At 42.2% G+C, this 57,671-nt stretch carries 54 protein-coding genes and 2 pseudogenes (2 of these 56 only partly in view); 14 read left to right on the plus strand and 42 right to left on the minus strand.

What is annotated here, in order from left to right; translation table 11 throughout:
* Positions 1-1,051, minus strand: the 5' portion of a protein-coding gene (ftsH, locus tag CXF80_RS08835; RefSeq protein WP_101032522.1) for an ATP-dependent zinc metalloprotease FtsH. The gene continues 920 nt to the left of window position 1, outside the view; the window shows 1,051 of its 1,971 coding nt (coding positions 1-1,051); it begins with the start codon at positions 1,049-1,051; its stop codon lies off the left edge, out of view.
* Positions 1,052-1,096: 45 nt separating this feature from the next.
* Positions 1,097-1,726 carry a 23S rRNA (uridine(2552)-2'-O)-methyltransferase RlmE gene (gene rlmE / locus CXF80_RS08840; RefSeq protein ID WP_101032523.1) on the minus strand — a complete coding sequence of 210 codons (630 nt, stop codon included), beginning with the start codon at positions 1,724-1,726 and terminating at the stop codon, positions 1,097-1,099.
* A 90-nt stretch (positions 1,727-1,816) separates the two neighbouring features.
* Here rlmE and yhbY point away from each other — a divergent pair, with 90 nt between their 5' ends.
* Entirely contained in the window at positions 1,817-2,116 is a 300-nt protein-coding gene (gene yhbY, locus CXF80_RS08845) for a ribosome assembly RNA-binding protein YhbY (RefSeq protein WP_101032524.1), read from the plus strand.
* 276 nt (positions 2,117-2,392) lie between these two features.
* On the opposite strand, the pseudogene CXF80_RS20755 reads toward yhbY, so the two are convergent.
* From CXF80_RS20755 to CXF80_RS08915, 16 genes and pseudogenes are all read right to left on the minus strand, one after another.
* Positions 2,393-2,673, minus strand: a pseudogene (locus CXF80_RS20755) (hypothetical protein).
* A gap of 259 nt (positions 2,674-2,932) precedes the next feature.
* Positions 2,933-3,034: pseudogene (locus CXF80_RS20670) on the minus strand (hypothetical protein); the annotation flags it as partial.
* Positions 3,035-3,571: 537 nt separating this feature from the next.
* The gene (locus CXF80_RS20095) at positions 3,572-3,838 is read right to left on the minus strand and encodes a hypothetical protein (RefSeq protein ID WP_157822202.1); all 267 of its coding nucleotides are present in this window, start codon (positions 3,836-3,838) and stop codon (positions 3,572-3,574) included.
* A 435-nt stretch (positions 3,839-4,273) separates the two neighbouring features.
* Positions 4,274-4,750, minus strand: coding sequence for a transcription elongation factor GreA (gene greA, locus CXF80_RS08855; RefSeq protein ID WP_101032525.1), 477 nt, complete (start codon positions 4,748-4,750; stop codon positions 4,274-4,276).
* A 228-nt stretch (positions 4,751-4,978) separates the two neighbouring features.
* Positions 4,979-8,200: a carbamoyl-phosphate synthase large subunit gene (gene carB / locus CXF80_RS08860; protein ID WP_101032526.1), complete on the minus strand. Its 3,222-nt coding sequence runs from the start codon at positions 8,198-8,200 to the stop codon at positions 4,979-4,981.
* Between the two features lie 23 nt (positions 8,201-8,223).
* Complete coding sequence (gene carA / locus CXF80_RS08865) at positions 8,224-9,381, minus strand: glutamine-hydrolyzing carbamoyl-phosphate synthase small subunit (protein ID WP_101032527.1); 1,158 nt, start codon at positions 9,379-9,381, stop codon at positions 8,224-8,226.
* A gap of 189 nt (positions 9,382-9,570) precedes the next feature.
* The gene (dapB, locus tag CXF80_RS08870) at positions 9,571-10,383 is read right to left on the minus strand and encodes a 4-hydroxy-tetrahydrodipicolinate reductase (RefSeq protein ID WP_101032528.1); all 813 of its coding nucleotides are present in this window, start codon (positions 10,381-10,383) and stop codon (positions 9,571-9,573) included.
* Between the two features lie 83 nt (positions 10,384-10,466).
* A complete protein-coding gene (locus tag CXF80_RS08875) occupies positions 10,467-11,084 on the minus strand; it encodes an FKBP-type peptidyl-prolyl cis-trans isomerase (protein WP_101032529.1) in 618 nt (205 codons plus the stop codon).
* A 78-nt stretch (positions 11,085-11,162) separates the two neighbouring features.
* Positions 11,163-11,969, minus strand: coding sequence for a M48 family metallopeptidase (locus CXF80_RS08880; protein WP_101032530.1), 807 nt, complete (start codon positions 11,967-11,969; stop codon positions 11,163-11,165).
* 169 nt (positions 11,970-12,138) lie between these two features.
* Complete coding sequence (locus tag CXF80_RS08885; RefSeq protein WP_101032531.1) at positions 12,139-13,377, minus strand: DEAD/DEAH box helicase; 1,239 nt, start codon at positions 13,375-13,377, stop codon at positions 12,139-12,141.
* 136 nt (positions 13,378-13,513) lie between these two features.
* Positions 13,514-14,641, minus strand: coding sequence for a molecular chaperone DnaJ (dnaJ, locus tag CXF80_RS08890; protein WP_101032532.1), 1,128 nt, complete (start codon positions 14,639-14,641; stop codon positions 13,514-13,516).
* Between the two features lie 111 nt (positions 14,642-14,752).
* Complete coding sequence (gene dnaK / locus CXF80_RS08895; protein WP_101032533.1) at positions 14,753-16,669, minus strand: molecular chaperone DnaK; 1,917 nt, start codon at positions 16,667-16,669, stop codon at positions 14,753-14,755.
* A gap of 747 nt (positions 16,670-17,416) precedes the next feature.
* On the minus strand, positions 17,417-18,691 hold the full coding sequence (locus CXF80_RS08900) for a glutamate-5-semialdehyde dehydrogenase (RefSeq protein ID WP_101032534.1): 1,275 nt from the start codon (positions 18,689-18,691) through the stop codon (positions 17,417-17,419).
* 10 nt (positions 18,692-18,701) lie between these two features.
* Positions 18,702-19,811: a glutamate 5-kinase gene (gene proB / locus CXF80_RS08905; protein WP_101032535.1), complete on the minus strand. Its 1,110-nt coding sequence runs from the start codon at positions 19,809-19,811 to the stop codon at positions 18,702-18,704.
* Between the two features lie 293 nt (positions 19,812-20,104).
* Complete coding sequence (locus CXF80_RS08910; RefSeq protein ID WP_101032536.1) at positions 20,105-21,394, minus strand: NCS2 family permease; 1,290 nt, start codon at positions 21,392-21,394, stop codon at positions 20,105-20,107.
* A 950-nt stretch (positions 21,395-22,344) separates the two neighbouring features.
* On the minus strand, positions 22,345-23,886 hold the full coding sequence (locus CXF80_RS08915; protein ID WP_101032537.1) for a M17 family metallopeptidase: 1,542 nt from the start codon (positions 23,884-23,886) through the stop codon (positions 22,345-22,347).
* A 182-nt stretch (positions 23,887-24,068) separates the two neighbouring features.
* Here CXF80_RS08915 and CXF80_RS08920 point away from each other — a divergent pair, with 182 nt between their 5' ends.
* On the plus strand, positions 24,069-25,532 hold the full coding sequence (locus CXF80_RS08920) for an aminoacyl-histidine dipeptidase (RefSeq protein ID WP_101032538.1): 1,464 nt from the start codon (positions 24,069-24,071) through the stop codon (positions 25,530-25,532).
* Positions 25,533-25,619: 87 nt separating this feature from the next.
* Here CXF80_RS08920 and dinB read toward each other — a convergent pair whose 3' ends face one another.
* The 19 genes from dinB to CXF80_RS09015 form a co-directional block, all read right to left on the minus strand.
* Positions 25,620-26,699 (minus strand): DNA polymerase IV, encoded by a 1,080-nt coding sequence (dinB, locus tag CXF80_RS08925; protein ID WP_101032539.1) that lies wholly within the window; start codon positions 26,697-26,699, stop codon positions 25,620-25,622.
* A 137-nt stretch (positions 26,700-26,836) separates the two neighbouring features.
* Positions 26,837-27,304, minus strand: coding sequence for a bacterioferritin (gene bfr, locus CXF80_RS08930; RefSeq protein WP_101032540.1), 468 nt, complete (start codon positions 27,302-27,304; stop codon positions 26,837-26,839).
* 12 nt (positions 27,305-27,316) lie between these two features.
* Positions 27,317-27,787 carry a bacterioferritin gene (bfr, locus tag CXF80_RS08935; RefSeq protein ID WP_101032541.1) on the minus strand — a complete coding sequence of 157 codons (471 nt, stop codon included), beginning with the start codon at positions 27,785-27,787 and terminating at the stop codon, positions 27,317-27,319.
* Between the two features lie 232 nt (positions 27,788-28,019).
* Positions 28,020-28,244: a (Na+)-NQR maturation NqrM gene (gene nqrM / locus CXF80_RS08940; RefSeq protein ID WP_101032542.1), complete on the minus strand. Its 225-nt coding sequence runs from the start codon at positions 28,242-28,244 to the stop codon at positions 28,020-28,022.
* An 86-nt stretch (positions 28,245-28,330) separates the two neighbouring features.
* Positions 28,331-29,353, minus strand: coding sequence for an FAD:protein FMN transferase (locus CXF80_RS08945; RefSeq protein ID WP_101032543.1), 1,023 nt, complete (start codon positions 29,351-29,353; stop codon positions 28,331-28,333).
* Positions 29,354-29,476: 123 nt separating this feature from the next.
* Positions 29,477-30,724, minus strand: coding sequence for an NADH:ubiquinone reductase (Na(+)-transporting) subunit F (nqrF, locus tag CXF80_RS08950; protein ID WP_101032544.1), 1,248 nt, complete (start codon positions 30,722-30,724; stop codon positions 29,477-29,479).
* Positions 30,725-30,770: 46 nt separating this feature from the next.
* On the minus strand, positions 30,771-31,379 hold the full coding sequence (nqrE, locus tag CXF80_RS08955) for an NADH:ubiquinone reductase (Na(+)-transporting) subunit E (protein ID WP_101032545.1): 609 nt from the start codon (positions 31,377-31,379) through the stop codon (positions 30,771-30,773).
* 5 nt (positions 31,380-31,384) lie between these two features.
* Complete coding sequence (locus CXF80_RS08960) at positions 31,385-32,017, minus strand: NADH:ubiquinone reductase (Na(+)-transporting) subunit D (protein ID WP_101032546.1); 633 nt, start codon at positions 32,015-32,017, stop codon at positions 31,385-31,387.
* Positions 32,017-32,802, minus strand: coding sequence for a Na(+)-translocating NADH-quinone reductase subunit C (locus CXF80_RS08965; protein ID WP_101032547.1), 786 nt, complete (start codon positions 32,800-32,802; stop codon positions 32,017-32,019). The genes CXF80_RS08960 and CXF80_RS08965 overlap by 1 nt, the downstream gene beginning before the upstream one ends.
* A complete protein-coding gene (locus tag CXF80_RS08970; RefSeq protein WP_101032548.1) occupies positions 32,795-33,994 on the minus strand; it encodes an NADH:ubiquinone reductase (Na(+)-transporting) subunit B in 1,200 nt (399 codons plus the stop codon). Before CXF80_RS08970 ends, CXF80_RS08965 begins: the two co-directional genes overlap by 8 nt.
* Positions 33,994-35,328, minus strand: coding sequence for a Na(+)-translocating NADH-quinone reductase subunit A (locus tag CXF80_RS08975; protein ID WP_101032549.1), 1,335 nt, complete (start codon positions 35,326-35,328; stop codon positions 33,994-33,996). Before CXF80_RS08975 ends, CXF80_RS08970 begins: the two co-directional genes overlap by 1 nt.
* A gap of 456 nt (positions 35,329-35,784) precedes the next feature.
* Positions 35,785-37,860: a TonB-dependent receptor domain-containing protein gene (locus tag CXF80_RS08980; RefSeq protein ID WP_101032550.1), complete on the minus strand. Its 2,076-nt coding sequence runs from the start codon at positions 37,858-37,860 to the stop codon at positions 35,785-35,787.
* Positions 37,861-38,061: 201 nt separating this feature from the next.
* Positions 38,062-38,571, minus strand: a complete 510-nt coding sequence (gene luxS / locus CXF80_RS08985) for an S-ribosylhomocysteine lyase (RefSeq protein ID WP_101032551.1) — start codon at positions 38,569-38,571, stop codon at positions 38,062-38,064.
* 90 nt (positions 38,572-38,661) lie between these two features.
* On the minus strand, positions 38,662-39,786 hold the full coding sequence (locus CXF80_RS08990) for a TRAP transporter substrate-binding protein (RefSeq protein WP_101032552.1): 1,125 nt from the start codon (positions 39,784-39,786) through the stop codon (positions 38,662-38,664).
* A 149-nt stretch (positions 39,787-39,935) separates the two neighbouring features.
* The gene (locus tag CXF80_RS08995) at positions 39,936-40,235 is read right to left on the minus strand and encodes a BolA family protein (protein WP_101032553.1); all 300 of its coding nucleotides are present in this window, start codon (positions 40,233-40,235) and stop codon (positions 39,936-39,938) included.
* A 142-nt stretch (positions 40,236-40,377) separates the two neighbouring features.
* On the minus strand, positions 40,378-41,799 hold the full coding sequence (locus CXF80_RS09000; RefSeq protein ID WP_101032554.1) for a DASH family cryptochrome: 1,422 nt from the start codon (positions 41,797-41,799) through the stop codon (positions 40,378-40,380).
* Between the two features lie 282 nt (positions 41,800-42,081).
* A complete protein-coding gene (locus tag CXF80_RS09005) occupies positions 42,082-42,741 on the minus strand; it encodes an alpha-ketoglutarate-dependent dioxygenase AlkB family protein (protein ID WP_101032555.1) in 660 nt (219 codons plus the stop codon).
* Between the two features lie 31 nt (positions 42,742-42,772).
* Positions 42,773-43,741, minus strand: a complete 969-nt coding sequence (locus CXF80_RS09010) for a magnesium transporter CorA family protein (RefSeq protein ID WP_101032556.1) — start codon at positions 43,739-43,741, stop codon at positions 42,773-42,775.
* A gap of 41 nt (positions 43,742-43,782) precedes the next feature.
* Positions 43,783-44,109: a winged helix-turn-helix domain-containing protein gene (locus tag CXF80_RS09015; RefSeq protein ID WP_101032557.1), complete on the minus strand. Its 327-nt coding sequence runs from the start codon at positions 44,107-44,109 to the stop codon at positions 43,783-43,785.
* Positions 44,110-44,337: 228 nt separating this feature from the next.
* Here CXF80_RS09015 and CXF80_RS09020 point away from each other — a divergent pair, with 228 nt between their 5' ends.
* The 3 genes from CXF80_RS09020 to CXF80_RS09030 are packed head-to-tail and all read left to right on the plus strand — an operon-like array spanning position 44,338 to position 47,237.
* Positions 44,338-45,063: a PH domain-containing protein gene (locus tag CXF80_RS09020; protein WP_232772072.1), complete on the plus strand. Its 726-nt coding sequence runs from the start codon at positions 44,338-44,340 to the stop codon at positions 45,061-45,063.
* A complete protein-coding gene (locus CXF80_RS09025; protein WP_198554747.1) occupies positions 45,056-46,672 on the plus strand; it encodes a PH domain-containing protein in 1,617 nt (538 codons plus the stop codon). Before CXF80_RS09020 ends, CXF80_RS09025 begins: the two co-directional genes overlap by 8 nt.
* A gap of 4 nt (positions 46,673-46,676) precedes the next feature.
* A complete protein-coding gene (locus tag CXF80_RS09030) occupies positions 46,677-47,237 on the plus strand; it encodes a DUF924 family protein (protein ID WP_101032559.1) in 561 nt (186 codons plus the stop codon).
* Positions 47,238-47,274: 37 nt separating this feature from the next.
* On the opposite strand, the gene CXF80_RS09035 is transcribed toward CXF80_RS09030, so the two are convergent.
* Positions 47,275-47,706: a universal stress protein gene (locus CXF80_RS09035; protein ID WP_101032560.1), complete on the minus strand. Its 432-nt coding sequence runs from the start codon at positions 47,704-47,706 to the stop codon at positions 47,275-47,277.
* Between the two features lie 328 nt (positions 47,707-48,034).
* Between CXF80_RS09035 and CXF80_RS09040 the strand changes: the two genes are divergently transcribed.
* Positions 48,035-49,456, plus strand: coding sequence for a coniferyl aldehyde dehydrogenase (locus CXF80_RS09040; RefSeq protein ID WP_101032561.1), 1,422 nt, complete (start codon positions 48,035-48,037; stop codon positions 49,454-49,456).
* Positions 49,457-49,601: 145 nt separating this feature from the next.
* Complete coding sequence (locus CXF80_RS09045) at positions 49,602-50,204, plus strand: TetR/AcrR family transcriptional regulator (RefSeq protein ID WP_101032562.1); 603 nt, start codon at positions 49,602-49,604, stop codon at positions 50,202-50,204.
* Positions 50,205-50,513: 309 nt separating this feature from the next.
* Here the strand turns inward: CXF80_RS09045 and CXF80_RS09050 are convergent, their stop codons facing one another.
* Positions 50,514-50,831: a DUF1289 domain-containing protein gene (locus tag CXF80_RS09050; protein ID WP_101034727.1), complete on the minus strand. Its 318-nt coding sequence runs from the start codon at positions 50,829-50,831 to the stop codon at positions 50,514-50,516.
* Positions 50,832-51,065: 234 nt separating this feature from the next.
* Here CXF80_RS09050 and CXF80_RS09055 point away from each other — a divergent pair, with 234 nt between their 5' ends.
* The 3 genes from CXF80_RS09055 to CXF80_RS09065 all read left to right on the plus strand — a co-directional run bounded on the left by CXF80_RS09055 (position 51,066) and on the right by CXF80_RS09065 (position 53,200).
* Positions 51,066-51,602: a DUF4136 domain-containing protein gene (locus tag CXF80_RS09055; protein WP_101032563.1), complete on the plus strand. Its 537-nt coding sequence runs from the start codon at positions 51,066-51,068 to the stop codon at positions 51,600-51,602.
* Positions 51,603-51,759: 157 nt separating this feature from the next.
* On the plus strand, positions 51,760-52,404 hold the full coding sequence (locus CXF80_RS09060) for a DUF2913 family protein (RefSeq protein ID WP_101032564.1): 645 nt from the start codon (positions 51,760-51,762) through the stop codon (positions 52,402-52,404).
* A gap of 52 nt (positions 52,405-52,456) precedes the next feature.
* Positions 52,457-53,200 carry a substrate-binding periplasmic protein gene (locus CXF80_RS09065; protein WP_101032565.1) on the plus strand — a complete coding sequence of 248 codons (744 nt, stop codon included), beginning with the start codon at positions 52,457-52,459 and terminating at the stop codon, positions 53,198-53,200.
* Between the two features lie 7 nt (positions 53,201-53,207).
* On the opposite strand, the gene CXF80_RS09070 is transcribed toward CXF80_RS09065, so the two are convergent.
* On the minus strand, positions 53,208-53,780 hold the full coding sequence (locus CXF80_RS09070) for a DsrE family protein (RefSeq protein ID WP_101032566.1): 573 nt from the start codon (positions 53,778-53,780) through the stop codon (positions 53,208-53,210).
* Between the two features lie 230 nt (positions 53,781-54,010).
* On the opposite strand from CXF80_RS09070, the gene CXF80_RS09075 reads away from it, so the two are divergent.
* From CXF80_RS09075 to CXF80_RS09085, 4 genes are all read left to right on the plus strand, one after another.
* Positions 54,011-54,505: a GNAT family N-acetyltransferase gene (locus tag CXF80_RS09075; RefSeq protein WP_157822204.1), complete on the plus strand. Its 495-nt coding sequence runs from the start codon at positions 54,011-54,013 to the stop codon at positions 54,503-54,505.
* Between the two features lie 114 nt (positions 54,506-54,619).
* On the plus strand, positions 54,620-54,715 hold the full coding sequence (locus CXF80_RS20760) for a hypothetical protein (RefSeq protein WP_351077032.1): 96 nt from the start codon (positions 54,620-54,622) through the stop codon (positions 54,713-54,715).
* 163 nt (positions 54,716-54,878) lie between these two features.
* Positions 54,879-55,133, plus strand: coding sequence for a DUF2960 domain-containing protein (locus tag CXF80_RS09080; RefSeq protein WP_101032568.1), 255 nt, complete (start codon positions 54,879-54,881; stop codon positions 55,131-55,133).
* Between the two features lie 27 nt (positions 55,134-55,160).
* Positions 55,161-55,670, plus strand: a complete 510-nt coding sequence (locus CXF80_RS09085) for an RDD family protein (protein ID WP_101032569.1) — start codon at positions 55,161-55,163, stop codon at positions 55,668-55,670.
* An 84-nt stretch (positions 55,671-55,754) separates the two neighbouring features.
* On the opposite strand, the gene lptG is transcribed toward CXF80_RS09085, so the two are convergent.
* A complete protein-coding gene (gene lptG, locus CXF80_RS09090; protein WP_101032570.1) occupies positions 55,755-56,813 on the minus strand; it encodes an LPS export ABC transporter permease LptG in 1,059 nt (352 codons plus the stop codon).
* A protein-coding gene (gene lptF, locus CXF80_RS09095; protein ID WP_101032571.1) for an LPS export ABC transporter permease LptF crosses the window boundary here: on the minus strand, positions 56,810-57,671 show its 3' portion. Its footprint extends 251 nt past the window's final position; only the last 862 of its 1,113 coding nucleotides appear in the window; its start codon lies beyond the right edge, outside the window; the stop codon is at positions 56,810-56,812. Before lptF ends, lptG begins: the two co-directional genes overlap by 4 nt.

Raw genomic sequence — 57,671 nt, forward strand, 5'->3', positions numbered from 1 at the left:
CTTTAACATCGTCTGACAAAGGCACTTTACGCATATGCACTTTAAGGATTTGTTCACGACCACGCACATCAGGCAAGCCGACAACCACTTGACGGTCAAATCGACCTGGGCGAAGCAATGCAGCATCAAGAACATCAGGGCGGTTTGTTGCCGCGATAACGATAACACCTTCATTACCTTCGAAACCATCCATCTCAACCAGCAGTTGGTTTAACGTCTGCTCACGCTCATCGTGACCACCACCAACACCAGCACCACGTTGGCGACCTACAGCATCGATTTCATCGATAAAAATGATACAAGGTGAAGATTTTTTAGCTTGTTCGAACATGTCACGCACACGGGATGCGCCGACACCAACAAACATTTCCACAAAATCAGAACCTGATATGGTAAAGAATGGCACCTTAGATTCACCGGCAATCGCCTTAGCTAGCAAGGTTTTACCCGTACCTGGTTGCCCTACCATCAACACGCCAGTAGGAATACGACCGCCTAGCTTTTGGAACTTGGTTGGGTCACGTAAATAATCAACCAGTTCTTTCACTTCTTCTTTTGCTTCATCACAGCCAGCAACATCAGCAAAGGTGGTTTTAATTTGGTCTTCGCTCATCAGTTTGGCTTTACTTTTGCCAAACGACATTGCGCCTTTTCCACCACCGCCTTGCATTTGACGCATGAAGAATATCCACACCCCAATCAACAGTAACATCGGGAACCATGAAATAAAGATTTGGGTTAAAAAACCTGACTCTTCAGCCTCTTGGCCTTTCATGGTGATACCTTTGCGATCAAGATCATTAATTAAATCTTGGTCAACAATAGGCATAATAGTGGTGAACTTTTCGCCGGTACGTTTAGTCCCTTCAATTGTTCGTTGGTCGCTTTTTATTTCGACCGTGTTAATTTGACCATTTCGAACATTGTCCAAAAAGGCGGAATAATCCATCTTCTGCGTATTCGAAGAAGAGGGGGAATAACCCTGAAACACTGACATCAGTACAACAGCGATGACAACCCAGAGAATTAAATTTTTTGCCATGTCACTCAATTTACTAGACCTCTTAACAGTCCTGCGATTATTAACGTTAGACTACTACAACTTGTAACCAGTCGCCACTAAGTAGACTTCTCGAGAGCGTGCTCTAGAGGAGTCTGGTTTACGGGTTTTTACTACTTTGAATGCCTGTTTAACTGTTTTTATGTAGTCGTCAAAGCCCTCCCCCTGAAAGACTTTAACAGCAAAACAGCCGTTGGGCGTCAACACTTGATGACACATATCTAACGCTAATTCAACTAAATACATACCTTTAGGTTGATCAACAGCATCCGAACCACTCATGTTCGGGGCCATATCTGATAGTACCACATCCACTTTATCTTGACCTACACGCTCAAGCAATGCTTCTAGTACTTTGTTTTCTCTAAAATCACCTTGAAGGAAATCAACACCAACAATCGGATCCATTGGTAAAATATCACAAGCAATGACTTTACCTTTGTCACCAGCAAGTTTAACGGCCACTTGCGACCAGCCACCCGGTGCTGCACCTAAATCAACAACTGTCATCCCCTGTTTTATCAAGTGATCTTTTTGTTGGATCTCTTCTAACTTAAATGCTGCTCGTGAACGTAAACCGCGTTTCTGGGCTAATTTCACATAGTGATCATCAAAGTGTTCTTGCATCCAGCGACTTGAGCTCGCCGTACGTTTTTTTGTTGTCATTAAAATTCCGCAACGATTCAGAGTTACATAAGGTGTATATAAGGGTAGAATACCCGTTTTTCAACAGTAACTCAGCAAAAGTTGGTACAAATGAATTTAACAACCAAACAAAAACAGCATTTAAAAGGTCTGGCGCACAGTTTAAAACCAGTGGTGCTGCTTGGTGGCAATGGACTAACTGAAGGTGTTCTGGCTGAAATTGATAGCGCGCTTACACATCATGAATTGATTAAAGTAAAAGTAGCCTCTGCCGACAGAGAGCTCAAAAATGCCATCGTTGACGCCATTGTACGTGAAACCCAGTCTGCGAAAGTGCAACTTATCGGTCATGTCTTAGTCATTTTCCGTCAGTCTGCCGAAATGAAGATTGCTTTGCCTAAAGCCAAATAATCTCGCATTCTTTTATAAAAAGCCGCTGAATTCAGCGGCTTTTTTATTAGAGATGAATTATCATTAATCGGGATGGCTGGGTAAAGGAAAGACTTAATAATGTTGTGCCTTTAATCCTAAAAATTCAGGCAAGCTAGCATCAATTGAAAAAAAATGACCAAGTACCTGTAACGATCCCAATAAACAATGCGATTGAAACCCCCTCCAATAGTGCTCCACCCATTATCAATAATGCTTATACAGTTTATAATGTAGTCTCTGATGTCACCATTGAGCTCAAAAAAGTCGACTTAATAGCACCATTATTAATGTCCTGCACATCCCACAAGGGCTTTGTAATAAGTATTTACCCATCCTATCTTCGATAATAGAGTCATTAAACGAATAAGCAAAAATAGCTAAAATAGCCGCCAGTACGATTAAATTTGATTCCATTTGGCTTGACGCAAAAAAGCCAACACAAACACCACATCACGTACCAGAGCCAATAACGCACAAGAAGCTGTACGCCACTCAAAGCGGAAACTTGAATATTTCATAATACACTGCATAGCCATTAGATAAGACAAGTCAAGCCACCTTTGACGACCAATTATTGATCGACTTAAGACCCCACCTCGTTGCTGTATAATACGTTAATACATTATTTAATACGGCTAATACCGTTTTGAGATCAAAACGTTTATTTTTAATAGAATATCGGCACCATTTTTCGCCACAATCAAATTATCTTGTTGCTGTTCGATGCGTAACCTGTTGATCACCGTTTAATATAGCACATGATGGAATTGCTCTACTGTCAGTGATTGGGCCGGGTTAATTGTGAGTGTACCGCGACTCTTCACCATACCAAGACGCTAATGCACTCATAAACAAGATGATTAATATGCTAATTAATAACCAGTATTTCCACTGAGAATAATGATTTAATCAATGCGTTTTCGATTTAGATTTCATAATATTTGATCTCACTAAATCGAGGTGAGTTAAGCCTGGATAAAAATGTATAGCCAGTAATGAGCGGTTTTAACCAACTCATCTATTTACAGTAAAGCTCATTAGTAAAGCTAATGACGTTTTCAATCAATGCAGAAAATCGTTAGCTGATGTGAGCGTGAACGAAAAGTAAATTAGATCTTTCTAGGCGGAAAGTATTGAAGGGGCGACGTCGTTGACAAAATCCAGTCCAATTGTGGATTGACGTTAATTGGATACCCTATGGTTAAACTCGCTATTGGCGGCGAAAAAATTCATAGGCCAATACATCATTAGGACTTGTTTCATTTAATTGACGTTGAGCATTACTGATATAACGTGCCGAATAAGTGGCCACATAATAAATATCATTTGGATTAGATTGCTCAAAAATAGAGCCTGTTGGTAATAGTTCCTAACCTAGCTCAATAATGTACTGTTAACCTCTATGAGCGTGTCACTTAAAGTTGTTGGTTTATGTCAACGCACATCACTATCAATTGGACTATCAATTGAACCATCGACTAACTGAACTGAAGACAGCATTATATCAAGGGAGGTTAAACTTATTGGCTGTTGACAAATACGACCATCTGTCTCCATATCCACATCATATCGGCAAGAGTATCCAGTAGACGTAGCAAATGGCAGCGACGCTAACACCAACACATGGCTATTGATGAGAAAGATTGAACACAACCCCACAATTACCAGCATGAGTAGTATACGAGCCCATGGAAACGTCATAATGACCTTATTTTATCAAACGACATAGTTGCTAGTATTTGAAATCAAAATGTCGAAATATAATTTAAAATAGAAGATAAAACATAATTTCAAAGCAATGTTTCAACGGGATCTGTCAACGGAAAGTTTCAAAAAATGTTGTATTTTGCTCGATAAAATGTAACAGCAATGTAAATCAAGGCGATAATATCTGTTGCACCTTTAATGTGCAAATGAATTTTTTTACATTTATTTTGGTCTATATCGAATGCACTCTGTTTGTAATAGATATAAAAAAGCACTAAATAGTATTCTATTTAGTGCTAGGTCAGGCTAGTGATCATTTATATCGATAATGGATTTAGCATAAAATAAAATAAATGCTTAACCGGATCTTTTAATTTAACAATTAAAACATATTGTTAGAAAATATTTACCCTAGCTGACTCACATGGCTTAAATATATTTAACCGCAACGATCTCATAATCAGTCAAGCCACCGGGTGTGGTAATCGATACTTCATCGCCTTCACTTTTACCAATTAATCCACGTGCAATCGGTGAATTAACAGAAATTAAATTTTGTTTAATTTCTGCCTCGTCATCACCCACAATACGATAGGTCACTTCGGCATCCGTATCCAAGTTCAAAATAGTCACTGTAGTACCAAAAATGATCCGGCCGGTATTGTCTAATGTGGTGACATCAATAATTTGAGCATTAGATAATTTACCTTCAATGTCACGAATACGCGCTTCACAAATCCCCTGATCTTCACGGGCAGCATGGTATTCTGCATTTTCTTTTAAATCACCTAATTCACGCGCAGAAGCAATCGCTTCGGTAATTTTTGGACGGCGATCGAACTTTAATATTACCAGTTCTTTACGTAGTTGATCTGCGCCAATTACAGTCATTGGGACCTTACTCATAATGTCTTTGTCTCCTTTAAAAACAAAAGCATCCCGTGCTGACAAAATCAACACAGTCAAAATTCAGTTGGAAGTACGCATTCTAGTTAGCATGCGTCTCTTGGATGCATCTTTTAGATGATGGCAGACAGCTTACCTAAGCTTTTACCGACTTGCTAGTCATGCTTCACCAAAATGTCATAAAAAAGGTCGCCTAATGGCGACCTTAATCATTAGCACACAATAAAGTTAACCTTTAATGCGTTTGTGTAACTCTTGCACTGAGGTCACTTTGATACGATCATCTGCAGCATGCGCTAAACACGTCGCAAAAGCTGCATTTAATGTCGTAGTGTAATTTACCTTATAGCGCAATGCTCCACGGCGGATCTGGCGAGAGTCTTCAATGGCTTGACGACCTTCTGTGGTGTTAACAATGTAGGTATATTCACCATTCTTAATACGATCAAGAATGTGTGGACGACCTTCATGTACCTTGTTAACTAAACGGGGATTAATCCCCGCTTCACCCAAGATAATGGCGGTACCATGGGTGGCATCAATTTGATAACCTAGCTCAATCAACTTAGAGGCTAAATCAGCAACACGTTTTTTATCACTATTACGCACAGATAATAACGCACGACCAGACTTAGGCACTTCAGATGTGGCACCCAGTTGTGCTTTTGCATACGCTTCAGCAAAAGTATCGCCAACGCCCATCACTTCACCAGTTGATCGCATTTCAGGGCCTAACAACGGATCGACACCAGGGAACTTATTAAACGGCAATACCACTTCTTTGACAGAGAAGTAAGGTGGGATCACTTCTTTGATAACGTTTTGTGAAATCAGGCTTTGGCCAACCATGACACGAGCGGCGATTTTAGCTAACGGCACCCCCGTTGCTTTAGACACAAACGGGACGGTACGGGCTGCACGTGGATTAACTTCAATCATGTAGATTTCGTTATCTTTTACCGCAAACTGCACGTTCATTAAGCCGATTACGCCTAACTCAAAAGCCAATTTAGAGACTTGGTCACGCATTCTCGCCTGAACATCAGCACTTAAGGTATAAGGTGGTAATGAACAACCTGAGTCACCAGAGTGAACCCCTGCTTGTTCAATGTGCTCCATAATGGCGCCAACCACTACAGTTTCACCGTCACATACAGCATCTATATCCACTTCAATGGCATCATCTAAGAAGTGATCAAGTAATACTGGTGATGCATTAGAGACTTTAACCGCTTCATTAAAGTAGCGCAGTAAATCTTGCTTGTCGTAGACGATTTCCATCGCACGGCCGCCCAACACATAAGATGGACGAACTACCAGCGGATAACCGATAATTTCAGCTTCAATCACCGCACTTTCAACCGTCGTCACGGTCGCATTTTCAGGCTGCTTCATGTTTAAACGTTGAATCGCTTGTTGGAAGCGTTCACGGTCTTCTGCACGGTCAATCGCATCAGGACTGGTACCGATAATCGGTACGCCTGCGGCTTCTAATTCTCGCGCGAGTTTAAGCGGGGTTTGACCACCGTATTGTACGATTACGCCTTTTGGCTTTTCGATACGCACGATTTCGAGCACATCTTCTAACGTTACAGGCTCAAAGTACAAGCGATCAGATGTGTCGTAGTCGGTTGATACCGTTTCAGGGTTACAGTTAACCATGATGGTTTCATAACCGTCTTCGCGTAATGCTAATGCCGCATGGACACAACAGTAATCGAACTCAATACCTTGTCCGATACGATTCGGTCCACCACCCAGAATCATGATTTTTTCACGGTTCGATGGGTTAGCTTCACACTCTTCTTCATAGGTTGAATACATGTAAGCTGTATCAGTTGAAAATTCAGCAGCACAAGTATCTACACGCTTATAAACTGGGTGAATTCCATCGCGATGACGTAATTTACGAATTTCACTTTCATTGACACCTAATACATCGGCTAAACGCGCATCAGAGAAACCTTTACGCTTTAATTGGCGTAAGTAGTTTTTCTCTAAACCTGACATACCAAGTTCAGCGACTTTCGCTTCTTGGGTAATCAAATCTTCGATTTGAACCAAGAACCAATGGTCAATATTAGTCAATGTGAAGATATCGTCACGACTTAACCCTGCACGGAATGCATCAGCGATGTACCAAATACGATCACAACCTGGCTCTTTTAATTCATGACGAATACGTTGCATAGCTTCGGGTGATTGTAAATCAACAACCGAATCAAAACCGTTACGACCCACTTCAAGGCCGCGTAAGGCTTTTTGCAATGACTCTTGGAAAGTACGGCCAATCGCCATTACTTCACCCACAGACTTCATTTGCGTCGTTAGGCGGTCATTTGCACCAGCAAACTTTTCAAAATTAAAACGCGGTATTTTGGTGACAACGTAGTCGATAGCAGGCTCGAACGATGCGGGTGTTTTACCACCAGTAATGTCGTTACTTAGCTCGTCTAATGTGTAACCGACAGCCAGTTTTGCAGCGATTTTAGCAATCGGGAAACCAGTCGCTTTAGAGGCTAATGCAGATGAACGAGATACGCGTGGATTCATCTCAATAATGACCATACGGCCCGTATCAGGACAAATACCAAACTGTACGTTTGAACCACCGGTTTCAACACCAATTTCACGCAATACGGCTAAAGAAGCGTTTCGCATTAATTGATATTCTTTGTCGGTAAGGGTTTGTGCTGGCGCAACGGTAATTGAGTCACCGGTGTGAACACCCATTGGGTCAAAGTTTTCGATAGCACAGACGATAATACAGTTATCGTTGCGGTCACGAACCACTTCCATCTCATATTCTTTCCAACCAATTAATGATTCATCAATCAATAATTCGTTAGTTGGCGACAAGTCTAAGCCTTGAGAACAAATCTCTTCAAACTCTTCTTTGTTGTAAGCAATCCCCCCGCCGCTACCACCCATGGTGAAAGACGGACGAATGATACAGGGAAAGCCCACCATATCTAATACGCCATAAGCTTCATCCATGTTATGCGCGATCCCAGCACGAGGACAATCTAACCCAATAGATTTCATCGCTTTGTCGAAACGACTACGGTCTTCAGCTTTATCAATCGCATCCGCTGTCGCACCAATCATTTCAACATTAAACTCTTTTAGCACTCCTTTTGCTTCAAGCTGAAGGGCGCAGTTCAGTGCAGTTTGTCCACCCATAGTCGGTAGAATTGCATCAGGACGCTCCTTGGCAATGATGTTGCGTACCACTTCCCAATGTATTGGTTCGATATACGTTGCATCGGCCATTTCAGGGTCGGTCATAATGGTCGCAGGATTAGAGTTGACCAAAATGACACGATAGCCTTCTTCACGAAGCGCTTTACAGGCTTGCGCACCTGAATAATCAAACTCACACGCCTGACCAATAACAATTGGACCGGCACCTAGGATAAGAATACTTTTTATATCTGTACGTTTTGGCATTGCTTCTGTCTTCTCCCAGATAACTACTTAGCGTGCTGACGGTATTGTTCAATGAGCTCGATAAAATGATCGAACAGTGGCGCGGCATCGGTTGGGCCTGGACTCGCTTCAGGGTGACCCTGAAAACTAAATGCAGGCTTGTCAGATAGATGAATACCTTGTAATGAACCATCAAATAATGACTTGTGAGTCACCTTAATGTTAGCCGGTAACGTGGTTTCATCCGCAGCAAAACCGTGGTTTTGACTGGTGATCATCACGCTGCCATTTTTAAGATTGCTCACTGGATGGTTTGCACCATGGTGACCAAATTTCATTTTTAAGGTTTTAGCACCAGAGGCAAGCGCTAATAATTGGTGACCTAGACAAATGCCAAATACAGGGATCTCTGTTGTTAATATTTGTTGAATCGCTGTAATGGCGTAGTCACAAGGCTCAGGATCGCCAGGTCCGTTTGATAGGAACACCCCATCTGGGTTCATCGCAAGTACATCGGCAGCAGAGGTTTGCGCGGGTACTACAGTCACATCACAACCACGGTCAACCAACATACGCAAAATATTACGTTTTACACCGTAATCGTACGCGACAATTTTATATTTGAGTTCCGCTTCTGGTGTTTCAGACGGTAAACCACCGACTAATTTCCAGCTACCCTTGCGCCATGTATACGCTTTATCGGTGGTCACTTCTTTGGCTAAATCCATGCCTTTTAGCCCTGGGAACGCTTTCGCGGCTACCAGAGCTTTCGCTTCATCTAGGTCGCCGACCATAATACAACCGGCTTGAGCGCCTTTTTCACGCAAAATTCGAGTGAGCTTGCGAGTATCAATATCAGCAATACCAACCACATTATTCGCTTTTAAATAATCGCTTAATGATTGTTGGTTGCGGAAATTACTCGCCATAAGCGGTAAGTCACGAATAATTAAGCCACATGCATGAACCGAATCCGATTCTGTGTCTTCATCATTAGTACCTGTGTTACCGATGTGAGGATAGGTTAATGTTACTATTTGGCGTGAATATGAAGGATCCGTAAGGATCTCTTGGTAACCTGTCATTGAAGTATTAAATACCACTTCACCAACAGATATACCTGTAGCACCAATTGCGGTGCCAGAGAATACGGTTCCATCTTCGAGTACGAGTAAGGCAGACTGTGTCAACGCGACCTCCAGAAAAGAGCCAAGCCACTTAAATTAGGTGTTTTTATTTTGCACTATTTTTATTTTGCATTAAGATATCAATTTTCGTTACATTACGAAATTTTGACAAATTCTAGCGAGTCTATAAGAAATTAACTTTTACGTCTATATTTTGTCGGATTGTTTTCAAAAAAAAACACCAACGAGTGGTGTTTTTATTATCTAGTTCAATCCTAATACTTGCTGCATGTCATACAGACCTGCATTTTGATCTGAGAGCCAAAAAGCCGCCCTCATCGCCCCATTAGCAAAGGTCATCCTACTCGTTGCTTTATGGGTTATTTCCAACCGTTCGCCCATATCAGCGAACATAGCGGTGTGTTCACCCACAATGTCACCAGCACGAACCGTTGCAAAACCAATGGTATTACGTTCGCGTTCACCGGTAATACCTTCACGTCCAAATACCGCACATTGCTCTAAATCACGACCCAATGTTTGGGCTATAATTTCACCCATTTTAAGCGCGGTACCTGACGGGGCATCTTTTTTATGCCGATGATGGGCTTCGATTATTTCGATATCGGTATAATCACCCATGACTTCTGTCGTCAGTGCGAGCAATTTCCACATCACATTCACACCAACAGACATATTAGGCGCTAACACCACGGGTACTTGTTCTGAATAGGCACCAATTAGCGTTTTTTGAGCATGATTAAAGCCTGTGGTACCGATCACGATTGCTTTGTGATTTTTCGCACACCAATCAAGATAAATAATTGAAGATTCTGGTGAGGTAAAATCGATCAGTACGTCAAAGTCATTAACAACACTATCAAGTGAATCGGTAATGGCAACATTCATTGCGCCGACACCGGCGAGTTCACCAGCATCAACACCAATTAGACTTGACCCGGTACGCTCAATAGCAGCGCCAAGTACTATGACTTCTTGCTGTTTAGCAGATTCAATCAGTGTACGGCCCATACGGCCACTGGCACCAACTACAGCAATTCTCACTTTTGCAGTCATTTATTTCTCCCAGTTTTAACTAAAGGTAAACACAAAAACAGCATATACAAAAACGCCTAAGTTAACTTAGGCGTTTTTAATAACTAGATAATTTCTAACAACTCAATTTCGAATACCAAAGCTGAGTAAGGCGGGATTGATGCACCCGCGCCGCGCTCACCGTAAGCTAAGTGATGCGGAACATATAATTTAAGCTTAGTGCCAATAGGCATTAACTGTAATGCTTCAGTCCAACCGGCAATCACGCCAGATACTGGAAACTCAGCAGGCTGGTCACGAGCAACAGAGCTGTCGAACACATCACCACTGATAAAAGTACCATGGTAGTGAGTACGAACAGTTGAATCGTAAGTTGGTTTTTCGCCGTCACCTTGTACAAGCACTTCGTATTGAAGGCCAGACTCAGTTACCGTAATATCATCACGATTTGCGTTTTCAGTTAAGAATGCCTCACCTTCAGCAGCAGCTTCTTCTGCAGCAGCTTCTTGCTCTTCTTGTAAACGACGACTAATTTCAGTAAATGCAACTTGAAGCTCTTCCATTGATACTGCGCTTTCTTTACCGGCAAATGCATCAGCAAGACCAGCCTGGACGGCAGGGATATCAATACCTTCAAAAGAGTTTGCTGCTAGTTGCTCGCCCATTTGACGACCTACACCGTAGCTAGCATGCTGTTCCATTGTGCTGAACAAATCTGACATAATAATTTCTCTCAATAAACATAAAAAATTCGCACCAGAGTTTATCACAATTAACTGCGTCAATGTTGGCAAAAAACGCTATTTAACGTGAGCCATTTTACACTCAGTCAAAGACTGTTTCCTTGCCTGTGTATAAAGCGGCATCACTTGATTTTGTGCCGCTTGCAAGTCTTCAATGCGATGACTGTGTGACGGATGCGTCGACAACAGCTCTGGCCCTTGCGCACCACCCGCTTTGGCCATGTTTTGCCACAAGGTAATACTTTGGTTAGGATTAAAGCCCGCTTTAGCCATTAACTCAAGACCGACGATATCAGCTTCTGATTCTTGGCTGCGACCAAAGGGTAAAATAATCCCCACTTTAGCCCCTAACCCAAGTCCGGCCATATACAGATCTTTATTGGCAACTCCCGATGCCCCAATAGCAGCATCCGCAGCCTGCATACCCAGCCCAGTTAGCTGGGCACGAGACACTTGCTCGTTACTATGTTGGGCTAATACATGGGCCACTTCATGTCCCATAACAGTAGCAAGCTGATCTTGGTTAACCGCGACGTTTAATAATCCACTATATACGCCAATGTGACCGCCGGGCAATGCAAATGCATTCACTTGATCTGATTCAAATAATACTACGTCCCATTGTTGCGACTGAACGGGTAATACTGCCGTAATACGCTTAGCAACACAGTTTACATAGTGGGTTTGCGCTTGGTTTTGACTTATTTTTTCACTTTTCTTCATGGTCTCAAACGACTGAGCGCCCATCTGCTGCATCTGCGTATCAGAAAAAAGCAAGGTTTGCCCTCGACCTGTCGGCGATTGATTATTCACACAGCCAACTAATAAAGAAGTCAACAACATACTGAGTACTAACGGTTTCATCTGGTAAATCCTTATACTATTCACTTGCCATAGTGGTCAGTAAAATAATTATAGTCATTGATTATGGATAAGCGATGACTCATTTTACTGGGCAAACGTGTAATTGCCAAATGACAATGTCGTTATGAGTGGCAGTCGAGACTAGATTACTGAGTATCAATTAAATCAATTAGGTCTTTTTATGGGGTGTAAAGTCACGAATACTGCGTTTGTTGGTTGTGCGTCGATTAGCTTGTTTGTCGCGAGGCGGACGTTTACTGCTTGAGTCGCTCGGTTTATCAGTCACCGGAAAACCCACTAATGCCTGCAAAGGTAATGCCTTTTGTGTCAACGCACGAATGGCATTTAAGCTTTCCATTTCACTATGGCTCACCAAGGATATTGCAACACCTTGCAACCCCGCTCGGGCAGTACGGCCTATTCGATGGACATATACAGGAGCACTATTGGGTAAGTTAGCGTTTATCACCACAGGTAACGCTTCAATATCGATCCCACGAGCGAGTAAATCCGTTGCCACTAATACACTCACTTTTTGGGCTTTAAAATCAGCCAATGTCTGTCGGCGTAATGTTTGATCTTTATCGCCGTGAAGCGCGGCAGATGAAATTCCGGCTTTGAGTAGCTTTTTGGTTAATGAATCAGCATCATCTTTAGCATTAATAAACACTAAAACTTGCGACCATTGATGTTGATTAATCAAATTAATCAAGGCTTGTGCCTTGCTGCCTTTATTGACTAAATACAATTGTTGCTCAATTTCATCCACGGCGCTATTCAGGACGTTTGCTTCAATTCTTTGGCAGTTTTTGGACAAGACTTGCTGGGTTAATTGCACTAATGGCTCTGGAAATGTTGCTGAAAATAATAATGTCTGTCTGTTTGGCATTAGCGCTAATAGCTTGGTGATATCGGCTATAAATCCCATATCGAGTAAACGATCGGCTTCATCAAGCACTAATCGTTTTACTGAGCTCAAATCCACTATTTTCTGCTGGGTCAATTCCAATAACCGCCCCGGTGTAGCCACTATAATGTCTGCAGGCTTGTGTAAACGATCAACTTGTAACGATTGTAATTCTCCTCCGCAAAGCAAATCCATTGTGATATCTAGCGCCATTGCTATAGGGTTAAGAGTATCATGCACCTGTGAAGCCAGCTCTCTGGTTGGCACAATGACTAAAGCCTGTATTGCCGTTATATCGGCATTAACCTGGGCATTAACAGTCTGCAATAAAGGGAGTCCATAAGCATAGGTTTTGCCACTTCCAGTCTGCGCCAAGGCTAGTACATCTTTTCCGGCCAAAATAGCTGGAATAGCCAGAGTTTGAATACGAGTCGGCTCGTGGAGCCTTGCCGGTAATGCAGACAGTAAAGCAGGATATAACGCTAAGGTTGAAAAAGGCATGGGATTATCACTAAGTGAACAATGGACGAAGTCTACTGAGGACGGTTGCAGAAGTAAAATAACTCACTATAAATAAAAAGGTTGCTTACCCTTGAGGTAAACAACCTTAATCGTCGTACGAGATAAAATAGTGCTATTAGCTATTTAAGTCTTGAAAAAAACTTTTAACCCCATCAAAAAAACCTTCTGCTTTTGGGCTATGTTTTTTTGATTCACCGGTTAATGTCGCTTCAAACTCACGCAGTAACTCTTTTTGCGTGTCATTCAGATTAACAGGTGTTTCCATTACGACTTTGCACAACAAGTCGCCTACTGCATGGCTGCGAACTGACTTGACCCCTTTACCGCGTAAACGGAACATACGCCCAGTTTGAGTTTCTGTTGGGATCTTAAGACTAACTTTACCATCTAAGGTTGGTACTTCAATCTCGCCGCCTAATGCCGCTTTACTAAATGAAATAGGCACTTCACAGTATAGATTGTTGGCATCGCGGGTAAAGATAGCGTGTTCACGTACACTGACCTGAACATATAAATCACCAGGAGGAGCGCCAAACTCGCCCGCTTCACCTTCACTGGTCAAACGAATGCGGTCACCCGTATCAACACCGGCTGGAATTTTAACTGACAGTGTCTTACTTTGTTCAACACGGCCTTCACCATGACATTTGCCACAAGGATCTTTAATGATTTTACCGCGACCATGACAAGTAGGACAGGCTTGCTGAACAGCAAAAAAGCCTTGGCGCATTTGTACTTGGCCTTGGCCATGACAAGTACCACAGGTGCTTGCCGAGGTACCTTTTTTGGCACCACTACCGTCACATAAATCACACGCGGCTAATGTCGGAATTCGCAGCTCTTTGGTCAATCCTCGTACGGCTTCTTCCAAAGACAATTCAAGGTTGTAACGTAAATCACTGCCTCGTGCAGCTTGACGTTGACCACCTCGGCGGCCACCACCAAAAATATCGCCGAAAACATCACCGAAGATATCGCCAAAATCACCTTGGCCACCACCGTGTCCACCACGATTAGGATCGACACCTGCATGACCAAATTGATCATAAGCCGCTTTCTTGTCGCTGTCGGTTAAAATTTCGTACGCTTCTTTAATTTCTTTAAAGCTGGCTTCTGCGGCTTTGTCACCCGGATTACGGTCAGGGTGAAATTTCATCGCTAAGCGTTTGTACGCTTTTTTAATTTCGCGTTCACTGGTGTCTCGTCCAACACCTAGAACTTCGTAATAATCACGCTTTGACATAGTGTTCAGTTTCTCGAAGGTGTGAGTAATTTGATAAACTTAATTTATACAAACGGGCGTTTGAGGATAGCCCCAACGCCCGCTTTAATGGTAACTAACTGAAATTGCTAATTACTTTTTGTCTTCTTTAACTTCTTCGAACTCAGCATCAACAACATCATCAGCAGGCTTATCTTGGCCAGCATCTTGCGCTTGACCTTCTGCATCACCTTGAGCTTTAGCTTGAGCAATTTCCATTAGCTTAGCAGACGCTTCGATCAGACCTTGAGTCGCGGTATCAATGGCTTCTTTATCTTTGCCTTTAATGGCCGTTTCTAAAGTGGCGATTGCCGCTTCAATCTTTTCTTTTTCGTCGCTAGCTAACGCATCACCGGCTTCTTCAACTTGTTTTTTAGTTGAATGAGCTAAGCCATCGGCTTGGTTACGCGCATGAACTAACTCTTCAAATTTCGCATCTTCATCAGCATGGGCTTCTGCGTCACGTACCATTTGTTCAACTTCTTCATCAGACAAACCTGAAGAGGCTTTAATGGTGATGTTTTGTTTCTTACCTGTTTTCTTGTCTGTTGCAGACACATGTAAGATACCATCAGCATCGATGTCGAACATCACTTCAACTTGTGGTTGGCCACGTGGTGCTGGCTCAATACCTTCAAGGTTGAATTGACCTAATGACTTGTTCGCACTTGATTGCTTACGCTCACCTTGAAGTACGTGAATAGTCACGGCACTTTGGTTGTCATCAGCGGTTGAGAATACTTGCTGAGCTTTAGTCGGGATAGTGGTGTTCTTCTCGATAAGCTTAGTCATCACACTGCCCATGGTTTCAATACCAAGAGATAGCGGTGTAACGTCAAGTAGAAGTACGTCTTTCACTTCACCAGAAAGTACGCCAGCTTGAATGGCTGCGCCAACGGCAACCGCTTCATCTGGATTAACGTCTTTACGTGGCTCTTTGCCGAAGAAGTTAGTGACCGCTTCTTGTACTTTAGGCATACGAGTCTGACCACCAACAAGAATCACTTCATTGATGTCTGAAATTGATAAATCAGCATCAGCTAAGGCAACTTTTAACGGCTCTAGAGTACGTTGAATCAAGTCTTCAACCAATGACTCTAACTTGGCACGAGTAATTTTAACCACTAAGTGCTTAGGACCTGTTGCATCGGCTGTGATGTAAGGTAAGTTGACTTCAGTGTGGTTAGTGCTTGAAAGTTCGATTTTTGCTTTTTCAGCCGCTTCTTTCAAACGCTGCATAGCAAGTGGATCGCGACGTAGATCTAAACCTTGGTCTTTTTTGAACTCATCGGCTAAATAGTTAATCAAACGGTTATCAAAGTCTTCACCACCTAAGTGAGTGTCACCATTGGTTGCTAACACTTCAAATGTTTGATCGCCATCATTGCTGTCGATTTCGATGATAGAGATATCGAATGTACCACCACCTAAGTCGTATACTGCAACAACGTTATCGCCTTGCTTCTTATCGATACCGTATGCAAGTGCAGCAGCAGTAGGCTCGTTGATGATACGTTTAACATCAAGACCTGCGATACGACCAGCATCTTTCGTTGCTTGACGTTGTGAATCGTTAAAGTAAGCAGGAACAGTAATAACCGCTTCGGTTACTTCTTCACCTAAAAAGTCTTCTGCTGTTTTTTTCATCTTTTTCAAGATTTCAGCTGAAACTTGTGGTGGTGCCATTTTATTTCCACGTGACTCAACCCATGCATCACCATTATCAGCTCCGATAATTTTGAATGGCATGATGTTCACATCACGTTGAACTTCGTCATCTTTAAAACGACGTCCAATTAAACGCTTAATGGCGAAAAAGGTGTTTGTTGGGTTGGTTACCGCTTGACGCTTGGCAGGTTGGCCAACAATAATTTCATCTTCGGTATAAGCGATGATTGATGGGGTTGTACGCTCACCCTCTGCGTTCTCTATTACGCGTGCTTTGCCGCCATCAAGGACTGCAACACACGAGTTTGTTGTGCCTAAATCGATACCAATAATTTTGCCCATGGGGTCCTCCGGAATTGACGTTATTCGTCGCTAATATGTTATTTGATGTTGATATGGGGATGATCAGCAAGTATTTCAAGCATTTTGTTACTTAACTTGAGATTCATAATTGACCACTCATATCAGCCTTGATACCTATATTGGGACAACAAAGTGAATTACAAGGGGATAAGTAAAAATTTATCATCTAAAATTTATCATCAATTGCAGATATCGTTATAGCGCCAAGCTAAGTAAGTAAAGGGATATTATTTATCAATGGCATTGGCGGCTTAAGTGACCATAATAGTGAAAGCAACAACCGTGAGGTCAGCCCAATCGGGTACTGATATGATTTAGGCACGGTATTATTATGGTCGACAGTGGCGACCGCCTTTTAGTGCATTCGTTTTTTTAGCTCGTTACAACGGAGGTTGGTCGCAGTATTAACCTTAATAATGGCGTTGTTAATTATTCTGCCGTTTTAGCAATTTAATCCTCAACCGACAATATTAGCGCTAGGGTACTTTTAACACCGGTATTATCGCTTGGTTTTATCGCTTGGATTTATGAATTAGATACTAGGTTCTAGTGTCGCTGCGCTTCTAGAGCGGACTGCGTCCTGCTAGGGACAGCTTCGCTGCTAAGATCCTATGCCGCTATGCGGATAGGCTGTTGATTTTATAGAATCTAGCCGCGTAGCGTCCTAGCAGCGAAGCGCTCTAGCCTCTAGGCCTTTATTGTCATAAGCAACACAAACAACACCGGTTATTGTCTACTGGTATAATCCCCCCAAGCTAGCCACTTATACGTGGTCAGTGCATCTAACCCCATCGGACCTCGGGCATGCAGCTTCTGCGTACTCACGGCCACTTCGGCGCCAAGGCCAAACTGTGAACCATCAGTAAAACGAGTACTGGCATTAACATACACAGCCGCTGAATCAACTCGGTTCATAAAGTCACTCGCCGTATGAATGTTATCGGTTAAAATGGCCTCAGAATGCCCAGTAGAATATTGACGAATATGCGCCACAGCTTCGTCAATATGATTGACGATTTTGATCCCTAATGTGAGCGATAACCACTCGGTTGAGAATGACTCATCATGTGCCGGTGTCACCTCAAAACCTAACCCCTCAAGATAAGGTAAGGAGCTTGCACAAGCATGGAAACGAACGCCCAACGAGTGCAAATGTGATGCTATATTGGGAATAAACTCGGCAGCAACGTGTTGATGTACTAACAAAGTATCCAGTGCATTACACACAGTAGGGCGCTGAACCTTAGCGTTGGCAATCACCTCGATGGCGCGCACTAAATCGGCTTGCTTATCGACAAATAAATGACAAATACCAATGCCACCTAAAATCACCGGAATACTCGACTGCTCAGCACACAATCGCTGCAGATTATGGCCACCGCGAGGAATAATCATATCCACATATTTGTCGAGTCTAAGTAAGCCGCTAACAAGACTACGCTCTGGTGAATCGATTAGCTGTACAGCATCTTTAGGCAAGTCTTCGCTAACAAGCGCATCACGGATCACGTCACTTAATACTTTATTTGTGGTTAAGGTTTCTTTACCGCCACGCAAAATCACTGCATTACCGGTTTTTAATGCTAACACGGCTATATCCACAGTGACATTTGGGCGAGCCTCATAAATAACCCCCACCACACCTAATGGCACACTGCGACGAGTTAATCGTAAGCCGTTATCTAATACCCGACTTTCAGCTTCTTTGCCGATAGGATCAGCCAGTGCGATAACATTATCAATGTCGGTAATAATAGCGCCCAAGCGCCCCTCATCAAGCATCAATCTGTCTATCATGGCTTCAGTTAAACCATTTTGTTTCGCCGCGGCAACATCTTGCGCATTCGCTTGTAAAATATCATTTTTACGCAGTGCTAAGCGATCGGCAATTGTCATTAATAATACCGATTTTTGTTTAGCGGTTAAACTCGCTAAGATAAAACTTGCTGCCTTAGCGCGTTGCCCTAATTGGGTTAAATATTCTGTTTCTGAGGCTGACATCTGCTTATCCTTAATTATCAAGTATGACCATATCATTGCGATGAACCACTGCATCACCGTAGTTATAGCCTAGTAAACTTTCTATCTCATCAGAGTGTTTACCGCTAATTTTGGTTAGATCATTGGCACAATATCGACTAATTCCTTTAGCCAAAATCTTGCCTGTTTGATTAACAATGAGTAAGGTCGCACCACGCTCAAAATGACCTTCAATATCAACAATACCTTTTGATAATAAGCTGCGACCATTAGCAACCACCGCGACAGAGGCGCCAGCATCAACAATTAATTTCCCTTGTGATGCGGGGCCAGCAAGGATCCATTGTTTACGACTCTCTAATGGGTTTTCTATCGCACTAAAATGAGTGCCAACCGACTCCCTAGCAGCCACTTTGGCAATCACATCAGGGTGATGTCCAGACGCTATCACGACTTCGATGCCCGCACGGCGCGCCACATCGGCCGCTTCTAGTTTAGTTGCCATCCCGCCGGTGCCAAGTCCGGAAACAGAGCCGCCAGCCAGTAAACGTAAACTGTCATCAATATTGACGACTTGTTTAATCAATTGCGCATTAGGATGAGTGCGAGGATCGGCATCAAATAAGCCTTTTTGATCAGTGAGTAAGATGAGTAAGTCAGCATCACAGAGCAGTGCGGCCCGCGCAGACAAATTATCATTATCACCGACTTTAATCTCATTGGTTGCGACGGCATCATTTTCGTTAATAATAGGGATAATATTATGCGCTAATAATGCATTTAAGGTGTCGCGGGCATTAAGGTAACGTTCGCGATCTTGTAAATCTGCACGGGTTAATAATAGTTGGCCAACTTGTAAACCATAAATACTGAATAATTGTGACCACGCCAAAATTAACTGACCTTGACCCACAGCAGCAAGTAACTGTTTGTTCGCCATCGTATCGGGCAACACCGGATAATGTAAATGCTCTCGCCCAGCAGCAATAGCACCCGATGTACACAAAACCACCTCAATGCCTGAACGCATAAGCGAAGCCATTTGCCTGGCTAATTCAACCATATGTGCTCTATCAAGCTTCTTACTGCCAGATGTCAGCACACTGGTACCCAACTTAACTACTACGCGGCGATAACCCATTTGTTTTACTCAATTTACCAAAACATTCAGTCCATTTTTATACCTAATTCACTCGATAATTCATAGTAAAAGCCGCTAATAGTAGATTATTTATCTAGATTAACCTCGGCTCGGGATAATAAACGGTTATCAAACAGTTCTTTGCCCCGCTAACTGCATTGCATTGACTTGCAATAGGCCGGCTATTGATGCGTCAATACGCCTTATTAGAAAAACAAAAAAAGGGCTATTAGCCCTTTTTTTATTGGCCTTCGCCAATTTATTACCGTTTGCCCATATTCATGGGATGCCCGTTAACCATAAATAAACTTGGCAATAAACAATGCCGCCACCACTAGAATACCTGAATTTAAATCTTTAAAACGCCCTGTCAGCAATTTGATCACCGCATAAGAAATAAACCCAAGACCAATAGCATTGGCAATAGAAAAGGTTAACGGCATTAATAAGCAAGTGACTACTACAGGAGCCGCTTCAGTTATATCGTCCCAATCAACATTCACTAACCCCGACATCATTAAGATAGCAACATAAAACAATGTTCCTGTTGTCGCATAAGCTGGCACCATAGCTGCTAAGGGTGAAAAAAATAATGACGCTATAAATAACAATCCAACGACTACTGCGGTTAAACCTGTACGGCCGCCGGCACTCACCCCAGCAATACTTTCAATGTAGCTCGTGGTGGTTGATGTACCCAATGCTGCACCGGTAATGGTGGCAACGCTATCGGCGGTTAAAGCACGTTTTACACGAGGTAAACGCCCTTTTTCATCAAGTAATCCACCACGTTGTGCAACAGCAATTAGGGTGCCTGATGTGTCAAATAGATCGACAAACAAAAAGGCAAACACCACAGATAGCATACTCACTTCTAATACACTCGACAGGTCCATTTTCATAAATGTCGGTGCGATAGACGGTGGCATAGCCATTAACCCTTGATACTGCACATCACCAAAAAAGATGCCTAAAATCGTCACGATCAGAATACTGAAAATAACCGCGGCCTTTAGACCGCGATGAACCATGGCAATAATCAAGAAAAAACTTAACGCAGCCATCACAGCAGGAAACGAAGTAATATCCCCCATGGTCACTAACGTTGCCGGACTTGCTATCACAATCCCAGCATTTTTTAAGCCTATTAACGCTAAAAACAACCCAATACCGGCCGCAATACCAAAACGCAACGACATAGGAATACTATTGACAATCCATTCACGAATTCTGACTAAGGATAAAATCAAGAAGCACACCCCAGACATAAACACAGCGCCAAGTGCGGTTTCCCAGCTATAACCCATTTCCCCTACAACCGTGTAAGTAAAAAAGGCATTCAGTCCCATACCGGGGGCTAATGCAATAGGATAATTTGCCAATAAACCCATGACTAAACAACCAATCGCTGCGGCTAAACATGTTGCAACAAATACCGCACCATGGTCCATCCCGGCATCAGCAAGCATCATAGGGTTGACAAAAATGATGTAGGCCATTGTTAAAAAGGTAGTAAGTCCGGCCACAGCCTCTTGCTTAAGACTTGTGTTGTTCTGTTTAAGTTTAAATAATTTTTCTAACATGGAACGCGGTTCCTTGGGCAAAGGTTAAAATTGAATTAATAGCGTTAATAGTTTTAATAGTGTTATTAGCTACAGATGAGGATGCGGTAAGCCATATACCGCTTAACATTGTCACTACGTCGACATCTTTACAGAGGGCTTACTTTAATGCGGGGGAATTATAAGTACTTACGACCTTGATAGCTATAAATAGCCTTTTCCCTGAAAGATTTCAGTTTTTTATATAGCGCACGAAACTGCGACAATTCAGCTAATAACATCCTAAATCAATGCCGCTGACACTGAATCGCTCCCAAATCACTACAACTAAATTATCACACCAAAATTGGGACAAAAAAAAGCCTACTCAATAGAGTAGGCAGACATGTTACAAGCATCCCATATGGGGAGAGGAAAACTAGCATCACTTAACATGATGAGGCAATAAATTAATTTACCACCCAGTCTAAAACCGTCAAACAAGACGAACAAAAGGTTGATGAATATTAAAACGACGTAAAGAGGGTCAATTCTTAACGTTTCATGGCGAATATACCGCCACGTAAAACGGTTACATCAGCAAACCAAGTGTTTTGCCAATAAAATTTGCTGTTACCTGTATAAGACATGGTCTTCTCCTGAATAATGTAAAGTTGCATAAACCTAGTAAAGCTTGGCTCGATTCCCTGGAACGTACATTTCTCAAATCCATTGAGACAACTTGTCACTCAGATCCTTGGAGGCTATATCCATCCTGGATTAACTAGAGCCGACAACCACAATGCTTGTCGACCCGATGAATTATACTGAACTGTAATTAAATTACAAGTATTATCGGCTTTAATTCACAAAAAACGCATAATAAGTGACTTTATTACATTAAACCCGGATTATAATTATGTGATTATATTGTAAATAGCATGTTTTATTTATATTAAAACCTATACTATTAGATGCTTACATGGTTATTATCACAACTTAGACAAATGTAATAAAGCAACCAAAGGGCTTGCCGTTGGCTTACCATAGAGAGGATCGCCCTCAACAGCACTGCCAGCGATATCAATATGAGTGAATGCCAGTGTTGTTTGCATTAGTCCAGAGGCTTTTATTAAGAATGCTGCAGGATATTGATGTCCGCGAGCCGTAATTGAAGACGGTCCATTATTAGAAGACACCACATCGGCAACGCCATTTTTATCGGCAACCTTGTCAAAATCCTCAGTTCGTAAGCGCGAGACCTCGAACGGCTCACCCCATAATTCACCCACGTCTGCTAATAATGCGCCAACGCCTTGCTGTTTAGCGGCGCTATTTTCAACTAATGCCGGATAACCACCGTACGCGCGCACGACGTGGCCGGTTAATGTTGCCAACGAAAATAATTGTGGATTCACAGCTGTTTGTGCCTGTATACGCAAATGTGATAACAAGTCAGCTAACACTAAACGGCCTTCGGCATCAGTATTACCTATGCGAACTCGTACACCCGCATGGCTAGTAATAATTTCATCGGTGACAAACGCATCACTGCCGATACTATTTCTAACCAACCCAAGCTCTGCAACCACTTTGATACCTTTGGGTTTAAGTATCGACAATGCTTTCATTAATCCGGCGACAGCAGCGGCACCGCCTTTATCCCGACTCATACCTGCCATAGAACCGGCCACTTTAATGTCAGCCCCGCCAGTATCGTAAATCACCCCTTTGCCCGCAAAGAATAACGTTTTTGTTATTGTTCCTTCGCCAACATATTCAAGCTTTACCACTCGAGGATGATGACGTTCAACCCCAAATGAACTTCTGCCAACCGCACTCAATAGGGGATATTGCGCCATCAACTGCTCCACTTGATCAATCACAGACACAGCTAAACCGCTATCAGCAAAAGCATCAATACAATATTGTGCAAACCCAATAGCGGACATCCGCTCAGGCTCTGTACCGCAGAGATCGCGTGCCAACACTCGCCCGGACTCCGCAGCATTAAGTAATATACTGTGTGCTGATGTATTCAATAATCCGATAGCCTCTAAACTTGGTAGTAATGACTTTGCTTCTCGCGCCTCTAAGGGTTGCCATAGCTCTTGCCCACACGCCAATGCTGCAACTTGTTCTGCATAGACAAAACGTTTATCGCTCACGGCAGGGACCACTAACAAAGGTTTAATGGCTCCCGCTGCTTTGGCAATGGCAATACCTTCTCGGGCGGCTTTAGCAAAAATTCTGACATCGCTGTACTCGTTAACGCTATCGGTCACGGGCGAGATAATCAAGCGACCGCCAGCTAAGCCAGGTGCAAATAATAGTGTTGCACTTTTACCGACACGCATATCGATTTGACTGGCGTGCGCCGCCAGTAAACTGATTTCATCTTGCTTAATCTCAGCCAAACTTGTCGCGACGACGACTACCGCATCCCAACCTTCACCTTCAAAAATGGCTTCATCACTGGCGACATCAATAATGGGGACTTGAAATGCAGTAACAGCTTTGTTTGCTTGGTTCATAAAAAATCCTTAATCAATTGGTATACCGGTAGATTGATGGGTTCATAATTATTTACAGGTTTTGTGGACTAAACCTTGGCAAATTGATGTCGCAATATCAAGTAACCGCGCAGAATATGTTAAAATAAATCACATTATATTTTGTGTCGTATATCGACTAAATTCATCTTAGAGGGCGTTTCGTGACTGCATTAACTCAATTATATCCTCAGCCTCTTTGGCAATGGTTCGAACAAATTTGCGCTATTCCACATCCATCAAAACATGAACATGCGTTGTCGCAACACATTCAACAGTGGGCAAAAGCCCAAGGCCTTGGGGTTGTTGAAGACAAAGTAGGTAATTTAATCATCCGTAAGCCTGCCACTGCTGGAATGGAAAACTGTAAAATAGTGGTATTGCAAGCACACATTGATATGGTGCCACAAAAAAATGCTGACAAAGTACATAACTTTGAAACGGACCCAATTGAAGCCTATGTTGATGGTGATTGGGTTAAAGCCAGAGGGACAACGTTAGGATCAGATAACGGCATTGGTATGTCTTCAGCGCTTGCGGTATTAGGCAGTAAAGACATCAAGCATGGGCCACTGGAAGTCCTGCTCACCATTGATGAAGAAGCCGGTATGACAGGTGCTTTTGGTTTAGAAGCGGGTTACCTTGATGCAGACATCTTGATCAACACCGATTCTGAACAAGAAGGTGAAATTTACATGGGTTGTGCAGGCGGAGTTGATGCACATATCAGCGTACCTATGTCATGGCAAGCTCCTGAACACACAAATACCAGTTTTCAGCTGACATTAGCTGGACTTAAAGGCGGTCATTCAGGGGTGAACATTCACCTTGGTCGCGCCAATGCAAACAAACTACTTGCCCGCTTTTTGTTTAAACACAGTGATGAACTGGCATTAGAACTTGTCAGCTTTAGCGGTGGCTCATTACGTAATGCCATTCCGCGTGAAGCCCATATCAGCTTTATGCTTCCTGCTGAAAATGTTGATAAATTACATCAAGCGATGGAGGCTTTCCAAGCATTAGTAAGACAAGAGCTCGCGCTCGTCGATCCAGCAATGGTGCTAAGCCTAGAGTCCATTGACGCCCCCACCAAAGTGATGGATGAAGAGGCACAAAATACCTTAATCGACTTATTGCATGCTAGCCCTAACGGCGTGATCCGCATGAGTGATGAAGTTCAAGGTGTGACTGAAACCTCGCTTAATATCGGCGTGATCAGTACCGAAGATGAAAGCGTTGAAATCTTGTGTCTTATTCGCTCGCTAATCGATTCTGGTCGTGAAGAAGTCACAGGAATGCTCACCGCTCTGACTAATTTGTCGGGTGCAAGCATTGACCTAAGTGGTGCTTATCCCGGTTGGAAGCCAGACACAAGCTCACCCATTATGGCGATTGTGCGTGAAACTTATAACGACATTTATAAAAAAGACCCAACCATCATGGTGATCCATGCTGGTCTTGAATGTGGCTTATTTAAACAACCTTATCCACTTATGGACATGGTCTCAATTGGGCCAACCATTCGCTATCCACACAGCCCAGATGAAATGGTCAACATCACCACCGTTGGTCAGTACTGGCAATTGCTACTTGCGGTACTAGAGCGTATTCCAGCTAAAAATGCTTAATCCGTTTTAGTGATGACGTTATCAACACAATAAACAAACTAAAAGGCGACAATAATGTCGCCTTTTAATTTTTGTATTGTTCCAGTGTTAAAACTGTAAATCGAGCTGGGTGATTTTATCCGCACTATTATCTGTCGCTGCCAACGTCACGTCGGCTAAACCAACACTCACGCCAATCAAACGAATACCCCGCCCTTGGCTACGCTGCAAAGCTTGTTGCAGCAAGTCATGAAACAAGTTAATCGAAATCTCATCACTGCGATGCTCGATTGTGGTTTGTTTAAAATCATTAAATTTAAGCTTAACAACTTGTTTGTGGATCTGCCGGTCATTAGCACTGCGATGTACCCGAGCACTGAGTTCTTGAATAAGCTGTGGTAACACTTGATGACATTGTTCTAAGGTAAAAATATCCTTGGCTAAGGTGGTTTCAACCCCAACAGACTTACGCACTCGGTGTGGACTAATTTGCCTTGAGTCGATCCCTTGTGCACGCTCAGCCAACACATGGCCAAATTTACCGAAAGCCTTAATTAATTGAGCCTTAGGATATTGTTGCACGTCATAACAAGTGGTTAAGCCAATATCGGCTAACTTTTTTGAAGTAACCTTGCCAACACCGGGAATTTTACTCAGTGGCAAGTCTTTTACAAAATCACTAATTTGATTGGGGGTGATCACATATTGACCATTGGGCTTATTTAAATCGGAAGCGATTTTGGCTAAAAACTTAATCGGTGCAATACCCGCTGAAGCCGTTAATCCTGTGGCCTCAAAAATATCGTTGCGAATGGCTTTAGCAATTAATGTGGCACTGCCTTGCTGAACGTTGCAATCGCTGACATCAAGGTAAGCCTCATCTAAAGATAATGGCTCAACGAGATCTGTGTATCGATGAAAAATCTCACGAATTTGCAATGAAACCGATTTATACACTTCCATGCGTCCAGGCACTAAAATTAACTGCGGACACAACTGCAGTGCATGATAACTGGACATCGCGCTACGCACCCCAAATTGACGGGCCTCATAACTGCATGTGCTTATTACACCTCGGCGATCACTTCTGCCACCGACAGCAATGGCTTTCCCTCGTAGTTCAGGAAAATCTCGCATTTCAACGGCAGCGAAATAGCAATCCATATCGATGTGAATGATTTTACGCATTCTATGACCATCATCATTAACTCAATTACCATGATGATACTGTATATATAAACAGTATTCAATCATTGTCTCACTGACACAAAAAAGCCCAATCTCAGTTGGGCTTTAGTAAATGGTAACCAGTATCAATAGATATGTTACATTTTGGTCTGTAAATAATTCTGTAAACCAACCAGCTCAATCAGACCTAATTGCTTTTCTAACCAGTACATGTGATCAGACTCAGTGTCATCCAACAACACCTCTAAAATTTCGCGAGTTTGATAATCACTTTTGTCTTCGCATAGCGCGATCACTTTACGTAAATGATCAGCAACATGATATTCATAGGCTAAATCACTTTTAAACATTTCTTGCACATCTTTACCAATGTTCAACGCTTCACGACTGGCAACATCGGGAGTGCCTTCAAGAAACAAAATCCGTTGGACTAATTTAGCAGCATGCAACTTTTCGTCGTCTGACTCGTGCAAAATACGGGTATACAGTTCGTTGAATCCCCAGTCTTCGTACATATGAGCATGGACGAAATATTGATCCATGGCAGACAACTCGCCGGTTAATAAACTATTTAGTGCATCGATGACTTCTGGATGGCCTTTCATGATAATTTCCTATTAGTCGTTAATTTGTGATTGAAGATAATTTTGAATACCCGTTTGATTGATAAGCTCTTGTTGCGACTCAATCCAATCTAAATGTTCTTCTTCATCTTCGAGTAAATCTTCGAATAAATCGCGGCTAACATAATCTTGCTGAGTTTCGCATACCTTAATGGCTTCACGCAAAAGCGCAATTTGTGCTGTTATAGCCGCCAGATCGCAGTTGAGCATTTCTTCAGCATGCTCACCGATACGCAATTTATCTAATTGTTGCAGATTAGGTAAACCTTCAAGAAACAATACACGTTCAATCAGCTTATCAGCATGCTTCATGTCTTCAATCGATTTTTTATATTCTTTCTCATTAAGCTTTTCCAATCCCCAATGTTTAAACATGCGTGCATGTAAAAAGTATTGGTTAATGGCAGTCAGCTCACAGGTAAGTACTCGATTGAGTTGGCTAATGACTTTAGGATGACCTTTCATAGTAATGCCCTCGATAAATAACGTGATCTAGATCAATTACAAATAGAATAAAACACTATAGGGGAAAAGGCAAATTTTCCTTTCTTTTCACACACTTACTATTGATAACCATTATCATTATAACTAAGATTTGTAACTCACTAGTAATACACAAACATAAAAAAAGCCTTCAAAATGAAGGCTCTTTACAAAGCATTAGTTTGGTAACCTAGGCTTTAAATGACAAACGTCGTTAAATAATTCGATTTTGATTAAGCAACTCATTTCGAGCTTGCTCTTTTTCCATACGGCGTTTGCGGCTATCACATGGGTCGTCGCAGTCACACGCCTTCTCAATACCTAAAACGCCTAAGCCACCACAACTGCCTGCTACGGCTTTCTTCTTTACAATATAACCCACAGACATAAATAAAAAGAACAATAATAATACTACAAACGCTGCAATAAATGTGCTCATCACAAACTCCAATTAACTCATTTAGATTAGGGTACTACTAGTTGAATCAATCAGTCGTTTAATCAACTAGTTTAAAAATAAGGAACCTACTCAAGATACGATTTAAACGCATCGCTGTAATAGACCTGATATCCCTGCTCTTGCTTCTCAATTAACATTACTGCTAAATTTTTCTCTCTAGCAAGTGTCAATGAAGCTTGTGTACCTAACACCATCATGGCCGTTGCATATCCATCCGCTGTCATACAACTAGAGTGTAACACGGTTGCAGAAGCAAGTTGATGCTTTATCGGGTAACCGTTACGAGGATCAATTAGATGTGAAAAGCGTTCGCCATTCTCTTGATAAAAGTTACGATAATCACCCGATGTTGCTAATGACATAGTCCCGGGCTCAATCACTTGCTGCACCGTTTGTCCTTCGCTTGTTGGCTGTTCTACTGCAACTCGCCACGCGACATTATTGGCTTTAGTGCCTTTAACATTCAGTTCACCACCAATTTCGACTAAATAACCAGACACGTGATATTTGTCTAATATAGATGCAATTTTATCGACACCAAACCCTTTTGCTATTGAGGATAAATCAACATACAAGTCTGCATTGTGCTTAATTAATGTTAAGCCTTTTATCGACAGTTCCTTGATCCCCATCTTAGCTTTAGCCGCGTCAATTTGAGCTTGAGTCGGGATCGTTGTAGGCCGCTTATCGGGGCCAAACCCCCACAGGTTAATCACTGGCCCTAAGGTGATATCTAACGCACCATCGGTCTCTTGATAAAGACGCATGCCCTCTTTTATGACTTTAATAGTATCGGCCGATACTTTAACGCTTTGCTGTACTTGTAATTGATTAAACTTAGACAGTTCTGAGTCATGTCGGTAAGTCGACATTTGATTGTTAACCACGTCCAATGCCATATCAATTTCGGCTTGTAATAATTGTGGTCCTGGCAAGCTGCCATTGGGGACCACTTTAATATGATAAGTGGTCCCCATGGTACTACCAGATAATGAAATAATCGGATCTGGTGAGCTGCAGCTACTGATCAATAATATTGGCAGTAACAATATTGGCAGTAACACTTGCTTGATTGATTTTACAGTCATCTCAAATTTACACTTGTATTAAATGAACAAAAAAAAATTGCAGCGTGCAAGACTCGTGTTTGACCACCTTGTCTGCACTGCTGCAATTTAATGACTTACATGTCAACGTTATAAGTTAACGCATTAACCACCAAAATCATCTAATAAGATATTTTCGTCTTCGACACCTAAATCTTTTAGCATACCAATAACCGCTGCGTTCATCATTGGAGGTCCACACATGTAAAACTCACAATCTTCTGGCGCATCATGGTCACGTAAGTAGTTTTCATACAATACGTTATGAATGAAGCCTGTATAACCAGTCCAGTTATCTTCAGCTTGCGGATCCGATAACGCTACATGCCATTTGAAATTTTCATTTTCAGCCGCTAAGCCGTCAAAATCTTCAACGTAGAACATTTCACGTTGCGAACGCGCACCGTACCAGAAGCTAATCTTACGTTTAGATTTAAGACGCTTTAACTGATCGAAAATGTGTGAACGCATTGGGGCCATACCGGCACCACCACCAATGAATACCATTTCCGCATCGGAGTCTTTAGCAAAGAACTCACCAAATGGACCAGAAATAGTCACTTTATCGCCAGCTTTTAAGCTCCAAATATACGAAGACATTTTACCACAAGGCAAGGTTAAATTACGTGGCGGTGGCGTAGCAATACGCACGTTCAACATAATTATTCCAAACTCCTCTGGGTAGTTAGCCATAGAGTAAGCACGAATAGTTTCTTCGTCTACTTTTGATTCTAACTTAAAGAAACCAAAGTGTTCCCAATCGCCACGGTACTTATCAGGCACTTCAAACTCAGCATATTTAATATGATGAGCCGGCGCTTCAATCTGAATATAACCACCGGCACGGAAAGGCACGGTTTCGCCATCAGGGATTTGCAGCTTAAGTTCTTTAATGAACGTCGCTTTGTTATCGTTAGAGACAACGTCACATTCCCATTTCTTGATGCCGAATATTTCTTCATCAAGCTCAATTTCCATATCAGCTTTCACGTTTACCTGACAAGATAAACGACACCCCTGACGGGCTTCGCCTTTACTAATGTGGTCAAGTTCAGTGGGTAGAATATCACCACCACCAGACATAATGTTGACACGACACTGGCCACAAGAGCCACCGCCACCACAAGCACTTGAAATGAAGATACCGTTGTCGGCTAAAACGCCAAGTAACTTGCCGCCAGCACCTGTTGTAATTGTTTTATCTGCGTTGCCGTTAATACCAATCATGATATCACCGCTTGCCACCAGTTTTGATTTAGCGAATAAAATCACTAATACCAACACTAAGACAATCACAGTAAACATACTCACACCTAGATAGACATCTAGTGGAGTAGATTCAAGAATACCCATTCACTTATCCTTAAAGGTTCAAATTAATGTGTCGACTCAGTGACTCTTACAGAGAAACACCTGAGAATGACATGAAACCTAGAGCCATAAGGCCTGCTGAAACGAAGGTTATACCTAGGCCACGTAAGCCATTTGGCACGTCAGAATATTTCATCTTTTCACGAATACCGGCTAACAATACAATTGCTAATGCCCAACCAATACCAGAGCCGATACCAAATACTACGCTCTCACCAAGGTTATAATCACGCTCTACCATGAAAGAGACTGCACCAAAAATTGCACAGTTCACGGTAATTAAAGGTAAGAAAATACCTAACGCGTTGTACAAAGGTGGGAAATATTTGTCTAACGCCATTTCCAAAATTTGTACCAATGCTGCAATCACACCGATAAAGGTGATGAACTTCAAGAAGCTCAAATCAGCTTCAGGCAAACCAGCCCAAGCTAATGCGCCTGGAGCGAGTAAACTTTGATAAATAATTTGGTTAGCAGGAACCGAAATAGCCAGTACCACAATAACGGCAACACCAAGTCCCATCGCAGTAGTCACTTTCTTTGATACCGCTAAGAAAGTACACATACCTAAGAAGAACGCTAGCGCCATGTTTTCAATGAAAATTGAACGAATTAATAAACTAATATAATGTTCCATTGCGTTTACCCTTTTGCTTCAACTTGCTCTGGCTTATAAGTACGGATCAACCAGATCAACCCACCGATCAAGAAGAATGCACTGGGTGGCAACAGTAATAAACCGTTAGGCTGATACCAACCACCATCAGAGATTTTGCTGAGGATTTCTACGCCAAATAATGAACCATTACCAAATAGTTCTCGCACAAAACCAACAGACAATAGAATAGCTCCATAACCTAAACCGTTACCGATCCCGTCCATAAAGCTCATCATAGGAGGCGTTTTCATTGCGTAAGCTTCAGCACGACCCATTACAATACAGTTAGTAATAATCAAACCAACAAATACTGACAACTGTTTAGAAATGGCATAAGCATAAGCTTGCAGTAGTTCGTCTACTACAATCACTAATGAAGCAATAATGGTCATCTGTACAATAATACGCACACTGCTTGGAATATGATTACGAATAAGCGAAATAAACAGGTTAGAAAACGCTGTTACCGCTGTTAATGCAATCGTCATTACCAATGCTGTTTCTAATTTACTGGTCACAGCAAGTGCACTACACACACCCAAAATTTGCAATGCAATTGGGTTGTTATTGATAATTGGTCCGGTCAGAATCTGTTTAAGTTCTTTAGCGTCAGCCATTAGCTTAACCCTCCGTTGCGTGCTTTAGCGATAAAGTCAGCGAAACCTTCTTTACCTAACCAAAAATCCAATGAGTGTTGCACACCGTTACTGGTCAATGTTGCACCGGAAAGTGCATCAACACCATGAACAGAGCTCGCCACTACAGGGTTTTTAGTTACACTAATTGCCAAGTTACCTTGAGCATCAAATAACTCTTTACCTTTCCACAATGCTTTCCATTTTGGATTTTCAACTTCGCCACCTAAACCAGGGGTTTCACCTTGGTCATAATAAACGAGTCCTTGCACCGTATTTAGGTCAGTGTCTAATGCCAAAAATGCATACATGGTTGACCACAAACCATAACCGTGGATAGGTAAAATCACGCTAGTCAGTTTACCTTCGTCATTACGAACAAGGTACACAACCGCTTTATCTGCAACACGTTTGATTGAGGCAATATCATTTTCAGGGATAGATGACCGGTCAGTATCACGAGAGGCTTTACGTTGATCATAAACGTTAGCATCACCCTCAACAAATTCACCGGTTTTAAGGTCAACTAACCGAGCTTCAACATATTGCTCGTACTTGCTTAGAATTTCTTTTTTGGTGACGTTACCTTCTTTGGTATTGATAAGGCTCGCCGCATCAAGAATATACTTTTGCTTATCGAGTAACTTATTTTCTTGCTGAATAGGTTTTAATAACACCGCCGCAGTTGAAACAAGCACTGAACAAATAAGACATAAGCCGACAACAACAAATAGCGTTCTACCGAACGAATCTTTATTACTAGCCACGAGCAATCCTCCGCTTAATATTTGCCTGTACTACAAAGTGGTCAAATAATGGCGCAAATAAGTTAGCAAACAGAATAGCTAACATAATGCCTTCAGGGAATGCAGGGTTAACCACACGGATAAACACCACCATTGCACCAATAAGGAAACCGTATGCCCACTTAGCCGTACTCGTAAACGACGCAGAAACAGGATCTGTCGCCATAAACATCATACCAAAGGCAAAGCCACCTAACACTAAGTGCCAATACCATGGCATTGCAAACATCGGGTTTGTGTCGCTACCAATCATATTAAGTAGAGTAGAAATTGCCACCATACCTAAGAAGACACCACCGACAATACGCCAAGATGCAATACGGGCATAAATAATAACTAGACCACCTAGTAAAATAGCAAAGGTAGACCCTTCACCTACAGAACCGGGGATAAAGCCCATGAAAGCATCAATCCAGTTGGTGGTTGAGGCATAGTCGAAAGTACCTTGTGCCGCTTGACTTAATGCCGTTGCACCAGAGTAACCGTCAGCGACAACCCATGTAGTATCACCAGACATGCTTAAAGGGTAAGCAAAGTATAAGAAAGCACGGCCAGCTAATGCAGGGTTTAAGAAGTTACGCCCTGTGCCGCCGAAGATTTCTTTTGCAACTACCACACCAAAGGTAATACCTAGTGCGACCATCCACAATGGGATAGTTGCTGGTAAGGTCAAGGCAAAGAGAACCGAAGTAACGAAGAAACCTTCGTTAATTTCATGGCCACGCACTGACGCAAACAGCACTTCCCAAAAACCACCGACAATAAAAGTCACTGCATAGATAGGTAGGAAGAAGCACGCACCATAGAACATCAAGGACGCAATGCCAGAGTCTGCAGAAAGTTGAGCTCCAAATAATTCAAATAAGCCTACTTGCCAAATATCGGGGGAACCGAAATCGGCGCCCATCGCGATTTGAGCTTGTAAACCTACGTTGTACATACCAAAAAACATTGCTGGGAATGTACATGCCCAAACCGTAATCATAATACGTTTTAAGTCAACATTATCGCGAACATGGGTTGCCCCGTGATTCACTTTACCTGGAGTATAAAATACTGTGGCAGCCGCTTCATAAAGGGCATACCACTTTTCGTACTTGCCGCCTTTTTCAAATTGCGGCTCAATACGTTCGATAAAATCTTTCAAACTCATTAGCCTTCCCTCTCGATCGTATCTAGACAGTCACGCAAATATGAACCGTAGTCATACTTACCTGGACATACGAACGTACACAATGCCAAGTCTTCTTCATCTAACTCTAATGCGCCTAAACGGGCTGCGCCGTCAAAATCACCAGAGAGTAAATCACGAAGTAGCATAGTAGGTAGAATGTCTAGAGGCATCACGCGTTCATAGTTACCAATAGGCACCATTGCACGGTCTGAACCGCAAGTGCTAGTGGTCATATTAAATAGACGCGATGGGCTTAAGTGGCCTAAGAATGCACGAGTGATAGAGAACTTATCGGCACCAGGCATAGCCCAACCAAATAATTCTTTCTCATTACCTTCTTCCAGTACACTTACCTGTTGATGATATCGACCCAAATAAGCTTGAGGTCCTACCGCAGTAAGGCCGCTTAACACTGACCCCGAAATCACACGAACACCATCACCAACCGTTTCATCAGCAGTCAGTTCAGTGATGCTTGCACCTAAAACGCTACGAACAAGACGAGGATTTTTCGCTTTAGGACCGCCAATCGCAACCACACGCTCAGTGTTTAACACACCTTGAGTAAACAGCTGGCCAAAAGCAATCACATCCTGATAGCCAACATGCCAAACAGTTCGTGCTGCAGAAGCGGGAAGAACGTGATGAATATGCGTACCCACCAAACCTGCTGGGTGTTTACCCGCAAATTCTTGAACGTGAGCATTGGCTGCTGGAATATCGGCACCTTGTGCTTTACATAGGTAAACTTTACCTTCAGTTAATCGTGCTAGGACATTAAGGCCGTTAGCAAAATCTTCTTTATGTTGAGCTATGACTACCACAGGATCGGCAGCAAGAGGTTGGGTATCAATGGCAGTCACAAAAATACCTGCTGCAGTAGAATCTACGGCGGGCACTTTACTGAAAGGGCGTGTACGCAAAGCCGTCCATAAACCTGAGTCAATCAGATTATCACGAACAACTTGTGCGTCTAACGTGTCTAACTTATCAGCATCATATTGAGCAAAAGCAACGCTATCGTCACCTTCCACAGCAATAACTACTGACTGAAGTACACGTCTTGCACCTCGGTTTATTTCTAAAATAGTACCACTGGCTAAAGCCGTATATTTAACGCCTAGATTCTTTTTATCTTCAAAAAGAACTTGGCCTTTTTGTACTTTGTCGCCCACTTTGATCTTCATCGTAGGACGTAAGCCAATATACTCTTCACCCAAAGTAGCTACGTGTCTAATGGCTGGGCCATTATGGATAACTTGCTCTGGACCGCCTGCTATAGGCAGTTCCAATCCTTTCTTAATTGTAATCATATCCACAAGCACTACGTTTGAAGGAAAGACAATGCGCCACGTTCCGCTAAAAAAACAAAGTATTAACATATACTTGCTATTTGAGCTAGCGCAGATTTAACTCGAAAATGCGATCATAATCACGCTGGTCGCGCGCATTTTACCGCAAATATGAGACTATCGCCACGAAAATTATAGGTGTTTTCATAACAATACATTACTTTGATAAATGGATTTTAGATCAGACTAAACGGATAAGAACCTGAGGGGGTTATGCCGTATGCTAGATTCTAACAAAGAGACTATAGCATTAATTTTAAAGAAATAATTTTAGTTGTTCACTCACAAAAACAGTTGTAGCAAAAATAATACCACCCAAATGAGTAGTCACTTGGGTGGTATTGGTGTTTTGACATAAAAACAACATAAGCTGTAACCAAATATGACTCAAGCTTGCCAGCGTCTAGAAACGACTCTCTAGAAATGACCTTTATAACCAAAATACGTGATCATTTCCGACTGTCCTTGAAATCCCATTGCAGTGACATTTGCAACTAATTCTTCATCTAACAGATTTTCAACTCGAACATATAATTCATGTTGTGCGGTCAAACGATAAGTTGCGGCTAAATCAACCTTCCACTGACTGTCAATAGTACGCTCATTAGTAAGTGTTGCTTGATAACCTAACTCAGATTGATACAAGGCTTGCGCTATAATAGACATGTCGCCATAAACAACACCCGAGCTTAACGTCAGTTGTTGTTCTGGGACCCATGGTAATTGGCTATTAGCAGCAAAGCATCCCATCAACTCATTGCAATCGGCGTTATCGGTTTCAGCTTGGGTATATTGGTACTTTACGTTCAATGGAATAGAAAAGTGATCAAATGTCAGCCCATACGCTATGCTCAAGTCTGCGCCCACAACAGAAACGTCATTAATATTCTCTTGTAATGATATTTGTTCGTAGTCACATATCATGCCCTGCATACAGCTTACGTGTTGGCTATCGTAATCATGCATATAACCCGTCATTGCAATCGATAAAGCATCTTGCTGGTAGCTTAATGCTAATTGATATTGCAGTGCTTCTTGAGCAGTTTGCTCAATATTCCCCGCTGAAGCGACTGTCCAAGCTTGTTTGACTTGCAGCGCGGTTAACCATGATCCACTCTGATAAGCCACTTCAACAGAAGGCGACCAGCCATCATCAGAAAAGTCCGCCGCATTAAGGCTCGTATTTACATCACCAAGCTCACGAGAAACGCTGACATGCTCATAACCTAAACCGAGATTGATAGACCACTGATCATAATTTAATTTAGTGTCTACCGCTGATGAAAATGCCGAAGCATCATCAGTATAAGTCAGTGCATATTCATCATCTGTTGTCGGCGTCAGTGATAAATCATTGTTCCACGACCACTCACGTTGACCTAAACGCATTTCAGCTTTATCTGTATGGTAGCGCGCACTATAAGTCACCTGATGCTGACCATACATGCTGACACTTTTGGTTTGCATACCAAAGCCAGCAAAATCGTTATTTTGTGTTAACGCTCCTAAGTTCATCCCATCGGCGGTGGGAACGGCTTCAAACATGGCGATACTAGACAACAAAGCGCTGTCAATTTGCTGACCATCAACAAAACGCATTTCTCGAGATTGTTGTGAATAGGTTTGGTAATAAAAGTCTGTCGCCATCGTCGAAGTAGCAGACAATATGACCTTATGGGCTAATACGTAGCGTTGACGTTCGCCTTCAATATTGTCGGTGCTGGCTGCGGAGTATAATTGAGTCGGGTCTAACGAAAAATCAGCAGCTGTTAACCCCAATGTTCCTCGATCATCATCTTGCGATGAATACTGATAACTGAACTCGGTCGTTTGTTTATTGCTTGCACCAGGTAAACTATCGGCCGCAATTTTGAATAGAATATCTTTATGAGTAGCATCTGTATCTTGCGGGGCACGATAACCCACATCGTCAGATGCCGATTGATAATCGAGTGCCAGTAACATGCCATTTTGCTTTGTAGTACCGCTCACTACTACGCCACCATTAATTGCATTATTGTCACTGCCTTCGAGGTTGAGATCAGTTGCATATTTTTTGGGGCTAATTTTTATAGACTGATAGTCAAGCTTACCAAAAGCCGCTTGCGAACTCTCAGTCACACTGGTCATGCTCGAAAAAGACACTTTTTGCTGGTGCAATAAATTGGGCTGCAACACTAAATGTTGTCCAGAATACGGCGCAGGAGAAAAGAAAATACCATCCTGTAAAATGGCTACACCGTCAATGGCACCAGCATGTGTGATGGTCACATCCTGATGTGATCCGGTAGGTAACACTGTCGCGCCCGTCAACCCTAGCGGAATATCACTTTGGCGATAATGAAATTGGCTTATCGATAACTGCTGCAAATCGAGTTGATTATTAAGGTTATCAATAGACTCTGTTACCGTTTCTGCAACGGCATTTGTAGAATGACAAACATAAAGCACTGCGACTGCTAGCACTGACAGGCTAAATGGGTGGTTAGACATATTAATCTCCGTATATGTGTCTGTTCACGCAAAAGATCGTTTAAAATGACGAATAAATCACTAAGTTACGCTTATTACAATAACGGTTTCAGTTACATAAAAATAGCGTGCTATTAACGTTTACTCGACATTGGGTGTTTTATTAGCAAAAAAAAGCGGCCAAAGCCGCTTTTCTCATGGGTATGAACTCAATCAATTAAATTAAAGATTGCCTAAAATTTCATCACTCAGTTTTAAGTCATCATTTTGGTTAACGCTCACGCCCGCGGCAATGATCATCCGAGCAATGTCTTGCGCTTGTGTTAACGAATGCATTTCGTAAGTACCACATTGATATTCATTTAACTCAGGAATATCTTTCTGGTCAATGACATTGGTTACGTCAATCATTGCCGCTAGCCAGGCATCTGCAACTTTACTTTCTGTCGGTTGACCAATTAAGCTCATGTAAAAACCGGTACGGCATCCCATCGGTGAAATATCAATAATCTCTATACCATCACCGTTTAAATGTTCGCGCATAAAGCCTGCAAACAAATGCTCAAGGGTATGGATACCTCGCTCACTGAGGATATCTTTATTGGGTGCACAAAAACGCAAATCAAATACAGTAATAGCATCGCCACTAGGGGTGCTCATGTGCTTAGCAACGCGAACCGCTGGAGCATTCATACGAGTATGATCTACGGTAAAACTGTCTAATAAAGGCATTGATTTCTCCCTAAATAAGTAAAATAATTCGACAATATATTGCCTAATTCCAAGATAGTACCACTATTCAAACATTGTCACAGTCTGAGTTTACTCTTGCTGTTGCGCGTCTAATTCAAACCGACTTAACGCATCTTCAGTATAACTAAAATAGCGTTTTACTGATTTTTCATTGGCTATGTAAGACTCAAGAACTTTATTAAACAGCACATCTTTAGCGGCTTCATGGTTAAGAACTTCATTTCTTGCTTGTTTTAACGCACGGATCACAGCGTTGGGAAAGGGTTTAACCTGCACATGGTGTTCATTAAGCAAAATGTCCATCGCAGCGATATGGCCTTGAGTATAATCATCTAGCATATCTTGATTTATCGCTCTGGCTGCTACTTTCACAATCGCTTGTAAATCATCGGGCAAGGTCGAAAAAGCCTGCTTATTGATCAGAAATTCCATCGTTGACCCCGGTTCATGCCAACCAGGGTAATAGTAATATTTGGCCACCTGATCTAGTCCAAGAGGCAAATCATTATAAGGCCCAACCCATTCGGCAGCATCAATCGCGCCAGTCTGCAGCGCACCGTATAATTCTCTACCCGCTAGCGCCGTTACCGGAATGCCCCCCAGTTTCTTAAATACTTCGCCACCAATGCCCGGTAAACGCATCTTAAGACCCTTAAAGTCTTCAGGTGTTGCAATGATTTTATTAAACCAGCCCCCCATTTGCATACCGGTGTTTCCACCTGCCAGCGGTAAAATACCAAAAGGCTGATAAACTTCCTCCCACAGCTCCATCCCGCCGCCATAGTGAAGCCATGCATTCATTTGTTGTGCCGTTAAACCAAAAGGGATCGATGAGAAAAACTGGGCTGCGGGCGCTTTTTCTTTCCAATAATATGACGCGCTATGCGCCATTTCAATCGTGCCATTGCTAACAGCATCGAACACGGATAAGGCTGGCATTAACTCGCCCGCACCGTAAACATTGATCACTAAACGGCCGTTAGACATCTGATTGACTAGTTGAGCAAACCGTTCTGGTGCCATGCCCAAACCGGCTAGGTTTTTTGGCCATGACGTTGCTAAGCGCCATTCAATCACTTGAAGGGGGGTTGAATCTATTTGAGAAAGAGAATTTGTCTTTGAAGGAGTCTCTGGTTGGCAGCCCAACAACAAGGTTAGACCCATTAACCAGCAGGTTTGAATCACCTTGCTCATGTAAATATCCTTTTCAATCGCACTCTTCTATTTCATAACTGTAACATAATCATAACCAGTGACAAATACCGCCACGTTACAATACAAAATAAAAAACCTCACATAATCCGTGAGGTTTTTTTATAAATAGACCAGTAAGTTAATAACAATTAGCCTTTACAATTAGGGGTTTTAGGTACTTTATCCAATGCTTGCCATTCTGGCTGAGTATAAGCATTGATGGATAATGCATGCACACCGTTAGCTAACTCATCTGCAAGCGCTTGGTTAATCAAACGGTGACGGGCAAGCAAACGCTGTTCACTAAATTTATCGCTAACCACAACCACTTTAAAATGGGTTTCAGAATTAGGCGGAACATGATGACGATTACTTTCGTTAATCACCTCAAGATGCGATGGCTCGAAGGCATGATTCAATTTATCAGTAATGATTTGTTGGACAGACATAGTAATACTCTTGTTAATCCATATCGATGAAATCGAAGGGTACTGCTTTGCCGAATAAAGGTCAAACAAGCAGACTAAAACTTAAAGTTTGTGCACACATTCTATCTAGTCGATATCGACGCATATTAATGACCATTATCGATCAGCTTCTTGGCCAATCTGCTATATCGACACTATCCATGCAATACGCAGCATTGTCCTCGTCTTGTTGTTGTAACACCTCACGCCCTAGCCATGCATTGATAAATAGCCCGTGTGGGTCATATGTCTGCTGCTGTTTTTCAAGATTAAAGTGCCTAGCGCCGCGAGGATCGGCGCCAACACCCGCCAGATACTGCCAATTGCCCCAATTCACGGCAACATCATAATCAATTAACTGCTGTTGAAAATAAGCGGCACCATAACGCCAATCACATTGTAGTTCATTCACAAAGCAACTTGCCACAATTTGCCTACCGCGATTTGACATATAACCGGTGTCATTTAATTGCTTCATCAACGCATTCACTAAAGGGAAAGGTGTACTGGCAGTTTTCCACGCTTGAATACGTTGCACATAAAAACTGGTTAACGGCTTACGCCCACTAATGCCAGAGAATCGAAATAGCTGTTTATTGAATTTAAAGCCATACCAATGAAAATACTCACGCCAAAGTAGCTCATACAAAATCCACTGGCTTGATTGGCTCGCACCATGTTGTGATTCAAATTGCTGCAAGGCAGACACCACTTGCCTTGCAGATAAACAACCATTAGCTAACCAAGGTGAAAACTTTGTCGAGCATTCCCAACCATCAAGCTCATTACGCATCTCCTTGTAGTGATGCGCTAAGTTTGAAGAAAAATAGCATTCTAATTGTAATAGCCCTTGTGCTTCGCCACCGCAAAATACATTGCTCATCATTTGAGTTTGTGGCACCCAGTCGGGGTAAGACAGCCAAGCCTGAAGCTGTTTATCTTGCTGCTTAAGCGCGACCATAGGTGGCAACCAAGATATTGCGTCAGCTGCTGCGGTAATATTGATGTTCTCGACTTGCTTGCGAAACTGACTGAATGTTGGCGCAAGTTCGGCTAGCTCAAAAGGAAGTTGCTGTGAGTGAAACAGAGTTTGAGTGGTCATGGTCGAATATTGAATATCGGGGCATTGCTGCTGAATCGATTGCCAAGCGGTCTGCTCATCTGCACCACAATGATCACTACGATAGACCCGGGAAATATCATGGGCTTGGATAATATAAGCCAAGGATTTTTGCGCTGAAGCGTAAACAATATGCAGCTGTTGACCATATTGATTGAGCGCTTCATCTAATGCCCGTAATGACTCAAGCAAAAATCGTAATCTGTGCTTTCCAAGATACTGAGCTTGATATTGGGCTGTTCGAAACCAATTGGGGTCGATGCAATACACTATCATCAACTGCTGAGCATACTGGGCAATATCAGAAAATATCGCATTGTCTGCCATTCGCAGGTCATCACCTAACCAATAAAGCGCCCGGACTGTTGATTGCGATGTCGTTTTTATGTTTGAGTCGACGCAACCTTGACCACCCGCATTGTTCATCTATTTATTACCACATCTTGAAACCATACCTAATAGGTACGTAAACACAGTGGTTAACGGTTCAGTAATAATCTATTTTCGCTATATATTCAAACTAGCTCGACCTTCGGTCTGCGAGGTTCTAGAGTCGCTTCGCTGCTAGTTCGCTACGCGGATAGAGCGCTTCGCTTCTAGGGACAGCTTCGCTGCTAAGATTTTATAGCATCTAGCCGCGCAGCGTCCTAGCCGCTAGGCCTTTCGCTTTTAGCTATGGCCATTAACGATATCTGTTAACGATATCTATTAACGATAATAATTGGGGATAATTTGTCGAAAAGTAAAGTTAATACGCGGCTCAACAACCTTAAGGCGTTTAGGCAAAGCATGTTGCCAGTGTTGCTGCATACCGGAATGCATAATAAGTAAGTCGCCCGATGCGAGCGCAAAATTAACTTTGGTCTTAGTTTGCTTATGGCGCACAACAAAGTCTCGACAGGCCCCCAAGGTAACCGACGCAATCGCCGAACCACTGACAATCTCAGGTTCATCATCACTGTGCCATCCCATACAGTCGTGGCCATCGGCATAGCGATTAACTAATACTGAATTAGTGTCGATTTGATGATCATTAAGCAATTTTACACGTAATCGGCTTAATACTTTTGGCCAAGCCAGTGCGGTGATGTGTAATTTGGAGTAATGATAATCGCAACCGGGGTCGCCAAACCAAGCCTGGGTTCGAGGAGTCAGATGTTGCTTACCATATACTTGTATAGAAACCCGCTCTAACGGATAGTGATTAACTTCATTTATCAATAACTGTTGCTGCTTAGGCGACAAAAAGCCTTTAATCCAAGTGACAGGTGGACTGATTTGGTTTTTAGTCCTTGCCTCGACAATATCATCTTGAGTTAAGCCGTCGTGAGGATCGCCAAAATCTAACCCATGTTGAAACTTTGTCACCTCAATAGCCTCCTTTAATCACTCACTTCGATTAATACCAACGCTTTATTTTAGCTATCCACAAGCCTGATAACACAATCACTGCCATTAGGCTCAATACTGCAAAATAGCCAAAGTGCCATTTTAACTCAGGCATATTATCAAAGTTCATTCCGTAAATGCCCGCGACTAAGGTTAATGGTAGAAAAATGGCCGTGACCATGGTTAACGTCATCATCACTCGATTGGTTTTATGGGCACTGACTGAAATATAGCCATTGATTAAGCTGTCCACTAAACCTTGATAAAGACTGGCTCGACTCGATAACCGTTCAAACTGGTTATATAAATAACTCAGTTGTTCATAGTCCATCTTAATATGCTGATGGCTGTCATCGCGAAGCCATTGTTGCAATATCTCTTCATGGTAACTAAACGAACGTTTTGCTTTTTGTAATTTACTGCTATAAGCGATTAACTCTGCAAGTAAATCATCGGTTGAAACATCAAAAATCTCATCTTCTATTTCACTTAAACGTTCTTCTAACGCCAACATCACTGCCAGATAATCAATCACAATTTGACGCATTAGTTCAAAACACACTTGGCTCATGTCCGTGCTATCTAGGTGACCTTGCTCGCGGATCCGTTGGAAAACTTTGCTGACACTGATTGACGGTTTAAGGTGTTGTGTCACTAAAAAATGGTCATTCACATGTAGCAGTAACTGGCTACGCTCAAGCAGAAGATATTCTTCCCTGTCTTTAAGCTCGTGGGTTAACAAATACGAATGTGTGCCATATTCTTCAAACTGTGGTGGATGACGTTCACGCTGTGCTTCTTCAAAATAGAGATGATCAATACCAAAGTCAGGATGTTGCTTAAAAAACGCTTGGCTATGCTGACCCGTAATATCGACCCATATTAACTGCTGTTGCGGATCATATTGACTCATGAGAGTCTCATCACCTTCAGCTAACAACAGACCTTGCACATTAAATAATAGTATCTGTATCGCCATGAATAGCCCTTTCAACAGCAAATTATTGCAGTATAAACCGCTTAACGGGTCATGTCTGACTCACTAACCATTTCAATGTGTTGTTTGATCTGCTCGAAATGGCTATTCACCCAAGCACTGCTGATTGGGCCCCAAGTTGAAATGCGATAATAGCCTTCATTATGACGCTGGCCTTGCTGAATAAAATCCACTTCAATACCAATATCGACAAATGCCGCTAACGCATCTTGCAATGTCCTTCGTGGCATAAGCGTCAGTTTTTGCAAGCTTAATAAGTTATGTTGTTCTTCATCTAGCAGATGCGCTAAATACAATTTTCGTAAAAATGCTTTTTGCGATTTATTGATCACGTAATTATTCGAAAACATCCTTCACACGCCCTATTATCTCTACATCACTGAATAGAAATTACTGTATGTCTAGCCAGTCATGCAAGCACTATTGCCAATGTGAGCAAATTGCGGTGTAATTAATCACTGATTTTGACGCTAATAGATTGATTTATCGATAACCAATATGATTAACACTACCTAAGTTGCGACAATCTCGTTATAGTTTTTAACAATAGAAATAGCCGATATGGAAAGCGAACAAACATGGATACTCCGCCGCACTCAAAGAGCCCATTAGCGCCATCGCCAATAACAGATCCGTCAACGCTAAACGATACATCTTCATTGTTGGCAGTAAAAGCAACCTCAGCAGACGCTTATGACCATGGCCCACGTTTATCCGAAGATGATTATATTCAACTTGCCGACTTGCCACTGAGCAATATTGATCCTAATTACCCTAAACTATTATTGATAATGAGCAGTGTCGTTATGATGATTATCATCACGGCCTTAACGATGTTTCTGTTGATAATTAAACCGCTGCCATTGATAATCGCGACCGGGTTTATAGCATTGACAATCTTGGTGGCTGCCCTGGTTATTAAACTCATTCACCTCAAAGCAAACAAAATTGCTTATGGCTTGTTTAAACATGAAATGGTGCTACGTGAAGGGTTATTTTGGGTGTCAACAACGGCACTGCCCTACACTCGACTGCAACATGTTAATTTGTCTCAAGGCCCCGCAGAACGAAGGTTCAACTTAGTCACCTTAAAATGCTTCAGTGCAGGCAGTGGCTTAGCTGAAATTGATCTACCAGGCCTCAATGCCGATTTAGCTGAAAATTTACGCCAACATTTATTGAGCCAAGCGGCAGCAAGTCATCAACTACCTGCCACTAAATTAAACACACGCGAGCATTCAACATCAGTTGATGACCCTACACCAGCAATTGAACGATCTCAGCAGGATAGCCATAATGGATAAGTCACCAGCATCACAGGGTGATGATCCACATCTTGACTCAAAAGATATTGTTACCAATAAATCGATCAATTCAGAGCAAACCAATACCGATGATTTACAGCAATGGCAAGCACTTTCAGCTTGGTCTATCGTCAGCAATATTTTCAGTACCTTAAAATACATCCTCAGCAATGGTTTTGCTATCGTACCCATTGTTTATACTGGATGGCGGCAAGGCTTTGATATGCAATGGGGCATACTGGCTTCTAGCCTACTATTATTGCTGGTGACACTTTCCGCGATAATAGAATGGCGGAAATTTCGTTTTCGTCTTAATAACCATCAACTTGAAGTGAAACGCGGCTTATTGTTTACCAAAAAAGATGAAATACCGCTGAGTCGCATTCAAAATATTCGATATGAACAACCGTTTTATTTTAAGCCATTGTCACTCGGTACCCTCGTGATTGAAACGGCAGGGTCTAAAAGTGACGAAGCTCATTTAGCCGCTTTAGATACGCAACAAGCCCAAACCTTAAAACGTTTACTGCTAAATTTAAGTCACACTGATGCTACTGCACCGACACACGAGCATCCGCATACTGATAATCAACATGGCATCGAGAATACACAGCCGATTGTGCGTAAAAGTTTATGGGATTTAATCTTATTTGGTTTTTATCAAAATAATTTTATTTGGTTTGCCGTAATTGTGGGCCCCATCGCTGGTCAAGTTGATTTGGATAAAATATTCGACTCCCCACTCGCGCAGCAATTTTGGTTATGGGTCCAACAGCAAACTCATCAAAATATTGGCTTGCAGACCATCATGGCAATCGTGGGGTTGTTTGCGCTATACAGTTTGTTTGCGTTAATTTCAATTGTCGCGGCAATGTTAAAATATCACCCATATCAGCTCGATAAACATGATGACACTTTACAACGAAGTGGCGGTGTCATTTCACACCAGCAAGATGCGTTGGCCATAAAACGTATTCAATTAGTCCATCTTCAACAACCCGTTATTGCACGCTTATTTAAACGCTGGACCTTATACTTTAAGCAAGTCAAAGGACATGAAGTTGGACATAAAACCAAACAACACATGTTAGTTCCAAGTGTTAAATCCACTGAAATCGAATTACTCTTGGCCAAAATCCCTCAACTCAGTGGCGGTGCCAGCGCATTACCTAGAAGTTACTCGTCTATTCATATTAATTGGCTGACCAAGAGAATTGCCTTGCCACTGATCCTGACCAGTATACTCACCATCATGGGTTATTATGGCCATCAAAGCCCTGGTTTTTTTGAGTTCACTTGGTTCATCACCTTCATGGTGATATTAGCGATTTACATACGATACAAGCAATGGGGATATGTTGTGGCAGATAAAGTCATTTGGCAACATAGCGGCTTTTTCGGTCAACAATGGCAGCGGGTCGCATTTGAAAAAGTTCAACACGTTAACATCATCCAAACTCAAGGCCAAAAACAAGCTCAGTTAGCCTATGTAGAAGTCGGATTAGCCAGTGGCAGTGTGGTGTTCCCCTATATTCCCACTCATGTGGCAGAGCTAATTATTACTCGGTCACTCAATGCTACTAGTCACGATAACCGTAATTGGATTTAGCCTAATGAATGAAATAAAAACGACACGGGTCACCGTCAATGATGTTATTGATTTTTGGTTTGTTAAAATTTCACCTAAACAATGGTGGATAAAAGATACCGAGCTTGATTTACAGATAACAAAGACTTTTGGCACCGCTTTAAACGCTGCCATAATGGGAGAGTTACAACACTGGCGTAAAGACACTCAAGGGCGATTAGCCGAAATTATCGTACTAGATCAATTTTCGCGAAATATTCATCGCGATACGCCAGCCGCATTTGCCGCTGACAATATCGCGTTAGTGCTGGCGCAAGAAGCCGTTGCATTAGGTTGTTTAGCAGAGTTACCGACTCACCAAGCTGGATTTTTAATCATGCCCTATATGCATAGCGAATCAATGATTATCCACCAGCAAGCATTGCCATTATTTGAGCAATATGCGCCGAATAATCTACACAGCCAACGACAACATCAAGCCATTATAGCTCAATTTAATCGTTATCCTCACCGAAACGCGATCTTAGGGCGCGACTCAACGGCTGCCGAAATCATCTTTTTAAATCAACCCGATTCCAGCTTTTAACCAAGCTATACTCCAACGCCAGCTTCTATAGCCGATGCTATTTGACCACTAGAACAGGGCATGTGGCTTTATTTGCAATAGTTTCGGCGACATTATCATTCAAAAAATGAGACAGTCCGCTTCTACCATGGCTGGCAATAACCACCATACCAATATCACCGCTATTGGCCTCGGCCAAAATTTCGGCAATAGCATCACCACGTCGAATCACCGTTTCAATCTTTAAGTCGGTATTAAGTTGACCCAATAAATCATGCATTTTCTTGGCCGCAGCAGCTTCCATCGTTTTCGCCAACTCTTCAGGGGTAACGGCAAGGATCATATAATTCTCATCACCGAAAGGCTGATCAACTACGTGCACGATACGAATGCCAACTTTATATAAGTTAGCCATTTCAATGGCGTAACTTAAAGCATGTGACGACGTGTCAGAAAAATCGGTAGGCCATAAAATATTACGTGTTCGCATATTATCCTCCTTCGCAGTGTAAAATGTGTCTTGGTAGTGACATTTTATGCCTCACTGAAACACACCCAGTTCCATCTCAACAATATAACTAACCTAAACTCTGGATAGTAAATCCGTTGTTAACGATTTATCCCATCTCCTACCCCGAGTTAAGTTTTAGTATAGTCAGTATTAAAGACCTTATTAGTGATTAATATCAAATTAAACCCGAAAACTTGCTTTAGATCAAAAACGAACATAACATAAAACCGACTAATCAGTCGGTTTGCTGAATGGGTTAATCACACTTCATCAAACCAACATCGTTATTTTTTGCTGGAGATCAAATATGAATATGGCCGTTGATAACATTCAAACACAATTACAACAATTGCTCACAGATCAACGCGCGCGTTTTCAAGCTAATCCAGCGCCTCATTATCAATCACGGGTAGATAAGTTAACCCAATTAAAACAAGCTTTGCTTGATAATCAACAATCTATCATCGACGCATTAATTAACGATTATGGCCATCGCTCTGCAAATGACACCATAATTTCGGATATTATGCCTTGTGTAAACAACATCAATTACACCATCAAACACCTTAAGTCGTGGATGAAACCCAGTCGTCGTCATGCAGGTTTATTACTATCTCCCTCTAAAGTGTCGGTGCAATATCAGCCCTTGGGCGTGATCGGTATTATTGTGCCGTGGAACTTCCCGGTGATGTTATCAATGGGCCCATTGATCACGGCCATTGCTGCAGGCAACGGGGCCATGCTAAAAATGTCCGAATTCACCCCAGCAACCAATGCGGTATTGCGCAAGATGTTGGCAACGATTTTTGCCCCAACTGAAGTCGAGTTAGTTGAAGGTGAAGCTGATGTGGCCGCAGCATTTTCAGCATTACCGTTTGACCATATTCTGTTTACGGGTTCTTCCGTTGTCGGCCGCCATGTTATGCGTGCCGCAGCCAATAACCTGACGCCGGTAACATTAGAATTAGGCGGTAAGTCCCCAGCGATCATTGCCGCTGATATGCCAATAGACACAGCGGTAGAACGGCTTATTTTTGGAAAATGTTTAAATGCAGGTCAAATTTGTGTCGCCCCTGACTATGTATTGTGCCCAGCGGAAAAAGTCGAGGCGTTTATTGCCGCTTATCAACGTCGATTTAATAAAATGTACCCTAACTTCGACACAAACCAAGACTACGGCAATATCATTAATGATCGTCAACACCAACGCTTACTCGCAGTATTAGAAGATGCCAAAGCCAAAGGTGCAACCGTCACCTCCGCAATTGATGGCCCAATATCAACAACGCAACGAAAAATAGCCACTCAGCTAGTCACACATACCACAGACGACATGCTCATTATGCAGGATGAAATATTTGGACCATTGTTACCGATTATTAGCTATCAGTCGGTTGATGAAGCGATAGGTTATATCAACCATCATGATCGCCCCTTAGCCCTATACATCATGAGCTTTGACGATAAAACGCAGCAAGACATTCTGCAGCAGACTCATTCGGGCGGAGTGTGCATTAATGACACGGTATTTCATGTTGCCGCTGATGACGCACCCTTTGGTGGGATTGGTCCATCGGGCATGGGACACTATCACGGTAAAGAAGGCTTTCTAACCTTTAGTCATGCTAAAACAATCCTCAACAGTGGTAAAATTAATACCGGCATATTTGTTCATCCGCCTTATGGCGGCGTGATCCAACGATTATTGATGAAATTTTTCTTACGCTAACACCTCAAAATATCACTACGGCAAGTATTACTTTAATGAGTGATACTTGCTGAGCCGAATCCGACATTAATCAGTCCGTAATCAAACTGATTTAATGAATAAACGGTAGATAAACAGACACTAGATAGAATAGGTATGTGACTCAATGAGCAGTAAATCCATTAGCAGTAAATCCATTGTTACCACAGATAAAAAACAAGCTATTCTAGACTCGGCATTACAGCTGTTTGTTAATAATGGTTTTAATGCTACATCGACCGCATCAATTGCCAAAGCGGCTGGCGTGGCAACGGGCACTTTATTTCATCATTTCCCGACAAAAAAAGACATCATGAGCCAGCTTTTTTTATCCATTAAACAAGAGTTTGCTACCAACATGGTTAGCAGCACTCATTTTAGTGGTGATATCGAACAAGATGCCAATACCCTATGGCAAAAAGCCATCGACTGGGCCATTGCACAACCGTTAAAACAGCTTTTTTTTCTACAGTACTCTATGTCCGCAGACATCGATGCCGACGTCAGAAAGCAAGCGATGAACAGCATTCTAGGATTTGTTGTCGAATTGATTAATCAAGGTAAACAGCAGCATATTATCGCTGACTTTCCCAATGCGTTATTGCTCGAAAACTGCCATGGTCAGTACTTAGCTGCCATTCGTTTTTTTACCGACAATCCTCATTTAGGTAACGATGACATTCACCGATGCGCCAGTTTCAGGCTATTTTGGCAAGCGATGAAAGCCTAAGCCTGTTGACCTTTCGTGTTTACAATTTGTTCGAACTAAACGGTTTTCTGCTTACATAAGAATGCGGTAAAAAGACTAGAGACAAAGTCTTTAACTAGACTAATACCTTGCAACAAACTTATTTTATAATAATAACTAGGACGGTTTAGGCGGACCCTTCGGGCTGCGTTCGTGGCTTCTTTGTACTGGGTTATCGCTTATTTATGGAGAATAACGACATCTCATTAGCTCTGCCTTGAAAAAAATGGCCACTAACAGCAGCAAAATTCATCTTGAAGGTTCAACAGGCTCTAGCATTTATCCCATACATTATTCATCTAAACTAAAATTCGTTAGATCAATCTGTTCATTTTCAGCCTTTGTCTGGGTGTCAAAATCTAATTGAAGAGTATGCGACGTTTGTTCAACTTGTAGCGCCAGTTGCTTCGCTTTATGAATAGCATATTGACGACGTCGTTTGCGCTGTAAACACAAACGGATCACATCTTGTTTTCTTAACTCGCTGTAACTCATCCAGTTAAATCGTTCATCTCGGCTTCGAAGGCAGCCCATACAATAGCCACGACTGTCAGACTGACAAACGCCAACGCATGGACTGGGCACCGCAAAAAAACTTAACTGTTCCATCATTAGAGTGCTTAACCTCAGCTAATATTGAATTTAGTACGTAAATGCTAAATATACGATATAGTCATTGGTAGGTTGATTTAATGGTGAGGCTAGTGCTTAACCAACCAAAGTGACCATCAAATACCGTTATGTTAAGGTTATACTAATTGAGTTAATTTTGTACATTATTGCACGTTAATCGGAGGGCTCATGACAACATCAAGGCGTTCGAGTAAAGGGTTAATACACACAATGGCAGCTTGTAAGCCCATTTTACTTTTATGTGGCCTGTTATTGCTGGCCTCTTGTGCGACAAAACCCAAGCAAGATTATGATGTCAATTTCGACTTCTCTGTACTCAAAACATTCAGTCAACTCACCGTAAAACAAACTGATGATCCTTTAACCGCTAACCGAATTAATGACGACATTAAGCAAACCTTACTTAACCAAGGTTATCTCTTTAGCGCCAGTAATGCTGATTTTGTAGTCAACTATGCCTTTATCACTGAAAACAAAGAAAAAGATTCAGGGCTTTCTATCGGCTTAGGTTCTGGAACTTGGGGCTCTAGTGGTGGGATAAGTCTTGGCACGAGTATCGGTATCCCGCTAGGCAGTAACACAGCTAAAACGCAAACTATCCAAATTGATATTATCGACCCAGCCGACAAACGCTTAATTTGGCGCGGCAATGGTCAGTACCACTTTGATCAAGGTGGCGAAGTTAAAGCACAAGGGATTAACCAAACTGTTGCCGCTATCTTAGCGCAATTCCCCCCGAAAAAGTAATCTACACTCTATTTTAGTTGCCGTTTATCCTTGTTGAACGGCGGCTACTTTACATAGAAACGCCAGCTCTTCGAGCCGACTTAACACAAATATCTATTTAGCAATTTGCGACTACACGGTAAACTAGCTATCACACTACTTTATTGACCTCGTTAAAATGACTACAGAAACATACAACCAAGCTTTACTAACCCTTGCGCTAGCTGGAATAGATGCCATAAATACCTCGGCATCACAACACAAAGCCGTCAGAACTGCAGCACAAGAAAGCCATTTTTTATGTAACTGGATGGTTGAGTCGTTAAAAACAAAACGCTTTTCGAAACTAATGGCCGACGACTTAACGGCCTGGATAAGTCAAGCTCGGAGTCAAGGTGCTGGGGCTCAACTTAAACAACGATTAACCTGTATTGCCGATCAATACCAACAAGTTAATAACAGTGCTATCGCCACTGGCACTGGGCTTAAAAACCTATTAACCGGACTCGCAGCACAAGAGTGGGTGGTGGTAACCGATACCGACATTGATGCCAAATTGAAGATCAACAGTGACGGTAAATCAAGTTTAATTATCTCAGCAAAAGAATTTAATCAGCACATTGTTGATGAAAAAATTGTCAAACCAATCTCAATGTACATTCGTGGTGATGAAAAGTTGGTTGCACGGTTAGCATTAGAGCAAGGTGTATTACTCAGCCAAGGCAATAAAAAGACCTCATTGATCAAACATCATAAAACTTATGTATTAATACCTGATAACTTACACTCAAGTTTATGTTTACTGTGCCTTGATCTTTATTAAGCAGCGAAAAATTGTTGTAGTATTAATAGAATGTTAAAGATAAGGAGTCACCATGAAAAAAGGCTTTCTAGCACTCACTTGCTTGGTGATATTTTTTTGTGGTTCCACCGTTCAAGCGAGCACAGCACTTAAGTATAACGTCAATGCCTCCAGCAGTTGGGTGCCTTATTACATTGCTGGATCGGCTGAAAACCCAGGAATACTCGGCGAGCTGGTTCCGTTACTGCTTGCAAAGGCCAACATTGAAGTTGAAAAAAACAATTATCCTCCCAAAAGAACTAATTACGCCTTAGCGAATGGCTTACTAGACTTCGACTTTGTTAGCCCAAGCTGGTTTGAGGATCAAAAAGTAGGCGATGATTTTGTCTCATCGATAGCGATATTAGTCATTCAAGAAAACATTATCACTTTAGACAAAAATGCTCATAAATGGCAAGACGTTAATCAGATTAAAGGTAAAAAAATAGGCACAATTCGTGGCTACCTTTACCACGACGATACAGAGTTTACTCGAGTTGATTTTACCTCTGAGAGAGAACTCATCAAGGCATTACATAAAGAGCGAGTTGAAGCGGTTATCTCTGGAGATTTACCCGCCTTGTATTGGGCAAAAAAACTCAATAGACCAGTCACCCTTGCCTCGATTCATTCAGAAGGCCACTTGGTCATGCGTCTTCGTAAAAAACATACTGCCTTACTACCACAAATTAATGCCGCTATTGCTGAATTTAACCAAAATGGCACCACTCAAAGCATTATCGAAAAATACACCAAGCAGGATGTGTTTAGTCGTTAATATGGGGTTAAAACGGATTAACGCTGTAACCTTCGCGGGCTAATACTGCATGTGCAGTTAACGCCGATAACGCCATGTCAACACCCGGCAGCAAGTCATCAGGAGTAATGCCGTAATAGGCGGCTGTTTGACCACACACATAAAACTTAACCCCCTGTCTTACCAACTGCGCAATTAAATCCGAATTAGCATTCTTCTGCCCTGCATTCAACTGCTGATAAAAACTATCCTTGGTCATATCGCTAGCCGCTTTACCATGCACCACCATAGCAAGCGAAATGTCTTTCAGTTTAACCCCGGCTGCCACATGCATATTAATAAAGCGCGCCAAAGTATCAATACTAGAGTTTATTTCAGCGGGTTTAGCGGCTGTACCTAAATCAAAAGCAACGTTAAACTTCATGCCTGTTGGTATGGTTAAGCTGCTATTCACTTCGGCCACCTTTCCGTAATCTTTAATCACTGGTCCCGGTTTAAAAGCCTCAATACCAGCGGTTGCCGTAAATGATGAACACGCTATTAATGTCAACACGGCCGATGTGATAACGCATCTACTCACTGAAGGTAAACTGATTTCCATTATGTTGATCTTCCTTATCTCTATTTTTATGATTACTCTAGCACAGATTAGCGCTTAGGTTTTAGACCCTTGCTTAGTATAATTATCCCTACTAACTGACCCACTATTATGACGATCCAAGCACAATGTTATGTTGAAAATGTTATCTCGAGGTAATACCAGATTAACGCTTAGGTTTTAGACCCTTGCTGAGTATAATGATGCGCTCAAAAACACCAAGAATGAATGATATGTCAATACGTCCAATTTACGCGACCGACTGGCCCGCTATTATGGCGATCCAAGCACAATGTTATGTTGAACTAGCGCCAGAGTCGCTTGGTGTTATGCAAAGTAAATGGCGAACGTCGCCGACTAGCTGTGTCGTGTTTGAACGACAAGGTCGCGTTTTAGCTTATGCCCTTGTTCACCCTTGGCAACGAGGCGATGCCCCGTCATTGAATACCGAAATCAGTGGCCAGATTGATGCTAACTGCTGGTATTTACATGACATGGCCATTTCACCCAATGCACAAGGCATGGGAATTGGTAAACAGCTCTTCACTTATGTTGTAAATCAAGCAAAAGCGTTGATGGTGAAGGGTATAGGACTGGTGGCCGTACAGGGTGCGCAAACGTACTGGCAACAACAAGGGTTTAAAGCAGACATCACATCAGCAAAACTGACACAATCACTAGATAGTTACCCTGATGGGGCATGTTATTTGTATTTACCCTTATTATAAAGGTTCCCCTCTAAGCCGCCAGCAGTCGTCACGACGGTTCTGTTAGCCAATACTTTTTATGATGTTTTTGTTTGCTATGGCGATGTTAAAACCTTAAACCGCAAGGATTAGCTTATTACAGCATTAGTCAGCAGGGGCATCGTATTATTTGAATATTTATTGCAAGTTCATGCCGATCAGCTTGGTTATACGTCGATGAACGTGGGATAATCGAAGATTGTGCATCAGATCATCACCCTATGGGTATTTGTCTCTTTTACCATTTGGTACCTAAAAAATCATAACGCTTAAGTCTTTGTCGGCAGATTGATGCCTTTGGGGTGCCGTATTGTTTACATTAAAAAATGAATTACATTAATTTCAGGAGTTCGCCATGGCGCGCCAAGTTATCTATACCTTTAAAGGCAAAACCAAAACTATCGCGTTTAGCTATGACATACATCATGATCTTTATGAAGCAGCAGCTGAAGCCGAAGGGATTGATTTAAAAAGTTTTTTAGCCATGGAACAACAAGTTGCGTTAACGTCAAAAAAAGGCGCGAAAGCAGAGAAAGAATTTCGTAAAACTGAATTTGCACGTTTTGGTTTTACTAGCATCAAATTTGTTCGTGAAGATGATGAGGTTTAATCATTTTGGTTTAAATAAGGACTCTCTATGTTGAATTCAGATCATGCTAATTTCCCTCGAGCCAGTTTTTTTCGACGTTTAGGTGCAATGACGTATGACTCAATGCTTGCTGTAGCCGTTTATATGTTTGCTGGCGCTGTTGGTTTTGCTGTTTTCTTGGGTCTGCAAAGTAGCGGACTTATCGCGATGAATGGTCACGAAGATGTGTCAGACTTGCTCAATAACACTCCAGTTTATCATGGACTTTATCAACTCTGGATAGCCATTTGTGTCGGCGGATTTTATGCCGTGTTTTGGAGCCGAGGTGGGCAAACATTAGGTATGCGAGCTTGGCGACTTAAAGTTCAACATCCCAATGGCCAAGACTTAAGTTTCATTACCGCCTGCGCTCGGGTAGTTTGGTCGTTATTAGGTATTGGTAATCTGTGGATTATCATCAATGATGACAAATTAGCATTACAAGACATGATGACCCGTTCTGAGGTTGTGGTATTGTCAGTAGAAGCTAATCAAATGCGTAACTGGCGTGGCGCATAATCAATTGGCCTTTACCAATAATAAAATGGCAACCCAAAGGTTGCCATTTTTGCATCACAGTTTAATGTTCAAATTAACGTTTAGTTACTTACGAATGTAATACAAAGCTAATCCAGTAAATAACATGCTGGGGGCAATTGCGCCAACCACCGCAGGTAACTCATACACTATGCTCATAGGACCAAATATCTCATTACTAATATAAAAGCTAAATCCTGCTACTACACCGAGTAACACACGAGCTCCCATGGTCACAGTACGTAACGGACCGAACACAAACGACAATGCCACTAACATCATCACTGCCACCGTTACTGGCTGCATAATCTTGCGCCACAGTGCCAGTTCATAACGACTCGGATCTTGTTGGTTGATTTTTAAATAATCCAAGTAGTCAATTAAGCCACTAATGGATAATGCCTCTGGTTTAACCGACACAACACTCAGCTTATCTGGGGTTAATGAAGACTGCCACACATCAGTATCAAGATGATCGCGAATAACTCGATCGTCTTTTACCGTGGTATTATCAACTGCAGATAGCTGCCAAGCATCGCCAATAAATTCGGCGGTTTTAGCATGGGTCACTCCGGTTAATTCTTGTTGATCGTTAAACTCATATAAGCGAATATCAATCAGAGTATTAACGTCTTTAACCTCACCGATATTAACGAATAAGTCACCATCTTTAGCCCAAATACCCCGATGTGATTTAATCAAACTGCCACCCGATATTTTAGTCGCTTGAAGTTCTTTAGCACTTTTTTCGGCAATAGGCGCGCCCCATTCACCGAGCGCCATGACCATGATCATTAACGGAACAGCCGTTTTCATTGCAGATTGGGTGATTTGTAAGCGCGACATACCAGAGACTTGCATCACCACTAACTCAGAGTTAGATGCCAGCATGCCCATACCAATTAACGCACCTAGCAGTACCGCCATAGGGAAAAACATTTCAATATCACGGGGCACTAAAAACAACACGTATATGCCAGCATCTAGCATGGTATAAGCACCACGCCCAACCAAACGCAGTTGATCAACCCACTTAATGATGCCTGACAACCCAGTCAAAATCAGTAAACACAAGCCTGATGTACTAACGATCATACGAGCAATATAAAGGTCTAGTATTTTCATGCAGTCACCTGCTTGCGTTTAAATAAACCCAGGAACTTCATCCCTGTCGGGCGTTCTTTAATAAGTAATAACAACCCTAATATCAACGCAAAGCCATGGATCCACCACATGCCTAAAAATTGCGGCACCACCTCATCTTGCAGGGCTTTTCGACCTGCAATCATTAATCCAAAGTAGCCCAAATAAAGCAAAATAGCGGGACCCATTTTAGCAAACTTACCCTGGCGAACATTAACCCGCGCTAACGGCACCGCAATTAACGTCAACAATGGGATCGCGATAGGGATAGCTAAGCGCCATTGAAATTCAGCTGCCGCTTCAGGTCCTGGAGTATCCAACAATTGATCAACTGGCATTGCAGATAATTTACGTCGCCGCTCATCCACTTCTTGTTCTTTAATCTCCATTTTATAACCACCAAACTCAATTATTTGTAGTTCGAGTGATTTAGGGCTGCCTTGATAGCGGAAGCCTTTTTCGAGCTGTAATTGCTGGCTGCCAATATCATCTTCAATCACCCGACCTTTGTTAGCCACCACAATATTAGTTAAGCCATATTCGTCTTCTGGATCGGGAAGTTGTGCAACAAAGACTCTATCTAACGTGTTGTCTTTATTTATTTTTTCAACAAACAATACCGCTCGCCCATTCGGGCTTGCTTGAAAGCGACCTTGGGTTAATGCCGCTAATCCGGCTTCGGATTGGGCTTTTTCTAAGACCTGGTTTTGACGTTCTTCCGCCCAAGGGCCGACATAAACAGACAAATAAGCGGTAAACAATAAATTGCCAATCGCAAGTAATAAGGTTACTCGAGTGACATACCATTCACTCACGCCAACACCATGCAGTACCACCATT

This window comes from Shewanella sp. Actino-trap-3 (assembly GCF_002836275.1).
Lineage (GTDB): Bacteria > Pseudomonadota > Gammaproteobacteria > Enterobacterales > Shewanellaceae > Shewanella > Shewanella psychromarinicola.

Excerpts from the sequence above, each read along its gene's own strand:
- dnaJ (WP_101032532.1), bottom strand. The coding sequence starts at position 14,641 with ATGTCAAAGCGTGATTATTACGAAGTTCTAGGTGTTGGACGAGACACC.
- CXF80_RS08980 (WP_101032550.1), bottom strand. The coding sequence starts at position 37,860 with ATGTCTAACCACCCATTTAGCCTGTCAGTGCTAGCAGTCGCAGTGCTT.
- CXF80_RS08960 (WP_101032546.1), bottom strand. The coding sequence starts at position 32,017 with ATGGCTGACGCTAAAGAACTTAAACAGATTCTGACCGGACCAATTATC.
- CXF80_RS09015 (WP_101032557.1), bottom strand. The coding sequence starts at position 44,109 with ATGTTTTCGAATAATTACGTGATCAATAAATCGCAAAAAGCATTTTTA.
- CXF80_RS08975 (WP_101032549.1), bottom strand. The coding sequence starts at position 35,328 with ATGATTACAATTAAGAAAGGATTGGAACTGCCTATAGCAGGCGGTCCA.
- carB (WP_101032526.1), bottom strand. The coding sequence starts at position 8,200 with ATGCCAAAACGTACAGATATAAAAAGTATTCTTATCCTAGGTGCCGGT.
- rlmE (WP_101032523.1), bottom strand. The coding sequence starts at position 1,726 with ATGACAACAAAAAAACGTACGGCGAGCTCAAGTCGCTGGATGCAAGAA.
- CXF80_RS09045 (WP_101032562.1), top strand. The coding sequence starts at position 49,602 with ATGAGCAGTAAATCCATTAGCAGTAAATCCATTGTTACCACAGATAAA.
- CXF80_RS08970 (WP_101032548.1), bottom strand. The coding sequence starts at position 33,994 with ATGAGTTTGAAAGATTTTATCGAACGTATTGAGCCGCAATTTGAAAAA.
- CXF80_RS08910 (WP_101032536.1), bottom strand. The coding sequence starts at position 21,394 with ATGTTAGAAAAATTATTTAAACTTAAACAGAACAACACAAGTCTTAAG.
- luxS (WP_101032551.1), bottom strand. The coding sequence starts at position 38,571 with ATGCCTTTATTAGACAGTTTTACCGTAGATCATACTCGTATGAATGCT.
- dinB (WP_101032539.1), bottom strand. The coding sequence starts at position 26,699 with ATGCGTAAAATCATTCACATCGATATGGATTGCTATTTCGCTGCCGTT.
- greA (WP_101032525.1), bottom strand. The coding sequence starts at position 4,750 with ATGAGTAAGGTCCCAATGACTGTAATTGGCGCAGATCAACTACGTAAA.
- CXF80_RS09010 (WP_101032556.1), bottom strand. The coding sequence starts at position 43,741 with ATGGCGATACAGATACTATTATTTAATGTGCAAGGTCTGTTGTTAGCT.
- CXF80_RS08900 (WP_101032534.1), bottom strand. The coding sequence starts at position 18,691 with ATGTCAGCCTCAGAAACAGAATATTTAACCCAATTAGGGCAACGCGCT.
- dnaK (WP_101032533.1), bottom strand. The coding sequence starts at position 16,669 with ATGGGCAAAATTATTGGTATCGATTTAGGCACAACAAACTCGTGTGTT.
- bfr (WP_101032541.1), bottom strand. The coding sequence starts at position 27,787 with ATGAAAGGTCATCCTAAAGTCATTAGCCAACTCAATCGAGTACTTACC.
- CXF80_RS09065 (WP_101032565.1), top strand. The coding sequence starts at position 52,457 with ATGAAAAAAGGCTTTCTAGCACTCACTTGCTTGGTGATATTTTTTTGT.
- CXF80_RS09075 (WP_157822204.1), top strand. The coding sequence starts at position 54,011 with ATGTCAATACGTCCAATTTACGCGACCGACTGGCCCGCTATTATGGCG.
- CXF80_RS09070 (WP_101032566.1), bottom strand. The coding sequence starts at position 53,780 with ATGGAAATCAGTTTACCTTCAGTGAGTAGATGCGTTATCACATCGGCC.
- CXF80_RS09040 (WP_101032561.1), top strand. The coding sequence starts at position 48,035 with ATGAATATGGCCGTTGATAACATTCAAACACAATTACAACAATTGCTC.
- CXF80_RS08885 (WP_101032531.1), bottom strand. The coding sequence starts at position 13,377 with ATGCCTTTTTCAACCTTAGCGTTATATCCTGCTTTACTGTCTGCATTA.
- CXF80_RS09025 (WP_198554747.1), top strand. The coding sequence starts at position 45,056 with ATGGATAAGTCACCAGCATCACAGGGTGATGATCCACATCTTGACTCA.
- CXF80_RS09080 (WP_101032568.1), top strand. The coding sequence starts at position 54,879 with ATGGCGCGCCAAGTTATCTATACCTTTAAAGGCAAAACCAAAACTATC.
- yhbY (WP_101032524.1), top strand. The coding sequence starts at position 1,817 with ATGAATTTAACAACCAAACAAAAACAGCATTTAAAAGGTCTGGCGCAC.
- CXF80_RS09060 (WP_101032564.1), top strand. The coding sequence starts at position 51,760 with ATGACTACAGAAACATACAACCAAGCTTTACTAACCCTTGCGCTAGCT.
- proB (WP_101032535.1), bottom strand. The coding sequence starts at position 19,811 with ATGGGTTATCGCCGCGTAGTAGTTAAGTTGGGTACCAGTGTGCTGACA.
- bfr (WP_101032540.1), bottom strand. The coding sequence starts at position 27,304 with ATGAAAGGCCATCCAGAAGTCATCGATGCACTAAATAGTTTATTAACC.
- CXF80_RS09020 (WP_232772072.1), top strand. The coding sequence starts at position 44,338 with ATGGATACTCCGCCGCACTCAAAGAGCCCATTAGCGCCATCGCCAATA.
- CXF80_RS09030 (WP_101032559.1), top strand. The coding sequence starts at position 46,677 with ATGAATGAAATAAAAACGACACGGGTCACCGTCAATGATGTTATTGAT.
- CXF80_RS08945 (WP_101032543.1), bottom strand. The coding sequence starts at position 29,353 with ATGACTGTAAAATCAATCAAGCAAGTGTTACTGCCAATATTGTTACTG.
- CXF80_RS20095 (WP_157822202.1), bottom strand. The coding sequence starts at position 3,838 with ATGACGTTTCCATGGGCTCGTATACTACTCATGCTGGTAATTGTGGGG.
- dapB (WP_101032528.1), bottom strand. The coding sequence starts at position 10,383 with ATGACTGCAAAAGTGAGAATTGCTGTAGTTGGTGCCAGTGGCCGTATG.
- CXF80_RS09055 (WP_101032563.1), top strand. The coding sequence starts at position 51,066 with ATGGCAGCTTGTAAGCCCATTTTACTTTTATGTGGCCTGTTATTGCTG.
- lptG (WP_101032570.1), bottom strand. The coding sequence starts at position 56,813 with ATGAAAATACTAGACCTTTATATTGCTCGTATGATCGTTAGTACATCA.
- nqrF (WP_101032544.1), bottom strand. The coding sequence starts at position 30,724 with ATGGGTATTCTTGAATCTACTCCACTAGATGTCTATCTAGGTGTGAGT.
- CXF80_RS08875 (WP_101032529.1), bottom strand. The coding sequence starts at position 11,084 with ATGTCAGATTTGTTCAGCACAATGGAACAGCATGCTAGCTACGGTGTA.
- CXF80_RS09035 (WP_101032560.1), bottom strand. The coding sequence starts at position 47,706 with ATGCGAACACGTAATATTTTATGGCCTACCGATTTTTCTGACACGTCG.
- CXF80_RS09085 (WP_101032569.1), top strand. The coding sequence starts at position 55,161 with ATGTTGAATTCAGATCATGCTAATTTCCCTCGAGCCAGTTTTTTTCGA.
- CXF80_RS08995 (WP_101032553.1), bottom strand. The coding sequence starts at position 40,235 with ATGTCTGTCCAACAAATCATTACTGATAAATTGAATCATGCCTTCGAG.
- nqrM (WP_101032542.1), bottom strand. The coding sequence starts at position 28,244 with ATGAGCACATTTATTGCAGCGTTTGTAGTATTATTATTGTTCTTTTTA.
- CXF80_RS08915 (WP_101032537.1), bottom strand. The coding sequence starts at position 23,886 with ATGAACCAAGCAAACAAAGCTGTTACTGCATTTCAAGTCCCCATTATT.
- CXF80_RS08880 (WP_101032530.1), bottom strand. The coding sequence starts at position 11,969 with ATGAAACCGTTAGTACTCAGTATGTTGTTGACTTCTTTATTAGTTGGC.
- CXF80_RS09050 (WP_101034727.1), bottom strand. The coding sequence starts at position 50,831 with ATGGAACAGTTAAGTTTTTTTGCGGTGCCCAGTCCATGCGTTGGCGTT.
- CXF80_RS08990 (WP_101032552.1), bottom strand. The coding sequence starts at position 39,786 with ATGAGCAAGGTGATTCAAACCTGCTGGTTAATGGGTCTAACCTTGTTG.
- CXF80_RS09000 (WP_101032554.1), bottom strand. The coding sequence starts at position 41,799 with ATGAACAATGCGGGTGGTCAAGGTTGCGTCGACTCAAACATAAAAACG.
- nqrE (WP_101032545.1), bottom strand. The coding sequence starts at position 31,379 with ATGGAACATTATATTAGTTTATTAATTCGTTCAATTTTCATTGAAAAC.